At 70.4% G+C, this 56,283-nt stretch carries 49 protein-coding genes (1 of these 49 only partly in view); 23 read left to right on the top strand and 26 right to left on the bottom strand.

The annotated features are described in order from the left end of the window. From IEX91_RS03720 to IEX91_RS03705, 4 genes are all read left to right on the top strand, one after another. Positions 1–1,849, top strand: partial view of an LUD domain-containing protein gene (locus IEX91_RS03720; RefSeq protein ID WP_188877175.1) — the 3' portion only. 377 nt of this gene lie to the left of the window's left edge; 1,849 of the gene's 2,226 nt are visible here — the last part of the coding sequence; its start codon lies off the left edge, out of view; it ends in the stop codon at positions 1,847–1,849. A 261-nt stretch (positions 1,850–2,110) separates the two neighbouring features. Next, positions 2,111–2,893: an ABC transporter ATP-binding protein gene (locus IEX91_RS03715; RefSeq protein WP_188877174.1), complete on the top strand. Its 783-nt coding sequence runs from the start codon at positions 2,111–2,113 to the stop codon at positions 2,891–2,893. A 1-nt stretch (position 2,894) separates the two neighbouring features. Continuing rightward, the gene (locus IEX91_RS03710; protein WP_188877173.1) at positions 2,895–3,686 is read left to right on the top strand and encodes an ABC transporter permease; all 792 of its coding nucleotides are present in this window, start codon (positions 2,895–2,897) and stop codon (positions 3,684–3,686) included. Then, on the top strand, positions 3,677–4,453 hold the full coding sequence (locus tag IEX91_RS03705) for an ABC transporter permease (RefSeq protein ID WP_188877172.1): 777 nt from the start codon (positions 3,677–3,679) through the stop codon (positions 4,451–4,453). Before IEX91_RS03710 ends, IEX91_RS03705 begins: the two co-directional genes overlap by 10 nt. Before the next feature lie 93 nt (positions 4,454–4,546). Here the strand turns inward: IEX91_RS03705 and IEX91_RS03700 are convergent, their stop codons facing one another. The 3 genes from IEX91_RS03700 to IEX91_RS03690 all read right to left on the bottom strand — a co-directional run bounded on the left by IEX91_RS03700 (position 4,547) and on the right by IEX91_RS03690 (position 7,080). Continuing rightward, positions 4,547–5,560, bottom strand: a complete 1,014-nt coding sequence (locus IEX91_RS03700) for an ABC transporter substrate-binding protein (RefSeq protein ID WP_188877170.1) — start codon at positions 5,558–5,560, stop codon at positions 4,547–4,549. A 63-nt stretch (positions 5,561–5,623) separates the two neighbouring features. Further along, entirely contained in the window at positions 5,624–5,995 is a 372-nt protein-coding gene (locus IEX91_RS03695; protein WP_188877169.1) for a Rieske (2Fe-2S) protein, read from the bottom strand. After that, positions 5,992–7,080 (bottom strand): amidohydrolase family protein, encoded by a 1,089-nt coding sequence (locus IEX91_RS03690; RefSeq protein WP_188877168.1) that lies wholly within the window; start codon positions 7,078–7,080, stop codon positions 5,992–5,994. The genes IEX91_RS03695 and IEX91_RS03690 overlap by 4 nt, the downstream gene beginning before the upstream one ends. Positions 7,081–7,237: 157 nt before the next feature. Here IEX91_RS03690 and IEX91_RS03685 point away from each other — a divergent pair, with 157 nt between their 5' ends. From IEX91_RS03685 to IEX91_RS03665, 5 genes are all read left to right on the top strand, one after another. After that, positions 7,238–8,404 carry a thiamine pyrophosphate-dependent enzyme gene (locus IEX91_RS03685; RefSeq protein WP_188877167.1) on the top strand — a complete coding sequence of 389 codons (1,167 nt, stop codon included), beginning with the start codon at positions 7,238–7,240 and terminating at the stop codon, positions 8,402–8,404. After that, a complete protein-coding gene (locus IEX91_RS03680) occupies positions 8,405–9,370 on the top strand; it encodes an alpha-ketoacid dehydrogenase subunit beta (protein WP_188877166.1) in 966 nt (321 codons plus the stop codon). A gap of 103 nt (positions 9,371–9,473) precedes the next feature. After that, positions 9,474–11,021: a 2-oxo acid dehydrogenase subunit E2 gene (locus IEX91_RS03675; RefSeq protein ID WP_188877165.1), complete on the top strand. Its 1,548-nt coding sequence runs from the start codon at positions 9,474–9,476 to the stop codon at positions 11,019–11,021. A gap of 100 nt (positions 11,022–11,121) precedes the next feature. Further along, a complete protein-coding gene (gene lpdA / locus IEX91_RS03670; protein ID WP_188877163.1) occupies positions 11,122–12,549 on the top strand; it encodes a dihydrolipoyl dehydrogenase in 1,428 nt (475 codons plus the stop codon). A gap of 40 nt (positions 12,550–12,589) precedes the next feature. Further along, positions 12,590–13,534: a D-2-hydroxyacid dehydrogenase gene (locus IEX91_RS03665; RefSeq protein ID WP_188877162.1), complete on the top strand. Its 945-nt coding sequence runs from the start codon at positions 12,590–12,592 to the stop codon at positions 13,532–13,534. 317 nt (positions 13,535–13,851) lie between these two features. On the opposite strand, the gene IEX91_RS03660 is transcribed toward IEX91_RS03665, so the two are convergent. The 4 genes from IEX91_RS03660 to tenA form a co-directional block, all read right to left on the bottom strand. Then, the gene (locus IEX91_RS03660) at positions 13,852–14,619 is read right to left on the bottom strand and encodes an IclR family transcriptional regulator (protein ID WP_188877161.1); all 768 of its coding nucleotides are present in this window, start codon (positions 14,617–14,619) and stop codon (positions 13,852–13,854) included. 485 nt (positions 14,620–15,104) lie between these two features. Further along, entirely contained in the window at positions 15,105–16,586 is a 1,482-nt protein-coding gene (locus IEX91_RS03655; protein ID WP_188877160.1) for a sodium:solute symporter family transporter, read from the bottom strand. Next, positions 16,583–17,230, bottom strand: a complete 648-nt coding sequence (locus IEX91_RS03650) for a TenA family protein (protein WP_229772777.1) — start codon at positions 17,228–17,230, stop codon at positions 16,583–16,585. The genes IEX91_RS03655 and IEX91_RS03650 overlap by 4 nt, the downstream gene beginning before the upstream one ends. Continuing rightward, complete coding sequence (gene tenA / locus IEX91_RS03645) at positions 17,227–17,892, bottom strand: thiaminase II (protein ID WP_188877158.1); 666 nt, start codon at positions 17,890–17,892, stop codon at positions 17,227–17,229. Before tenA ends, IEX91_RS03650 begins: the two co-directional genes overlap by 4 nt. Positions 17,893–17,949: 57 nt before the next feature. On the opposite strand from tenA, the gene IEX91_RS03640 reads away from it, so the two are divergent. From IEX91_RS03640 to IEX91_RS03630, 3 genes are all read left to right on the top strand, one after another. After that, a complete protein-coding gene (locus tag IEX91_RS03640; protein ID WP_188877157.1) occupies positions 17,950–18,885 on the top strand; it encodes a thiamine-phosphate synthase family protein in 936 nt (311 codons plus the stop codon). 48 nt (positions 18,886–18,933) lie between these two features. Next, positions 18,934–19,176 carry a hypothetical protein gene (locus IEX91_RS03635; RefSeq protein WP_188877156.1) on the top strand — a complete coding sequence of 81 codons (243 nt, stop codon included), beginning with the start codon at positions 18,934–18,936 and terminating at the stop codon, positions 19,174–19,176. A 78-nt stretch (positions 19,177–19,254) separates the two neighbouring features. Continuing rightward, complete coding sequence (locus IEX91_RS03630) at positions 19,255–19,998, top strand: SDR family oxidoreductase (RefSeq protein WP_188877155.1); 744 nt, start codon at positions 19,255–19,257, stop codon at positions 19,996–19,998. Between the two features lie 159 nt (positions 19,999–20,157). Here IEX91_RS03630 and IEX91_RS03625 read toward each other — a convergent pair whose 3' ends face one another. The 4 genes from IEX91_RS03625 to IEX91_RS03610 form a co-directional block, all read right to left on the bottom strand. Beyond that, positions 20,158–20,367: a hypothetical protein gene (locus IEX91_RS03625; protein ID WP_188877154.1), complete on the bottom strand. Its 210-nt coding sequence runs from the start codon at positions 20,365–20,367 to the stop codon at positions 20,158–20,160. A gap of 65 nt (positions 20,368–20,432) precedes the next feature. Continuing rightward, a complete protein-coding gene (locus IEX91_RS03620; protein ID WP_188877153.1) occupies positions 20,433–21,503 on the bottom strand; it encodes a motility-associated ABC transporter substrate-binding family protein in 1,071 nt (356 codons plus the stop codon). Continuing rightward, positions 21,490–22,392, bottom strand: a complete 903-nt coding sequence (locus IEX91_RS03615) for a S49 family peptidase (RefSeq protein WP_188877152.1) — start codon at positions 22,390–22,392, stop codon at positions 21,490–21,492. Before IEX91_RS03615 ends, IEX91_RS03620 begins: the two co-directional genes overlap by 14 nt. Continuing rightward, a complete protein-coding gene (locus IEX91_RS03610; protein ID WP_188877151.1) occupies positions 22,389–23,039 on the bottom strand; it encodes a LolA family protein in 651 nt (216 codons plus the stop codon). The genes IEX91_RS03615 and IEX91_RS03610 overlap by 4 nt, the downstream gene beginning before the upstream one ends. Before the next feature lie 167 nt (positions 23,040–23,206). On the opposite strand from IEX91_RS03610, the gene hemH reads away from it, so the two are divergent. Beyond that, the gene (gene hemH / locus IEX91_RS03605) at positions 23,207–24,256 is read left to right on the top strand and encodes a ferrochelatase (protein WP_188877150.1); all 1,050 of its coding nucleotides are present in this window, start codon (positions 23,207–23,209) and stop codon (positions 24,254–24,256) included. Continuing rightward, positions 24,229–25,548: a protoporphyrinogen oxidase gene (hemG, locus tag IEX91_RS03600; protein ID WP_229772776.1), complete on the top strand. Its 1,320-nt coding sequence runs from the start codon at positions 24,229–24,231 to the stop codon at positions 25,546–25,548. The genes hemH and hemG overlap by 28 nt, the downstream gene beginning before the upstream one ends. Before the next feature lies 1 nt (position 25,549). Here hemG and hemE read toward each other — a convergent pair whose 3' ends face one another. Continuing rightward, entirely contained in the window at positions 25,550–26,560 is a 1,011-nt protein-coding gene (gene hemE / locus IEX91_RS03595) for a uroporphyrinogen decarboxylase (RefSeq protein ID WP_188877149.1), read from the bottom strand. Positions 26,561–26,648: 88 nt separating this feature from the next. Here hemE and IEX91_RS03590 point away from each other — a divergent pair, with 88 nt between their 5' ends. After that, complete coding sequence (locus IEX91_RS03590) at positions 26,649–27,110, top strand: universal stress protein (RefSeq protein ID WP_188877148.1); 462 nt, start codon at positions 26,649–26,651, stop codon at positions 27,108–27,110. A gap of 10 nt (positions 27,111–27,120) precedes the next feature. Here IEX91_RS03590 and cruF read toward each other — a convergent pair whose 3' ends face one another. From cruF to IEX91_RS03565, 5 genes are all read right to left on the bottom strand, one after another. Next, positions 27,121–27,960, bottom strand: coding sequence for a bisanhydrobacterioruberin hydratase (gene cruF, locus IEX91_RS03585; RefSeq protein WP_188877147.1), 840 nt, complete (start codon positions 27,958–27,960; stop codon positions 27,121–27,123). Next, positions 27,953–28,786, bottom strand: coding sequence for a prenyltransferase (locus IEX91_RS03580; protein WP_188877146.1), 834 nt, complete (start codon positions 28,784–28,786; stop codon positions 27,953–27,955). Before IEX91_RS03580 ends, cruF begins: the two co-directional genes overlap by 8 nt. Then, positions 28,783–30,357 (bottom strand): phytoene desaturase family protein, encoded by a 1,575-nt coding sequence (locus tag IEX91_RS03575; protein WP_188877145.1) that lies wholly within the window; start codon positions 30,355–30,357, stop codon positions 28,783–28,785. Before IEX91_RS03575 ends, IEX91_RS03580 begins: the two co-directional genes overlap by 4 nt. After that, positions 30,354–31,382 carry a phytoene/squalene synthase family protein gene (locus IEX91_RS03570; RefSeq protein WP_188877144.1) on the bottom strand — a complete coding sequence of 343 codons (1,029 nt, stop codon included), beginning with the start codon at positions 31,380–31,382 and terminating at the stop codon, positions 30,354–30,356. The genes IEX91_RS03575 and IEX91_RS03570 overlap by 4 nt, the downstream gene beginning before the upstream one ends. Positions 31,383–31,481: 99 nt before the next feature. Next, complete coding sequence (locus IEX91_RS03565; RefSeq protein WP_188877143.1) at positions 31,482–33,083, bottom strand: bacterio-opsin activator domain-containing protein; 1,602 nt, start codon at positions 33,081–33,083, stop codon at positions 31,482–31,484. 57 nt (positions 33,084–33,140) lie between these two features. Between IEX91_RS03565 and IEX91_RS03560 the strand changes: the two genes are divergently transcribed. After that, positions 33,141–33,887: a DUF429 domain-containing protein gene (locus IEX91_RS03560; protein WP_188877142.1), complete on the top strand. Its 747-nt coding sequence runs from the start codon at positions 33,141–33,143 to the stop codon at positions 33,885–33,887. Between the two features lie 240 nt (positions 33,888–34,127). After that, a complete protein-coding gene (locus IEX91_RS03555) occupies positions 34,128–35,303 on the top strand; it encodes a glutathione-independent formaldehyde dehydrogenase (RefSeq protein ID WP_188877141.1) in 1,176 nt (391 codons plus the stop codon). Between the two features lie 343 nt (positions 35,304–35,646). On the opposite strand, the gene IEX91_RS03550 is transcribed toward IEX91_RS03555, so the two are convergent. Continuing rightward, positions 35,647–36,501, bottom strand: coding sequence for a coenzyme F420-0:L-glutamate ligase (locus tag IEX91_RS03550; RefSeq protein ID WP_229772775.1), 855 nt, complete (start codon positions 36,499–36,501; stop codon positions 35,647–35,649). Positions 36,502–36,951: 450 nt separating this feature from the next. Here IEX91_RS03550 and IEX91_RS03545 point away from each other — a divergent pair, with 450 nt between their 5' ends. Next, positions 36,952–38,382 (top strand): twin-arginine translocation signal domain-containing protein, encoded by a 1,431-nt coding sequence (locus IEX91_RS03545; RefSeq protein ID WP_188877140.1) that lies wholly within the window; start codon positions 36,952–36,954, stop codon positions 38,380–38,382. Between the two features lie 65 nt (positions 38,383–38,447). On the opposite strand, the gene IEX91_RS03540 is transcribed toward IEX91_RS03545, so the two are convergent. Further along, the gene (locus IEX91_RS03540; RefSeq protein WP_188877139.1) at positions 38,448–39,866 is read right to left on the bottom strand and encodes a sugar transferase; all 1,419 of its coding nucleotides are present in this window, start codon (positions 39,864–39,866) and stop codon (positions 38,448–38,450) included. Positions 39,867–40,078: 212 nt separating this feature from the next. On the opposite strand from IEX91_RS03540, the gene IEX91_RS03535 reads away from it, so the two are divergent. The 3 genes from IEX91_RS03535 to IEX91_RS03525 are packed head-to-tail and all read left to right on the top strand — an operon-like array spanning position 40,079 to position 44,141. Continuing rightward, on the top strand, positions 40,079–41,359 hold the full coding sequence (locus IEX91_RS03535; RefSeq protein ID WP_188877138.1) for an extracellular solute-binding protein: 1,281 nt from the start codon (positions 40,079–40,081) through the stop codon (positions 41,357–41,359). 1 nt (position 41,360) lies between these two features. Then, positions 41,361–43,010, top strand: a complete 1,650-nt coding sequence (locus IEX91_RS03530; protein ID WP_188877137.1) for an ABC transporter permease — start codon at positions 41,361–41,363, stop codon at positions 43,008–43,010. A 3-nt stretch (positions 43,011–43,013) separates the two neighbouring features. Then, a complete protein-coding gene (locus IEX91_RS03525; protein WP_188877136.1) occupies positions 43,014–44,141 on the top strand; it encodes an ABC transporter ATP-binding protein in 1,128 nt (375 codons plus the stop codon). A gap of 162 nt (positions 44,142–44,303) precedes the next feature. On the opposite strand, the gene IEX91_RS03520 is transcribed toward IEX91_RS03525, so the two are convergent. From IEX91_RS03520 to IEX91_RS03505, 4 genes are all read right to left on the bottom strand, one after another. After that, positions 44,304–46,202, bottom strand: coding sequence for an asparagine synthase-related protein (locus IEX91_RS03520; protein ID WP_188877135.1), 1,899 nt, complete (start codon positions 46,200–46,202; stop codon positions 44,304–44,306). A gap of 1 nt (position 46,203) precedes the next feature. Next, positions 46,204–47,568, bottom strand: coding sequence for a lysine N(6)-hydroxylase/L-ornithine N(5)-oxygenase family protein (locus IEX91_RS03515; RefSeq protein WP_188877134.1), 1,365 nt, complete (start codon positions 47,566–47,568; stop codon positions 46,204–46,206). Then, positions 47,561–48,142 carry a GNAT family N-acetyltransferase gene (locus IEX91_RS03510; protein ID WP_188877133.1) on the bottom strand — a complete coding sequence of 194 codons (582 nt, stop codon included), beginning with the start codon at positions 48,140–48,142 and terminating at the stop codon, positions 47,561–47,563. The genes IEX91_RS03515 and IEX91_RS03510 overlap by 8 nt, the downstream gene beginning before the upstream one ends. 157 nt (positions 48,143–48,299) lie before the next feature. Continuing rightward, positions 48,300–49,403: a DUF4330 domain-containing protein gene (locus tag IEX91_RS03505; protein WP_188877132.1), complete on the bottom strand. Its 1,104-nt coding sequence runs from the start codon at positions 49,401–49,403 to the stop codon at positions 48,300–48,302. Positions 49,404–49,545: 142 nt separating this feature from the next. Here IEX91_RS03505 and IEX91_RS03500 point away from each other — a divergent pair, with 142 nt between their 5' ends. Next, positions 49,546–51,348, top strand: a complete 1,803-nt coding sequence (locus IEX91_RS03500; RefSeq protein ID WP_188877130.1) for an ABC transporter ATP-binding protein — start codon at positions 49,546–49,548, stop codon at positions 51,346–51,348. 31 nt (positions 51,349–51,379) lie between these two features. Here the strand turns inward: IEX91_RS03500 and IEX91_RS03495 are convergent, their stop codons facing one another. Continuing rightward, positions 51,380–52,615 carry a glycosyltransferase family 4 protein gene (locus tag IEX91_RS03495; RefSeq protein WP_188877129.1) on the bottom strand — a complete coding sequence of 412 codons (1,236 nt, stop codon included), beginning with the start codon at positions 52,613–52,615 and terminating at the stop codon, positions 51,380–51,382. After that, entirely contained in the window at positions 52,612–53,529 is a 918-nt protein-coding gene (locus IEX91_RS03490) for an alkaline phosphatase family protein (protein ID WP_188877128.1), read from the bottom strand. The genes IEX91_RS03495 and IEX91_RS03490 overlap by 4 nt, the downstream gene beginning before the upstream one ends. A 116-nt stretch (positions 53,530–53,645) precedes the next feature. Between IEX91_RS03490 and IEX91_RS03485 the strand changes: the two genes are divergently transcribed. Further along, a complete protein-coding gene (locus tag IEX91_RS03485; protein ID WP_188877127.1) occupies positions 53,646–54,860 on the top strand; it encodes a glycosyltransferase family 4 protein in 1,215 nt (404 codons plus the stop codon). 152 nt (positions 54,861–55,012) lie between these two features. On the opposite strand, the gene IEX91_RS03480 is transcribed toward IEX91_RS03485, so the two are convergent. Further along, complete coding sequence (locus IEX91_RS03480) at positions 55,013–56,281, bottom strand: coiled-coil domain-containing protein (protein ID WP_188877126.1); 1,269 nt, start codon at positions 56,279–56,281, stop codon at positions 55,013–55,015. Between the last annotated feature and the right edge of the window lie 2 nt (positions 56,282–56,283).

Genomic DNA, 56,283 nt, shown 5'->3' with positions numbered 1-56,283 from the left:
GGCCGGTATCGACGTCCACGAGACCGACCTCGGCGAGTTCGTCGTCCAGGTCGCCGACGAGTCCCCCTCGCACCTCGTCGGTCCCGCGATCCACAAGTCCCGCGCGGAGATCACCGCGCTGTTCAACGACGTCTTCGACCCCGACGTGCCCCTTGAGACGGCCGAGGACCTCACGCGCTTCGCCCGCGATCACGTCGGCGAGCGCATCGAGCGCGCGGACGTCGGCGTGACGGGCGCGAACTTCGTGCTCGCCGAGTCGGGGAGCATCGCGCTCGTGACGAACGAGGGGAACGCCCGCAAGTGCGCCGTCACGCCGGACACGCATGTCGCGGTCGCCGGCGTCGAGAAGCTGCTCCCGTCCGCCGCCGATCTGCCGCCGTTCGCCGAGCTCATCGCGAAGGCCGCGGGCGGACAGGACGTCGCCACGTACCTCTCCCTGCTTACCCCGCCCGTCGACTCGCCGACCATCGACTTCGACGCGCCGGATGAACCGCTCGGCGACGCCGACGACCGGACGTTCCACCTCGTGCTCGTCGACAACGGCCGCCTCGACATGCGCGAGGACGACGACCTCCGCGAGACGCTCTACTGCATCCGCTGTGGGGCCTGTGGCAACTCGTGTGCGAACTTCCAGCACGTCGGTGGCCACGCCTTCGGCGGCGAGACCTACACCGGCGGCATCGCCACCGGCTGGGAGGCCGGCATCCGCGGCGAGGCGGCGACCGACGACTTCAACGACCTCTGCACGGGCTGTTCGCGCTGCGTCGACGCCTGCCCGGTCGAGATCGACATCCCGTGGATCAACACCGTCGTCCGCGACCGCCGCAACCGGGGACACGACCCCGGGACGTTCGACCACCTCGTCGAGGGGCTGACGCCGGACGACGACCCGGGCGGCGTCGACGTCCAGAAGCGCCTCTTCGGGAACTTCGGGACGCTCGCGCGACTCGGGAGCGCGAGCGCGCCCCTCTCGAACTGGCTGGCCGACCGCGCGCCCGTTCGCGCGGCGATGGACCGCTGGCTCGGCGTCGACCGGCGCCGCGACCTCCCGTCGTTCGAGCGCGAGACGCTCCGCGACTGGTTCGCCGCCCGCGACCCCCTGCCGAGCGCCGGACGCGCCGACCGCGACGCCGTCCTCTACCCCGACGCCTACACGAACTACGTCCTCACGGGACGGGGGAAGGCGGCCGTGCGGACGCTCGAAGCCCTCGGCGTCGACGTGACGCTCGCGCCCTGCCACGAGAGCGGGCGCGCGCCGCTCAGCCAGGGGATGATCGAGACGGCGCGAACGCAGGCCGAGCGGGTGTCGGACGCGCTCGCGCCCGCGCTCGACGCCGGCCGAGACGTCGTCGTCGTCGAGCCGTCCGACATCGCTATGTTCCGCAACGAGTACGCGAGACTGCTCGACGACGCGACCCACGAACGACTCGCCGCGAACAGCTACGAGAGCATGGAGTACGTCTACGGCCTCCTCGAGAACGGCGCGGACGCTGACGCGCTTACCGGCGGCGGCGACGTCGCCTACCACGGCCACTGCCAGCAGCGGACGCTCGGCCTCGCGGGCTACACCGAGGCCGTCCTCCGGCGGGCCGGCCACGACGTCGTCACGAGCGACGTCGAGTGCTGCGGGATGGCGGGCTCGTTCGGCTACAAGTCCGAGTACTACGAGCTCTCGATGGACGTCGGCGCGGACCTCCGCGAGCAGTTCGCGGGCGACGACGGGCGTGGGACCGACCGTCGCGTCGCCGCCAGCGGGGCCTCCTGTCACGAACAGCTCCTCGCGCTCGCCTTCGACGGCGTCCCACACCCCATCGAGCTCGTCGTGCCGGACACGCCGGACGCGCGCTGACGCGGGCGCGTCGCCGATGCCGCCGCCCTGCCGCCGTCATCGCCCCGCTCTCGCCGAAACGTGGCTGACAATAGTGAACAAATTTTATACCCCCGCTGATGTATGTCGCTACTGTGCTAGAGAGTACGAGGGTCGTCTGTAGGGTCCCCCTGCAGCGACCGCCCGCTATCGAGGACGCGACCCGTCGCACCGCGGACGGCCGAGGCCGGGCGGCCACGCCCGCGAACGCGACCGAACCGATCACCCCCGGGGGCCGGTGAGATGGACGGGCGCATCGGCATCTCACACCTCGAGAAGGTGTACGGCGAGGGATCCGAACGCACGAAGGCCATCGACGACCTCTCCTTCGACATCGACGGCGGCGAGTTCACCAGCGTCGTCGGCCCCAGCGGTTGCGGGAAGAGCACGCTCCTCTACATCATCGCGGGGTTCCTCGACATCACGAACGGGACCGTCTCGGTCGACGGCACGCCCATCGACGGGCCGGGGACCGACCGCGGTGTCGTCTTCCAGGACTACGCGCTCTTCCCGTGGCGGACGGTGAAGGAGAACGTCCTCTACGGTCTCGAAGAGGCCGGCGTTCCGGACGAGGAGGCGGACGCGACGGCGCAGCGCTTCATCGACATGATGGACCTCTCCGGGTTCGAGAACAAGTACCCGAAGGAGCTCTCCGGCGGGATGAAACAGCGCGTCGCGCTGGCGCGAACGCTCGCCTACGACCCGAAGATCCTGCTGATGGACGAGCCCTTCGGGGCGCTCGATCAGCCGCTCCGCGAGACGCTCCAAGACCAGCTCATCGACATCTGGGGCGACCTCGATAAGACGGTCGTCTTCATCACGCACGACGTTGAGGAGGCCGTCTACCTCTCCGAACGCGTGATGATCATGACCCGCCATCCCGGGACGAAGAAGACCGTGACCGAGGTCGACCTCGATCGTTCGCGCCCGCGCGAGGACATCGTCACCTCCGAGGAGTTCACCCGGAAGAAAAACGAGGTCTGGCGCTCCCTCCGCGAGGAGACGAAATCGGAGGTGCAACCGTAACGTGGCGACCCACGACCTCTGGACTCCCGATCGACTCCCCGACCCGTTCGCGGGCGTCGCGAAGTTCCTCTTCGATTGGATCCCGCTGCTCGTCTTAGTGGTCGGCTGGGAGGTCGCGAGCGGGCGCGCGGTCTCGGAGTCGGTGCTCCCTCCGCCGACCGCGGTCGCCGCGGCGACCGTCGACCTCTTCGCCACCGGCGAGGTGATCCCGCACCTCGCCGTCTCGCTGCTCCGCGTCGGCGTCGGCCTGGGGCTCAGCATCGCGGTCGGCGTGCTCCTCGGGATCGGGATGTCCCAATCGGACGCCGTAGAGGACTTCTTCGACGTCTTCCTCTCGCTCATCTACCCGCTCCCGAAGACCGCGCTCGTCCCGCTCGCGCTCCTCTGGCTCGGGATCGGGACGAAGACGGCGGTCCTCATCGTCTTCCTCGCGTGTCTCCTCCCGATCGTGATGAACGCGAACAACGCCGCGGAGAACGTCGATCAGAACCTCATCCGCTCGGCGCGGATGATGGGGACGAGCGACCGCCGGCTGTTCTGGAAGGTCGTCATCCCGGCGACGATTCCGGAGATCCTGACCGGGATCCGGCAGGCGATTCCCTTCGCCTTCATCTCGCTCATCAGCGCGGAGCTGATCGCCTCCGAGCAGGGCATGGGTCGCCTCATCCGCGACGCCGGATCGATCGGCCGCTACCCCGCGATGTTCGCCACGATCGTCATCATCTCCGCGGTGGCGTACACCGCTGTCTACGGGTTCGAACAGATCCGTGAACGGGTGTTAGTATGGACGTAGACGTGCGCTCGCTCGACGCGTCTTCGGTCGTCGACTCGCTCAAGTCGATCTACTCGCTCGTCCTCCTCCTCGTCCTCTGGGAGGTCGTGACGCGGATGGGCCTGATCTATCCGTACTTCCTCCCCCAGCTCTCCGTCGTGATCGACGAGTTCGTGCTGCTGGTGTCCTCGGGGCAGATGATCCACGCCGCGTACCTGACGCTCATGCGGGCGTTCGTCGGGCTCGCGGGCGCCGCCGTCGCCGGCGTCGTCATCGGGATCCTCTGCGCGCGAAACGCGCTCTTCGAGTGGTTCTTCGACCCGATCATCAAGATCGGCTACCCGGTGCCGGTCATCTCGCTCGTTCCGGTGTTCATGCTCTGGTTCGGGATCGGCGACGTCTCGAAGATCATCATGGTGGTCGTCGGGACGTTCTGGCCGGTCGCGGTCAACGCCCGCGACGCCACCCGGCAGGTCGATCGGAACCTCATCCGCTCGGCGCGGATGATGGGCACGGGCGATCGCCGCCTGCTGTGGCGCGTCATCCTCCCCGCGGCGTCGCCCGGGATCTTCACGGGCCTGCAGATCGCCACGCCCATCGCGCTCATCATCACGTTCGTCTTCGAGATGGTCGCGGGCGGCGGCGGGCTGGGCGCGCTCGAAATCGCCGGCGTCCGCGGCTTCAACTCCGCGCAGACGTACGCCGTGATCTTCGCGATCATCGCCATCGGTCTCGTGCTCGATCGGCTCCTGCGCGCCGCTCGGACCCGTCTCCTCGACTGGACCTGAGCGACTCGCCTTTTTCGCTTCGCCGACGGTCGTAGCGGCGCGTCGTCCGATCGATCGCGTCGTCCGAGGAGAAAGAGCGGCGGCCGCGCGGTCTCAGTTCTGGAACTCGTTCGTGGAGTGCTCCGTGACGTCGAAGGACTCGTCGATGAAGTCGAGTTCGACGAGGTCGTCGATGATGAATTGGAGTGCGTCCTGATCGACGGTGAGATCGCGGTGGTAGTCGTTCTCCGTGAAGAAGTACGACTCGACGGTCGACGCGGGAAGCTCGAAGTGACTCGCCGCCGCGCTCGCGGCCTCGCTCCGGTTGTTGCGCACGTAGTCGAAGAGGCCGGCGTAGTCCTCCGCCCACGCGGCCATGGCGTCCGGCTTGTTGTTGAGGGCGCGCTTCGAGGCGGTCGCGTACGTGAAGGGGTACTGCTGCGACCAGACGTCGGCGGAGCCGAAGACGCGGTTGAACCCCTCCGATCGGGCGCCGACGGCGAAGAGCGCGGGGTAGATGCCGGCGTCGATCTTCCCCTCGTTGAGCGCCGAGGTGTACGTCGGGAACCCCATCTCGACGAACTCGACGTCGTCGCGGCTGAGACCGGCGCTCCGGAGGCCCTTGACGTAGACGGAGTGGACACCGGTCCCGAGCGCGTTGACGGCGACCGTCTTCCCTTCGAGATCCGAGATCGACGTGATCCCCGAGTCCGGCGCGGCGAAGACCGACACGTCGTAGTTCTCGGGGGCCGCGTCCCAGAAGTCGACGCCGACGACGGAGAGCCCCTCGGGGACCGCGCTCTGGTTGACCGCGGACGCGAAGCTCACCGTGGACGTCATCACGACGTCCGCGCTCCCCGCCGCCATCTGGTTCAGCGAGGTCGGCGTCCCGGAGTTCCGCGTGACGTTGAGCTCGTAGGCCGAACCGGCGTTCTCGAGGTTCTCGCGGATCTCCGGGACGGCGAGCAGCGACGCCGCGTTCTCGATGGGAACGACGTAGTTGAAGTTGATCGTCGGCGTTCCGCCGCCGCCACCGCCGCCACCCGTACACCCGGCGAAGCCGGTGAGGCCAGCGGCGCCCGCGATTCCGGCCGCCTTGAGGTAGTCGCGCCTGTTGTATCGAGGCATCGTACCCGACGATACTTACCGATTTATAATAAGCTTTCGCCTCCGGGTCGCGGCGCGCTCCCGTCAGTCGGTTTGCACGTAGACGACGCCGTCCCGGACGACCACGTCGTACGACGGGACGACGTAGCTGTCGTCGCCGATGTGTTCGCCCGTTTCGAGGTAGAACGACCACCCGTGCCACGGGCAGGAGACGATGGAGTCGTCGCCGTAGCGCTGCTCGACGCGCTCTCCGGGGCCGCCCCACTCGCCGACGAGGCGTTTCTCCACGGGCCCCTCGCAGGCCGGGCCGCCGTCGTGCGGACACTGATTGCGGAGGGCGTAGAACTCGCCGTCGGCCTTGATGACGCCGACCTCGACGCGACCGACCTCGATGATCTCCACGTCGCCGTCCGCGAACGCGTCCGCCGCGCCGACCTCGATCTCGCCGTCGCTCACAGGCCGAACACCTCCGAGGCGTTCCGCCCGAGGATGTCCTTTCGCTGCTCGTCGTCCAGCATCGGGAGGTCCGTGATGATGTTCGGACTGTCGTAGTCCCAGTGCGGGTAGTCGGAGGCGTAGAGGAGGTGCTCCGTCCCGAGCATGTCGAAACAGATCTCGAGGAGATCGGGGCGCGCGGACTCCTCTAGGGGCTGGGTGCCGAAGTAGAAGTCGCTGATGTAGTCCCCGGGCGGCGCGTCGAGGAGCGGCGCCTCCTCGGCGCGCTTGAGGTACTCCTCGTCGAGGCGACTGATGAGGCCGGGGAGATAGGTGACGCCCGACTCCATGAAGACGATGTCGAGGTCCGGGAACTTCTCCGGGACCCCCTGACAGGCGACGCTGACGATCTGGGACATATTCGATTCGAGGAACCCCAGCGTGTGCGTCTCGATCATCTCTTCGTAGCCCGCCCGGACGTAGTCGTCGAGGCCGGAGCCGCCGGTGTGGTAGACGACGGGGAGCCCGAGGGCCTCACAGCGCTCGTAGATCGGGTCGTACTTGCGGTTCCCGAGCGGCGGACTGGCGCCCGCCGTGACCATGACGACGCCCTTGAACGCCCGCTCGTCCTCGATCCGATCGAGGACGTCCATCGACGCGTCGATGTCGTGGTAGGGGAGCGGGGCGAGCCCGTAGATGCCCTCGGCGGGGTCGAGCACCTCAGCGAGCATGTAGTCGATGTACCCCTTGATGAACGACTCGACGCGCCGATCGTCGGCCGTGACACCGCCCATGGCCAAGATGAGGTGCGAGATCTGGAGGGTCGCGTCGATGTCGAGGAACTCCATCCCCTCGATAACGTCCGCCTTCTCGTCGCCGCCCTGCGGGTAGTCCGAGAACTCCCGGTCGATCTTCCCGTAGTTCGATCGGTTCCCGGTCGACGTCGGGAAGAACGCGCTCAACCCCTGATTCACGCCCGTGCTGTCCCAGCCGCTGTTCTGAAACTTCGTCTTCCACGGCTCCGGCATGTAGGGGGCGATCTGATCGAAGGTGTCCGCGTAATGCCAGTCGCAGTCGACGACGAGGTGCTCGGCCGGATCGATCATCTGTGTCTCACCGTCATATGTCGTAGTACCACTGCGTCTGTAGCCGACAGTACATCATAAACCTTCGTGAAGGTATTCGCGCGCGGCGCCGACGCCTCGGGCCCCTCGAATACCCCACGATTTTAATACGACTTACTCACAACCTACCGGCTGTCGAATGACTGATAGACAGCGAACCGACCTCACTCCACCGGAGCCCGAGTCGTACGGTGGGCCGGTCGAGTACCTCTCGCAGGACGACCTGCGGGTGCCGACCCACCAGCTCGTCACTCCGGACGGGGAGTACGACGAATCGTCGATCCCGGACCTCGACGACGAGGCGTTTCGGGACCTCTACCGATGGATGGTCTCCGATCGGGTGTTCAACCGCCGGATGGTGAAGATCCAGCGCCGCGGCGAACTCGGCACGTTCGGGACGACGCGCGGCCAGGAAGCCAGCATCGTCGGGAGCGCGTACACCGTCGCGCCGGACGACTGGATGTACCTCGGGCGGGCGTGGACGGCGATGTTCATGCGCGGCGTCCCGATGCGCGACATGATCCTCTTCTGGCGCGGTATCGAGGAGAGCCAGCAGTCCTTCGCGGAACACAACTCCCAGATCGCCATCGCCGTCGGGGCACACCTGCCGCTCGCCACCGGCACCGCGTGGGGGATGGACATCCGGGACGCGGACGAGATCACGATGGCATACCTCGGCGACGGCGCGACGAGCACCGGAGTCGTCCACGAGGGACTCAACCTCGCCGGCGCCCTGGAGGTCCCCGCGCTGTTCTTCTGCCAGAACAATCAGTACGCGATCTCGATGCCGTTCTCCGAGCAGACCGGCGCAAACACGATCGCGCAGAAGGCGCTGGCGTACGGCATCGACGCGATCCGCGTCGACGGGCAGGACGTCCTCGCGGTCTACGACGCCGTGATGGAGGCCCGCGAGCGCGTGAAGCGGGGCGAACCGGTGTTCGTCGAGTCCGTCACCTACCGTCTCGACGCGCACACCACCTCCGACGACCCGCACCGGTATCGGACCGAGGAGGAAGAGCAGGCGTGGGAGGAGAACGATCCCATCGAGCGCTATCGGTCGTTCCTCGAATCCGAGGGGCTCTGGGCGGCCATCGACCACGACGCGATCGTCGAGGAGATCAACGCGGAGTTCGACGCGGCGCTCGCCGCCGCGAACGACTTCTCCGAGCGCGAGGTCTCCGAGATGTTCGCGCACGTCTACGAGGAGCTCCCGCCCGAGCTCCGGCGTCAGCTCACCGAGTTCGAACAGTTCCTCGAGGAGCACCCCGAGGCGTACGACTACATCGATCAGCGACCCAAGGGATAAATGAACGCGACTATCGTAGAGGCGGTCAACGACGCACTGCACACGGAGATGGCGGCCGACGAGCGCGTGCTCGTCTTCGGCGAGGACGTCGCCCGGAGCGGCGGCGTCTTCCGCGCAACCGAGGGTCTCTTGGAGGAGTTCGGACACGACCGCGTCGTCGACACGCCGCTCTCCGAGATCGCCATCATCGGCGGCGCGACGGGGTTGGCGATGTACGGCTACCGGCCCGTCGCGGAGATCCAGTTCTCCGGCTTCCTGCCGCCCGCGTTCGACCAGCTCGTCTCGAACGCGAGTCGGATGCGCTGGCGGACCCGCGGGGAGTTCACGGCCTCGATGGTCGCTCGAATGCCCTACGGCGCCGGCGTCCGCGCGCTCGAACACCACTCGGAGAGCATGGAGGGCAGCTACGCCCACATCCCGGGGCTGAAGGTCGTCATTCCGAGCACCCCGAGCGACACGAAGGGGCTCCTCACCGCGGCGATCCGCGACCCTGACCCGGTCCTCTTCATGGAGCCGAAACGGATCTACCGCTCCTTCCGTGAGGAGGTCCCCGAGGGCGACTACGAGGTCCCCATCGGCGAGGCCGCGGTCCGCGAGGAAGGCGAGGACGTCACGCTCGTCTCGTGGGGGTCGATGATGCCGATGGCCGAGGAGGCCGCGGCGAACGTCGACGCCGACGTCGAACTCGTCGATCTCCGCACGATCTCGCCGATGGACACCGAGGCGGTCGTCGAGTCGGTGAAGAAGACCGGCCGCGCGGTCGTCGTTCACGAGGGACCCCGAACGGGCGGCGTCGGGAGCGACGTCGTCGCTCGCATCAACGACGAGGCGCTGATGTACCTCGAAGCTCCGGTCGAGCGCGTCACGGGCTTCGACACCCAGGTGCCGATGCTCTCGATGGAGGACTTCTACTTCCCGAACCCCCCGCGGATCGCCGCGGGCATCGAGCGCGCGCTCTCCGTCTGAGCCGCCACACCGCGTCTCGACTCGCCGACTCGACGCGCCGCCCGTCCCGACCCGGGCGATCGGCAGGGAAACACTAAAAGGGATTTGCGTTGACCTTGCGTTCATGGTCGAACGATCGTTCGAACTACCGGACTTAGGTGAGGGTATCGCGGAGGGCGAGCTGGTGGCGTGGGCCGTCGCGCCCGGCGATCACGTCGAGCAGGATCAGGTGATCGCGGAGGTCGAGACGGACAAGGCGCTCGTTGAGGTCCCCTCGCCGTACGACGGGACGGTGATCGAACTCCACGCCGAGGAGGGCGAGATGGTGCCCGTCGACTCCGTCATCGCCACGTTCGAGATCGACGCGAGCGAGGCCGACGCGGCCGCGACCGACGAAACCGACGCGACAAGTGAGACGGGATCCGCCGAGGCGGAGTCGGCGGAGCTCGAAACGGTCGAGGCGACGGAGGGGGGTGCGGAAGCGGCCGAGGCGGGCGGCGGCGCGCCGGGCGGTCGCGTGTTCGCCGCGCCGAGCACGCGGTCGCTCGCGCGAGACCTCGATGTCGACATCGGCACGGTCGAGGGCACCGGCGCGGGCGGACGCGTGACGGAGTCGGACGTCCGGCGAGCCGCGGCGTCGGCGTCCGGAACGACGAGCGCCGACGCCGACTCGGCGGCGCCGGTCGACGAGTCCGAGCCGGTCGTCGTGACGAGCGAGGGCGGGACGACGCGCGAGCGGACGCTGGCGATGCCGGCCACCCGGCGGCTCGCCCGCGAGCGCGACGTCGACATCAACGACGTCCCGGCGAGCGAGGAGCGCGAGGGCGAGGCGTTCGTCACGCCCGCGGACGTCGAGGCGTACGCCGAGTCGGGCGGATCGGCGGCCGAGAGAGCGAATAAAGCGACGACGTCGGGCACGAGCGCCGGCGCGTCGGCGGTCGGACCGAGCGCGACGGCCGAGTCGGACTCGTCGACCGGCGGCGAGCGCGTCCCCTATCGCGGCATCCGGCGGACGATCGGCGAGCAGATGGCGGAGTCGAAGTTCACGGCACCGCACGTCACCCATCACGACGAGTTCGACGCCTCGGAGCTCGTCGACCTCCGCGCGGAGCTCGCGGCGATCGCCGACGAGGACGACGTGAACCTCACCTACCTCCCGTTCGTCGTGAAGGCCGTGACGTCGGCGCTCAAGGAGGTGCCGTATCTCAACGCGAGCCTCGACGAGGAGGCGGGCGAGATCGTCCTGCACGACGAGTACAACATCGGGATCGCGGTGGCGACCGACGACGGCCTGCTCGTGCCCGTGATCAAACACGCGGACCGGAAGGGGCTGAAGGAGCTCGCGCGGGAGATCGACGACCTCGCCACGCGGGCGCGCGAGCGCTCGCTCCCCCGCGAGGCGATGCGCGGCGGGACGTTCACGATCACGAACATCGGGGTCATCGGCGGCGAGTACTCCTCGCCGATCATCAACTATCCCGAGGCCGGCATCCTCGCCATGGGGCCGATAAAGAAGCGCCCGTGGGTCGTCGAGGACGAAGTCGTCGCGCGGAAGACGATGACGATCTCGATGTCGGTCGACCACCGGCTCGTCGACGGCGCGGAGGCCGCGCAGTTCACCAACCACGTCCAATCGCTCCTCGCGGAGCCCGCTCGCCTCGTCTTGGAGTGACGCCGGCGTGACGAGCCGCCGGCCGATCGATTCTCGCGTCCCCCGCATCGATCCCGCGAAACCGGGTGAACTTTTTACACAGGAACGCGACTGCCGTGGTATGGTAATGGGCGACATCACGACCGGCACCGACGTGGTAGTCATCGGTGGCGGTCCGGGCGGTTACGTGGCCGCGATCCGCGCGGCACAGCGCGGCCTCGCGACGACGCTCGTGGAGAAGGACCACTACGGCGGGGCGTGTTTGAACCACGGTTGCATCCCCTCCAAGGCGTTCATCACGGCCGCGGACGTCGCCGACGAGGCGGCGAACGCGACGGCGATGGGCGTCCACGCCGATCCCGAGGTGGACATGGGCGAACTCGCGGCGTGGAAGGACGGCGTCGTCGACCGGCTGACGGGCGGCGTCGAACAGCTCTGCGAGGCGAACGGCGTCGACCTCATCGAGGGGACGGCGGCGTTCGAGGATGAGCACACGATCCGGATCGCGCACGGCGGCGAGGGCCAGGGCATGGAGACCGTCGCGTTCGAGCAGGCGATCGTCGCGACCGGCTCGCGCCCCGTCGAGATCCCCGGTTTCACCTTCGACGACGAGCGCGTCTGGTCGTCGCGCGACGCGCTCGCGGCCGAGACGGTGCCGGACGATCTCGTCGTGGTCGGCGCGGGCTACATCGGGATGGAGCTCTCGACGACGTTCGCCAAACTCGGCGCGGACGTGACGGTCGTCGAGACGCTCGACGACGTCCTGCCCGCCTACGAGGAGGACGTGTCGAGTGTCGTCCGACGCCGGGCGAGCGACCTCGGCGTCGATTTCGCCTTCGGCGAGGGCGCGAGCGGATGGGAGGAGACGGCCGACGGCCGGCTCACCGTCCGCACGGAGACGGCCGACGGCGACGAGTCGACCTACGAGGCCGACCGCGTGCTCGTCGCGGTCGGGCGCGAACCCGTGACGGACACGCTCGAACTCGACGCGATCGATCTCGCGCCGGACGAGAACGGGTTCCTCCGGACGGACGATCGAGCCCGGACGGACCTCGAACACGTCTTCGCCGTCGGCGACGTCGCGGGCGAGCCGATGCTCGCGCACAAGGCCAGCGCCGAGGGGATCGTCGCCGCGGAAGTCGCCGCCGGCGAGAACGCGGCGTTCGACGCCCGCACGATCCCCGCCGCGGTCTTCACCGACCCCGAGATTGCGACCGTCGGGCTGACCGAGGCCGAGGCCGCAGACGCCGGCTTCGACCCGCTCGTGGGCGAGATGCCGCTGCGCGCGAGCGGGCGCGCCCTCACGATGGACGAGACGGACGGGTTCGTGCGGATCGTCGCGGAAGCGGACGCGGGGTTCGTGCTGGGCGCGCAGATCGTCGCGCCCGAGGCCAGCGAGCTGATCGCCGAGGTCGCGCTCGCGGTCGAGATGGGCGCGCGCCTCGAAGACCTCGCGGGCACGATCCACACGCACCCGACGCTCTCGGAGGCGGTGATGGAGGCCGCCGAGAACGCGCTCGGCGAGGCGATCCACACGCTGAACGAGTAGGCGACCGAGGTCTTATCGATCAGGGGTACGAGGAGAGGGTATGTCGAACCCGCTCGACCTCGACCGCATAGCGATCCACGACTGGGGCACGCACCCGTGCTACCCGAGCGACCTCCGCGATCGGTTGGCCGCGGCCGACGACGACCGCGCGTACGTCGTCCGCGACGCCGCGGACCTCGACGACTGCGACGCCGTCGTCACGCTCTATCACCACGATGCGTTCCCCGACGCCGTCGAGTGGGTCCACTGCGTCCGCTCGGGGTACGACGACTTCCCCCTCGACGCGTACGAGGACGCGGGCGTCTTGGTGACGAACAGTACCGGCGTCGCCGGCGACCTCGTCGGCGAGTCCGCGATCGCGCTCGTGTTGTCGCTGGCCAAAGGCCTCCACCTGTACCGGGACCAGCAGGCCGAGCGCGAGTGGTCGCGCCTGCCGGTCGAGCGGCCGTTCGAGCTCGGCCGCTCGTCCGCCTGCGTCGTGGGCCTCGGCCAACTCGGTGGCGGCGTCGCGTCGCGGGTGAACGCGCTCGGGATGTCCGTCACCGGCGTCGACGTGCGCCCGGTCTCCCAACTCGGCTTGGAGGCGGTCCACGACGTGGTGCAACTCGAACGCGCGGTCGCCGAGAGCCGATTCGTCGTACTCACGACGCCGCTGACGCCCGACACCCGCGGGCTCGTCGACGCGGACGTCTTCGCGGCGATGCGCGACGACGCCTATCTCGTGAACGTCAGCCGCGGCGCCGTAGTCGATCAGGACGCGCTCCTCGCTGCGCTCGACGCCGGCGAGATCGCGGGCGCGGCCCTCGACGTCTTCGACGAGGAACCCCTCCCCGCGTCGTCGCCGCTCTGGGATCGCGACGACGTCGTCGTCACGCCCCACGCCGCCGCGCAGTCGGATAACCACGGTGAGAAACTCGCCCGACTCGTCGAGACGAACGCCGCTCGTCTCACGGCCGGCCGCGACCCGTGGAACCGCGTCGTCTGAGTTCGCCACTGACGAACTACCGTTTCGCCCTCACGACCCTGGCGTCGATCGACGGTCGATTGAGTCCGTTCGTTCTTCAAATGTACACCGATATCCTCTCTACACGAACTAACAATCGAAATAGACGAACGACTGCACCCGTACACCGTCGCGTGGGTGTCAGATCGATCTCTCGCACGAGGGTTTACAAATATATCTGTGTAAACGACTCCGTGGCGCGTGGCGCCATCACTCCGGGACGCGGCGGCCGTCGCGGTGGTACGGCGTTCGCGTCTCTCGGACGACCCCCTTTCGAGAGCGACGGTGTACAGTCGCGGCTACGAGTACGCGCGGTTCAACTCGATCACGTTGACGGCGTCGCGGAGCTGCGGGAGCAACTCCGTCTCGATCCGCTCGTCGCCCATCCGGCTCGTCGGCCCGGAGACGCTCACCGCCCCGAGGACGCCGTCGTCGGAGAGCACGGGCACCGCGACGCACTTCAGACCGCGCACCCCCTCCTCGCGGTCGTACGCGACGCCGCTCTCTCTCACTTCCGCGAGCTCGGCTTCGAGCGTCTCGCGGTCCGTGATCGTCGCCGCCGTCTTCGCGTCGAGCTCGTGGCGCTCGAAGATGTCGTCCCGACGCTCGGCCGGGAGGTGGGCGAGGATCGACTTCCCGAGCGCCGTCGTGTGCAGCGGCACGCACTGGCCCACGTGGGAGTTGACGCCGACGGCGTTCTCCCCCTGCGCGCGCAGGAGGAAGACGCCGAGCCCGTGCTCCTCGACTAAGAGGTTCGCGTGCTCGCCCGTCCGCTCCGCGATCGATTCGAGTTCGGGTTTCGCGACGGTGTACAGCTCCTCTCGCGTCCGGGCGTGTGCGCCGAGATCGAGGAACCTGAGTCCCACCCGGTACTGCCGGTCGTCCTTCACGACGTACCCCTCGTGTTCGAGCGTCCGGAGGTAGTTGTGGGCGCTGCTCTTCGAGAGGTCGAGCGCGTCCGCGATCTCCGTGACGGTCGCGCCGTCGTGCTCTTTCAGCGCCTCGACGATCCGGAGCGTCGTCTGCGCCGTCTTCACCGGCGATCGCGGCGCGGCGTCGTCGACCATACGCATCGTACTACCGTCCACGGTAAAATACCTACTGTTCGCTAGAACGAACGAATACTTCCCTCTTCACGGACGATCGTTCGGGAACACGCGCCGACACGCGAGAGTTCTCGACCATCGCTGCGAGGCGCTCACACCGCGGCCGAGCGGTCGTCGCCGCGTTCGAGAGTACCCGCACGCGACTCACGAAGTCATCAGATAACGACACAAAGAACGAAATTCATACACGAGTACATTTACAACAAATCACTAGAGATACCAATACGGAGCCCGTGAGTACGAAACCGAGGGCTTTAGACCGGAACGCTCGATCCGCGCATCGAATATGTACGCAAATTCTATTTATCACATGTATATTCATCCGGGGTCAGTGGTCGCCCCGGCGCCCGGAGGTCAACGGCGGAGCGTCAGGAGGATGTACGCGAAGACGCCGGCCGTGAGGACCACCGACCCCCAGACGAGGACGGCGAACCCGACCGTCGACATCACCGCTCGGTCACCTCCGTGAGGCGCTCGCCGACGCGGCGGAGCGCGCGGATGTCGTACTCGCGCCGCCCGAGCGCGGCCGCGGCGAGCGTGAAGCCGACTGAGACGCCGGTCGAGCCGACGAACACCCAGAAGAACGCGGGTGTGACGGGGACGCCGATCGCGGCGAGCGCGCTCCCGATCCCGAGACCGGGGAAGTACGCGAGGCCGACGAGCAACCCGGAGACCGCGGCGAGGAGCGCGCCGCGTTCGCCGAGCGTCGGGAGGTAGAGACCGAGGACGAACGGCGCGAACGTGGCCGCGCCGAGGAGGTCCGCGAGGAAGAACAGCGTGAGGACGTCGTAGCCGCGCGCGCCGACGACGATGGCGGCGAGGGCGACGACGACGGTCACGGCCCGCGCGGTCCGCGTGAGCGCGTCGGACCCGGCGTCGGTGAACGCCGCGAGGTCGACGGTGACGACGCTGGCGACGCCGTTCAGCACGGTGTCGGCGGTGCTGGCGACGAGCAGGACGGCGAGGACGACGACGCCGAGCGCGAGCGGCGTCGAGAAGACGTCGTTCACGACGAGGAAGAAGGAGACGCCGGCGTTTCCGTCCACGAGGCCGCGCGCGGCGGCGATGACGCCGAACACCCCCGCTAAGACGATCATCGGGACGACGGCGACGGCGCTGACGCCGAACGCGCGTTTCACCGAGTCCGTCCGCTCGGCGGCCCAGATCCGCTGCCAGACCCCTTGGTGGAGGACGTTCGCGCCGAGGACGGCGAAGACGACGTAGAAGCCGAAGGCGAGCGCGGTCGGGTTCGTGAGCGTGAGGAGACTCGGGGTCTCGCTCGCCACGGTCGCGTGGACGGCGTCGGTACCGCCGAGCTGCCAGAGCGCGCCGACGGCGGCGACGACGAGGAGGGGGAGCGCCACGGCGGTCTGGACGGTGTCGGTGACGAGGCTGGCGACGAGGCCGCCGTACGCGGTGTACGCCAAGACGAACCCGCCGATGACGGCGGCGGTGGCCCACGCGGGGACGCCGGCGACGAGCGCGAGCGCCGCGGTGACGCCCGTCATCTCCGCCGCGAGGAAGACGAACATGTAGAAGACGGAGACGAGGAGGACGAACGCGTAGAAGGCCGTGCCGAAGCGCGCGCGGACGTACTCGGTGAGCGAGTGCCCCTCGGGCATCACGTCGCGGACGCGCGCGGCGACGGGGACGAAGAGGAGAAGCGGTGCCGCGCTCCCGATCGCGTAGCCGAGGACGGCCGTGACGCCGCCGTAGGCCGCGCCGGCCTCCGCGGGGCTGAGGAGGATCCACGCGCCCATCACGGATCCGACGACGGAGGCGACCGTGGTCCCCTCGCTCGCGCTCCCCCGGGCGGTGAGCAACGCGTCGAGCGACAGCTCGCGCCGACGAACGTAGGTGAGCCCGATGAGGCTCGTGACGGCGAGGGCGACGACGACGACGCCGAGCGTGAGCGTCGCGTCGATCATCGCTTCCCCCCGGCCATCGCGGCGTCGAAGAACGCGACTTCGAGATCGACCGCTCGCGCGAAGAAGCGCTCGACGCGCTCCCGCTCGCGGTCGCTCGCGTCGTCGAGCTCGCGGTCGAGTTCCTCGCGGAGCCACGCGACGAGCGCGCGGAACGCCTCGTTGTCGTGCAATTCGATCCACTCGCGGTGGTAGAAGGCCTTGGGGTCGCTCTCGATCCCGCTCGCCCACTCGAGGTACACCCACTCGACCGGGACGAGGACGGCGAGCGTCTCCGCGTAACCGCCGACGCTCGCGGCGTGCGCGAACAGGTCCGCGAAGGCGTCGCCGACGTCGCCGCCCTCGACCCTCGCGTCGGCGAGCGCCGGACCGGGGAGCGCGTCGAACGACCGGGCGAAGTAGTCGTCCTCGGGGCCGACGACGGTGGCGAGGAAGTCCGCGAACCGCCGCTTTCGCGCCATGTCGGGGGCGTCCGCGACGGCGTGCCCGAGGTGGCCGGCGAGCGTCTCGACGAAGGCGTAGTCGCGTTCGAGGTAGTCGCGGAAGACCGCGTCGTCGAGTGTCTCCGCCGCCAGTTCGGTGACGAACGCGTGCTCGACGGCGTCGTCCCACGCGCTCGCGGCGCGTAAGTCGTCGGTGTGGCTCACGCCTCCCACCCCTCCTCGCGCCACGCGGCGTCCCAGAAGCGATACTCGTAGCGCGCCGAGGTCTCGAAGACCTCGCGGTAGCGCTCGCGCTCGGGGTCGTTCGATCGGGCCGCGACGTCGTCCATGAGGTCCTTACACCACGCGGTGAGCTCGGTGAAGTCGTCGCCCGCGTACGTGCGGATCCACTCCGCGTAGCGCTCGTCGTCCGGGAGGCCGTCGGCTTCGAGGCGCTTCCCGGTCTCGTTGAACCCCCACATGCAGGGGAGGAGCGCGGCGACGAGGTCCCCGAAGGTGCCGGTCGCGGCGGTGCGGACGAGGAAGTCCGCGTACGCCCGCGTGGTCGGCGACGCCGTCGTCGCTTCCAACTCCGCCGCGTCGATCCCGAACTCGGCGGCGTACTCGCGGTGGAGCGCCATCTCCGTCTCCGCGGTCTCGTGGAGTAGCTCGGCGAACCGCCGGAGCGTAGCGAGGTCGGGCGCGCGCGCCGCCCCGTAGGCGAACACCCGACAGTACTCGACGAGGTAGACGTAGTCCTGGCGCACCCAGTACCGGAAGGGCTCGACGTCGAGCGTGCCGTCGCCGAGTCCCGTCACCATCGGGTGCGTCTCGATCGCGTCCCAGATCGGATCGGCGACCTCGGCCAGCGTCTCGGTGTATCCCATATCGGCCCCTCGTCATCGCCACCTATATAATTTAGTGGTATAACTGGATTATCGCCCATGGAGACGACACGCGACGACGGTCTCGTGCTCCCCGCCGAGGTGATCGCGGACGAGTTCATCCCGACGATGCGCGTCGCGCTCGCCCGTGCGCTCTCCGAGCGCGGTCGCTCCCAGCGAGAGATCGCGGGCTTCCTCGGCGTCACGCAGGCCGCGGTGAGCAACTACCTCGCCGGCGAGGCCCGCACCACCGATCGACTCGCGAACGACGAACGCTTCACGGAGACGGTCGAGCGCGTCGCCGACGGGTGGACCGCGGGCGACTACACGGGATACGATGCGCTGGTCGAGTTCCGCCGACTGCTCGATTCCTTCGTCGATCGCGGGCCGATCTGTGCCCTCCACGAGGACGCGATGCCCGCACTCGACGGCCGGGGGTGCGACCTCTGCGTCCGCGGGCGCGACGGCGCGGCGGCGCGCGAACGCGAGACGCTCCGCGACGTCCGCACGGCCGTCCGGCGCTTCGCCGCCGCGGACGCGACGTCGGCTCACGTCCCGAACGTCGGGACGAACGTGGCGAGCGCGCTTCCCGACGCCGACGAACCGGCCGACGTCGCCGCCGTCCCCGGGAGACTGCACGCGATCCGCGGGCGAGTCGAGGTCCCCTCGGAGCCGGCGTTCGGGGCGTCACAACACGTGGCGAGCGCGCTGCTCGTCGCGGCCGAGCGGGACGACACCGTCGGCGGGGCGCTGAACGTGGCGACGAGCGACGCGCTCCTCGACGCCTCGCGTTCGCGTGGGTACGACCCCGTCGAGTTCGACGCGGGCTACGACGACCGTGCGGCCGAACTCCGTGAGGCGTTCGCCGACGGCGTGCCCACCGTCGCCTACCACGACGGCGCGTACGGGATGGAGCCGATCTGCTACGTCTTCGGCGCGGACGCCCGCGACGCCGTCGAACGCGCGCTGACGCTCGTCGACGCCGTAGGCGAGTGATGGTGTGGCAACCGAAGGCTTAGGACGCGCGCGTTCGACCCGTTCCCCATGGCCTCCAAGCCCTCCCTCGGCGGCTACGTCGCGACGGTCGTCACCGGCATCGGCTTCGCCGCACTGTTCGCGCTCGCCCTGTTCAGCGCCGGTGGCGTCGCGGCCATCCTCGGTATCGTCGGGTTCTTGGTCGTCGCCTGCGTCGTTCTCGTCGTTACGGTCGACTCGCTCGTCAGGCAGTGGCTGACGTACGCCATCGAATCCGACGGCCTCCCGCCGGAACTCGCGCCGGACGACTGACGTCGTTCGGTCCGGAGTCGGGCAGTCTCCCCGCCGGGTCCCCGAACGGTTAAGCCGTTCGCCGCACCGATCCCGTGTATGACGGATACGCTGACCGACGCGACGGCGCTCGTCACGGGCGCGAGTTCGGGGATCGGTGCGGCGACCGCCCGCGAACTCGCCTCCCGCGGCGCGAACGTCGTCCTGAGCGCCCGCCGCGAGGAGCGCCTCGAAACGCTCGCGGCCGAGGTCACCCGCGACCACGACGTCGACGCCGTCGCCCATCCGACGGACGTGACCGACGCCGACGCCGTCGAGGCGCTCGTCGACGCGGCGGTCGAGCGCTTCGGCGGCCTCGACGTCGTGGTGAACAACGCCGGCCTCGGTCGCACCGAGACGGCCATCGAGGACCTCGACCTCGACGCCTATCGGCAGATGATGGACGTGAACTGCGACGGGATGTTCCACGTCGCGCGCGCCGCCATGCCGCACCTGAAGGAACGCCGGGGGAACCTGATCTTCCTCGGAAGTATGGCCGGCCAGTATCCGCGCCCCGGCGCGCCGGTGTACGCCGCGACGAAGTGGTGGACGCGCGGGTTCGCGCTGAGCCTGCAGGGGAGCACCGGCGAGGCGGGCGTCGGCGTGACGGCGATCAACCCGACTGAGGTCCGAACGGAGTTCGGGAGCGAGGACGGCGAGAGCTTCGCCGACGCCCTCGATCCCGGCGACGCCGCCGAGCCCGCGGACGTCGCGCGCGCCATCGCCTTCGCGGCGGCCCAAGAGGACCCGAACGTCGTCCAAGAGCTCGATCTCTTCCGCCGGGATAAGTTCTCCGACTGGTAGCGCCGGCGGGCGTTCGCGCCGCGGTGAGGGATCGCGTCCACGACGGCCTATCAGCCCGCTCGGGACACGCTCACGGATGCGCCCGTCAAAAAGTATTACTGGGCAGTACTATTGAATAGTCTGACTGTCGGTGCCGCGGCGCGCGTTCGAGTCGTCACCTCACTCGTCGAGGAACCCGAGATCGCGCGCGACGAGGTCGGCGAGCTGGTCGGCGACGTCCGGGTCGACTTCGGCCTTCGCGGCCCCGTCGTGGACGCGCTCGTTGTGCCGCTCGACGGTCTCGGCGACCTCCGAGAGCGGCACGCGGTTCGTGGTCCCACAGGCCGTACAGACGACCGGGGCGGTCGGCTGCTCGTCGTCACTCGTCATCGATCGACTTTCGGGGGAGGGCGACACAAGCGTTTCGCCTCCCGCGCTCGTCGACGCGCCGTCTCTCAGGCCGTCGCGCTCGTCGCGTTCGTCGCGTTCGATGCGTTCGTCGATCCACCGGCGGCGTTCGCGCCGTCGAGCGAAATCCCGCCCGGCCGCACCGTCGAGCCGGACGATCCGCCGATCGTGCCGGTCTTCGTCCCGCTCACGAGGAAGTCGGCGACGTTCCCGACGAGCGCCTCGTTGTCGGCGACGGTCGCGCCGTCCGGCGAGAGGAACCACGTGTCACCGATCGCGGCGACGTTCCCGCTTCGCACCGCGACGGCGTACGTCCCGGTGGTCCGCGTGCTCTCGCGGCTGACGTTCTCGGCGCTGATCGCCGCGGTCGCCGCGTCGCCGTGCGCGACGGCTACCGCGGCGTCGAACACGGTTCGATCGACGCCCGCGGCGAGTCCGCCGTCGGCGCTCGGCGAGCCGTAGACGTACTGGAAGTTGTTCGCGTTCTCCGTCATGTCGTAGAGGTAGTCGGCGTTGAACGCCAGCCCGTGCCGGGCGGCGACGGCGTTCGGCTGGCCGCTCCCGGCCGTCGTCTCGCCCGTGAGCCCGAGGAGCGACGACGCGCTCGTCGCCGTCGTCGGCGTGTCGCCCAGCAGGAGGACGCGTCCGCCGTTGTCGGCGAACGCCGAGACGGCGTCCGCCTCCGCCCCGCTGTAGGCTGCGGCGGGATCCGCGATGACGAAGGCGTCGGCATCGTTGAGCGTCTCGTTCAGTGCCGACGTCCCCGAACCCGAGATGAGCGACGAGGACCCACCGCCCGTGTAGAAGCGTACCTCGTGACCGCTTTCGACCAGGGCGTTCACGAGCGGCTGCATGTCCGCGCGCCCGACGGTATTCCCGTGGGCGGCGTCGACGACGACGGTCTTCTGGGTCCCCGCGTCAGGAGCCGGAACGGACCCGCCGTCGTCCACCGGCGTCGGCAGGAGGTCGCCCGTGTCGTACGCTGGGGCGTCGGGCTGCGTCGCTCCGTTCGATCCGACCGCGTCGCTCACGACGCCCACACCGGCCGTCACGACGACGGCGGCGAGGAGGACGGCGACGAACGCGCCGACGCCGCGTCGCAGGTCAGGCGCTCGCATTGGCGACCACCTCCGTCTTCGGGCCCGCGACCGAACCGTGGAGCGTCAGGTAGTGGACGGTCTCGACTCCCTGATTACCGAACGTCGCGCTCGCGCTCGCCGTCCCGTCCGCGTCGGCGCTGAGGCCGAGCTGGCTGAGGACGTTCGGGGTCGGCGATTCCATCCGCACCACCCGGTAGTCGGAGAGGCCGGCTTCGCTCGCCGCCGCGCTGATCGCCGTGTCGACCCCGCCGATGGAGTCCGCGAGCCCCAATCGGACGCCGCGCGCGCCCGAGTAGAGCTTCGCGTACGAGAGTTCGTTCGCGCTCAGCGTCAGCGATGCGTTCCGCTCGGCCATCACGCTGCCGACGAACGCCCGCCGGAGCGATTCGACGCGCTGGCGGACTTCGGTCTGCGTCGCCGTCGAGCCCTTGTCGGGCCCGGTGACGATCTCGCCGGCTGGCACGCCGCCAGTCGGGATCGTGGCCCGCACGCCGACGCTCCCGACGCTACTCGCGGGCGTCACGTAGATCTCGTCGGAGGCGACCGCGGTGTAGTAGCCGCCCGAGGCGGCCATCCCGGTCACACTCGTCACGACCGGCATCACCTGCCTCGTCCGCTTGACGGCGAGGTAGAGCTGTTCGCTCGCCGCCGCGGCGCCGCCCGGACTGTCGATGTCCAGGACGACGGCCTCGATCGAGTCGTTCTGTCTGGCCTCGCGGAGGTTGTCGATGACCGTGCTCGCGGTGTCGCTCGTGATCGTCGAGTGGAGCTCGACGACGGCGACGCTCCCGTCGGGGCCGGTCGTCCGGTCCCAGACCGTCGGGGCGACCGCCGCGCCGACGAGCAAGCCGATCACCGCGCCGACGAGGACGACTCGCCCGACTTTCGAGCGTTCGCCGCCGCTCACGTCGCGCTCACCGTATTCCGCGTCCCCGTCTCGTTCGCGCTATCCGTCTCGCTGAGGGTCACGTTCTCGTACCGGACCGTCTCGGTGACGGTCGTCCCGCTCGCCGTCGTCCACGTCGTCTCGACGCGGAGGGGGATCCGGCGGTCGGTGTCGACCCAGACGCGCCGCTCGGTGTCGTTCACACTCGCGTTCGCGGGGCTGAGCGAGACGATCGCGGTCCGGTGGCCGTCGAGGACCGTCGTCCCGTCGACCGAGACGTTGCTCGTCCGAACGAGCGACGCCGCGAGCGCGCCGTACGTCGCGTCACGGGTCGCCGCGTCGCGCCGTCCGGCCGAGAGGACGGGCGCGCGCGTCGGCGTTTCGTAGCGTACCGTCGTCCCCGCGTCGGGGCCGCTTCGGTACGTGACCGTCGTCGCGCCGTCGACGTCCGCGGAGACGTGGGCGCGGACCGTCGAGGTCTCGTCGTTCGCTTCGACCGTCTTCGTGACGGTCGCGCTGTACCCCTCGATCGCGTCGTAGCGATGCTGGACCTGCTCTCCGACCGCGTCGGCGTTCAGCCCACCCGACGGCAGCGTCGAGCAACCGGCGAGGAGGAGGGCACCGACGAGCCCGATGGTGAGGGCACATCGTTTCGTTCTGCGGGGCATCCGCTTACACGACTTCGATCGCGTACCATAATGGTTGTCTCTGCTCACCTGATCGTTTAACGACCACTCGTGAACGCCCTCGGACGTCATATACCGACCGGTTCGACGGCCGTACCGCGGGTTCGGCAACCGATACCTTTTGGCCCGCCGGCGCCCAACGAACGCGTATGACGACAGGAGTCATCCTCCTGAACTTCGGCGAACCGTCCGAGCCAACGCGCGAGGAGGTCGTCCCTTATCTCGAGCGTATCTTCTACAACAACCGCTTCCTCGAAGGCGACATGCCCGAGGAGCAGGCCCGCGAGCGCTCGCGCGAGCTCGCGGAGAAGCGCGCCCCCAGCCTCATCGACGAGTACGAGGACATCGGCGGCTCCCCGCTGAACCCGCAGGCGAAGGCGCAGGTCGACGCCGTCGTCGACGTCCTCACCGAACGCGGCTTCGATGTCACCGGCTACCTCGGGACGCAGTTCTCCGAGCCGACCATCGCCGACGCCGTCGAGGCCGCGAAGGCCGACGGCGTCGATCGCCTCGTCGGCCTCCCGATCTACCCGCTCTGTGGTCCCTCGACGACCGTCGACGCCCTCGGCGACCTCAACGACGCCGTCGAGGCCGCTGACTGGGACGTCCCGGTCGATCGGATCTCGGGTTGGCACCGCCACCCAACGTACACGCGCCTGCGTGCCGACAACATGCGCGAGTACGCCGATCGCGAGGGCCTCGACCTCGGCTCCGAGGACACCATGGTCCTCTTCTCCGCGCACGGGACGCCGACCCACTACCTCGACGAGGGGTCGCGCTACGACGTCTACGTCGAGGAGTTCACGACGGCGCTCGCCCACCTCGTCGGCGTCGACGAGTACACCGTCGGCTACCAGAATCACGAGAACCGCGACATCCCGTGGACCGAGCCGGAGACCGAGGACGTCGCCGTCGAGAACGACGCCGAGCGCGTCGTCGTCGAGCCGGTGAGCTTCATGCACGAGCAGTCCGAGACGCTCTCCGAACTCGACATCGAGCTCCGCGAGGAGGTCGAGGAAGCCGGCAAGGAGCTCTTTCGAGTCCCGGTCCCGCACGACGACCCGCGCTTCGCCGACCTGCTCGCCGACCTCGTCGAGCCGTTCGCGGCCGACGTCGATCCCGAGTACTACCAGCTCCGTGAGTGTCAGTGCGCGGCCGAGGAGGGCGCGATGTGCCTGAACGCGCCGCGCGCCGAGTGACCGTGGTCGCCGACGCGAGCGATGCGGACGTCGACGTCGCCGTGGTCGGCGCGGGGATCACGGGTCTCGCGCTCACCCACGCCCTCGCCGAGCGCGACGTCTCGTGCGTCACGCTCGAGGCCACCGGCGAGGCCGGCGGCGTCATCGACTCCCAGCCGCTCGACGACGGTCTCGTCGCCGAGCACGGCCCGAACCGGCTCAGACTGACCGACGGGATCGCCGCGCTCGTGGACGCCGCGGGGCTCCGCGACGACCTCATCGTCGCGGACGACGGCCTCCCGCTCTACGTCTACGCGGACGGCGCGCTCCGCGAGGTCCCCTTCGACCTCTCGACGTTCGTCCGCACCGACCTCCTCCCGTGGTACGCGAAGCTCCGCGTCCTCGCCGAGCCGCTGACGGGCGACGTCCGCCCGGACGAGTCCGTCGGGAGCGCCGTCCGGCGGTCCTTCGGCCGGACCGCGTACCGCAACCTCGTCGAGCCGATCTACGGCGGGACGTACGGGTCCGACCCCGATCGGATGCCCGTGCGACGCGCGCTCCCCGCGCTCCTCCGGATGCAGGAGGAACACGGCTCCCTCTTCCGTCCCCTGCTGGCGCGCGCGACGGGCGATCGGGAGACCCCGCCCCCGGTGTCGATCGAGGGCGGGCTCCAGCGGCTCCCGAGCGCGCTCGCCGAGCGCTACGCCGATCGCGTGCGCCGCGACACGCCCGCCACCGCGATCGAGCGCGACGGCGAGCGTTACGCCGTCTCGACGCCCGACGGGACGATCGCGGCCGACGACGTCGTGCTCACCGTCCCCGCGCCGGCCGCCGCCGACCTCCTCGAACGCGTCGCGCCCGACTCCGCGGCCGCGCTCGCCGAGCTCCGGTACAACCCGCTCGCGGTCGTGGCGATGTACTCGGACGCGCGCCGCGAGGGCTTCGGCTATCAGGTGCGTCGCACCGAGTCGCTGCGGACGCTCGGCGTCTCGTGGCACCACAGCCTCTTCGGGCGAACCGGACAGTACACGGCGTTCCTCGGCGGGATGGACGACGGGCGGATCGTCGAGGAGGATCCCGCGGACATCGGGACGATCGCCGCCGACGAGTTCGAGGCCGTGATGGACGCCGCCGCGCACGTCCGGGACGTCTGGGTCGGCCAAGACGCCCTCCCGGCCTACGACGAGTCGTGGGCGGCGCTCGACCGTCTCGATCTCCCCGACGGCGTCACGCTCGCCACGAACTACACGGCGCGCGTCGGCGTCCCCGGGCGCGTCCGGGAGGCCGAGCGCGTCGCCGACCGCCTCGCCTAGTCTAGCTCTCGTACTCCCAGTTCTTCGCCGTCTCGACGAAGGCCCGTACGCTCTCCACCGGCGTGTCCGCGTGGACGCCGTGGCCGAGGTTGAGGACGTGGCCGCGCGGGCCCGCGGCCTCGATGACCCGCTCCGCCTCCGCGCGGACGAACGACTCGTCGCCGAAGAGGTACTGCGGGTCCATGTTCCCCTGCACGGCGACGTCCCCGAGTTCGTCGCGCGCGTCCGCGATGTCGACCGTCCAGTCGAGGCTCACGGCGTCGGGGTCCGCGTCGGCGAGCGCGTCGAGTCGGCCCGCCATGTTGCGCACGAACAGGATGACGGGCGCGTCGACGCCCGCGCAGATCCGGCGGTGGAGCGGCTGGAGGAACTCGCGGTAGTCGGCGGGTGCGAGCTCGCCCGCGTACGTGTCGAAGAGCTGAACGACGTCTGCGCCGTGATCGACCTGGTACCGCAGCGAGTCGAGGACGGCGTCCGCGATGACGTCGAGGAGCGCCGCGAAGGCCTCGGGGTGGCGCGCGCGAAGCTGGCGGATCTCGTCGTGGCGCGACGACCCGCCGGCGACGATGTAGGAGGCGAGGGTGAACGGCCCGCCGGCGAAGCCGATGAGCGACGTCTCGTCCCCGACCGACCGATCGAGGCGGTCGAGGAGCGCGCCGACGTAGTCGAGTTCGTCGCCGATCGGTGCGTACTCCTCGGGCACGTCTCCGGGGCCCTCGAAGGGGTCCTCGATCACGGGGCCGACGCCGCTCTCGATGCGGTAGTCGAATCCCAGCGGTTCGAGGACGGTGAGGATGTCCGAGAACATCACGACGCCGTCGGGCCGATAGCGCTCCCACGGGAGGAGGGTGATCCGCTCGGCGACCTCGGGGGTCTTGATCGCCTCCAAGAAGCTGTACTCCTCGCGGATCTCGCGGTACTCCGGGATGTGCCGCCCCGCCTGACGCATCAGCCACACGGGCGGGCGCTCGACGTCCTCCCCCCGGACCGCTCGCACGAGAAGCTTCTCCATACTGGAGAGAACGCCACGCGGCAGGTAACTCTGTTGTTCCCGCGCGACCCCGAACGTTACGTACTCCCCGGTCGAAGTCATCGACCGCATGTACGACACCATCCTGTTGGCGACCGACGGCACGGTCGCGTCCGAGAACGCCGCCTCGCACGCGATCGAGCTCGCGCAAGCGCACGACGCGGATCTGCGCGTCGTCTACGTTGTCGACGAGTCCGTCTACACGGCGTACAGCGGCGACGAGTACGTCGATGGAGCCGAGGGGCCCGAGCACGGCCTCGAAGAGACGGGCGAGGCGGCCATCGACGCGGTCCGCCGCGAGGCCGAGGCTGCGGGCGTCGACGTCACGGGCGAACTCCGCCACGGCGACCCCGCTGAGACGGTCGTCGCCCACGCGGACGAAGTGGACGCGGACCTCCTCGTGCTCGGGACGCGACAGCGGCCCGAAGAGTATCGCGCGCTCCTCGGGAGCGTCACGGATCGCGTGCTCCGGCTGGCGACTCGTCCGGTCATCGTCGTGAAGACCGAAGCCGAGGCCGAGGCCGGGGCGTAGCGGAGTCCCGTCAGCCGTCGACGCCGCCGCTCCCGCGCGCGAACGCGAGATCGAACCGATCGGTGGCGAGGAGACCACAGACGAGCGCGGCGGTGCACAGCACGGGCAGCCAGTTCGCGTAGACGAGGTTGACGAGCCCCCAGAGGACGACGAAGCTCACGAGGTCGTCGAGGGCGAACGGACAGTCGTCGAGGCGCGCGCGGAGCGCGCGGTGATCGAAGGCGACGTCGAGGGCGAGGACGGCGACGCTCCCGGAGAGCACCCAGCCCGCGTAGTTCGAGAGCGGGACGCCGTAGTAGACGCCCCCGTCGGCGTACGACCAGAAGCCGAGCGCCACCGCGCCCGGGTCGAGCACGCAGTCGACGAGGAGGACGATGGCGACCGTCGCCGGCAGTCTGTAGCGCGCGGTCCCGGCGCGCTCGCCGAGCAACAGCACGGCGAGGAAGTAGGCGTTACAGACGAGTGGCAGGAAGAACAGCGGGAGCGCGAGCGGCACCCCCGCGACCATCGGCCCGAGCTCGACGCCGTAGCTGAACGCGCCGTACGGCCATCCGCTCGTCACGCCGACGTACTCGATCAGATAGGTGTAGCCGCAGAGGGCGCCGAGCGCCGCGAGCGCCCGCCGATCGAGCTCGGGGAGGACGGCGGCGACGAGCGGGAGGCGCAACATCGCCGTCCCGAGCAGGAGGAGCACGGCGTTGAACGCCAGCCACCGCGGCACGTAGCCGAGCGCGCCCCCGATGAGCGACGCCGCACCGATCAGCGGCGCGAGGACGGCGATTCCGGGGCGGTTCGCGGCGACGAGGCGGTCGAGTCGCGTCGAGAGCGCCGAGAGCGTCGCGCTATCCACGCAGGACACCCCACAGGCCGGCGCACGCGAAGAGCGCGCCGACGGCCGTGTTGAGCGCGGGGAACCACCAGTACGCCCGCGAGAGATCGACGTCCGCGAGGTTGAGCGCGAGCGCGAGCACCGGGTAGACCCCGAAGAGGAGGCCCGCGCGCGGATCGAGCAGCGCGAAGGCGACGGCGGCGAGGAGCCAGCACGCCCCACAGTAGGCCAGCGCGCGGCGCGCGCCGAGGACGGTCGCGGTGGTGTCGATGCCGGCGCGCCGGTCGGGATCGATGTCGGGGATCGCGGAGAACGTGTGCATCGCCATCGTCCACAGCCACCCCCCGAGCACCGCGAGGAGCGGCGGGATCGATCCCGCGAGCGCGGCGTAGGCGGCGATACCCGGGAGAACGTAGAGGCCGTTCGAGAGCGAGTCGAGCGGCGGGCGCGTCTTCAGCCGCGGGGGCGCGCTGTACGCCCACCCGAGGGCGAGGAACCCCACGATCCACGGCGCGGCGCGCGGGAGCCACGCGGCGAGCGCGAGGCCGAGCGCACCCGTGAGTCCGACGAGCGCGACGACGCCGCGCTCGCCGCGATACCGCACCTCCTTGTCCTCCTTCTTCGGGTTCTCCGCGTCGACGTCGGCGTCGTAGACGTCGTTGACGCCGTAGAGGTAGACGTTCGCGGGCACGAGGAAGTACGCGACGAGCGCGAGGGCGGGCGCGGAGAGCAGGTCGCCGGTCCCGTCGGCGGCGTACGCGAGCCCGACGAGCGCCGGGCCGGCGAGGTAGAGCCAGAAGCGCGGCCGCGAGCGCGCGAGCGTGCGCCGGAGGTCGAGTCCCGTCACGCGAAGTCGCTGAGAACCGCGCTCGCGGCGTGCTCGCCGCTGATGAGACACATCGGGACGCCGATTCCGGGCCGCGTGAAGCCGCCGGTGAAGTAGAGGCCGTCGAGCGCCGAGGAGCGGTGATCGGGGCGCAGCGGGCCGGTCTGACGGAGCGTGTGCGCGAGGCCGAGCGCGCTCCCTTCCGTCGCGTTGTACCGCTCGGCGAAGTCGGCGACGCAGAAGTCCTCCTCGACGACGATGCGCTCGCGGAGGTCGAGGCCGGTGTGGGTCGCGACGTCGTCGAGGAGACGGTCGCGGTACGTCTCCCGGACCGCCGCCTCGTCGTCGAGGCCGGGCGCGATCGGGACGAGCGCGAACAGCGCGCTGTGGCCGTCGGGCGCGACGGCGTCGTCCGTCTCGGAGGGCGCACAGAGGTAGTACGCGGGGTCGTCGGGCCACGCCGGCTCGTCGAAGATGGCGTCGAAGTGGTCGTCCCACGCGTCCGGGAGGACGAGCGTGTGGTGAGCGAGCGGCCCGAGGTCGCCCTCGACGCCGAGGTAGAGGAGGTACGCCGACGGCGCGTAGGTCCGCGACTCCCAGTAGTCGGCGTCGTACTGCCGGTTCTCCGGGTCGAGGAGTTCCTGCTCGGTGTGCGCGTAGTCGGCGTCGGAGACGAGCGCGTCGGCGCGGACGATCTCGCCGTTCGCCAGCTCGGCGCGCACGTCGCCGCGCGCCCCGCGGATCGCCGCGACCGGCGTGCCCGTGCGGTACGTGACCCCCAGGTCGTCGCCGAGCGAGGCGAGCGCGTCGACGACAGAGACGAGGCCGCCCTCGGGGTAGTAGACGCCGAGGTTGAAGTCGACGTGGCTCATGAGGTTGTAGAGCGCGGGCGTATTCGACGGCGACCCGCCGAGGAAGACGAGCGTGTACTGGACGAGCTGCTGGAGCCGGGGGTGCTCGAAGTAGTCCTCGACGTGCTCTTGCATCGTGCCGAGCAGTCCGAGCCCGCGGGCGTTGCGGATCACGTCCCAGTCGACGTAATCCCGGAAGTTCGGGCGGTCGGTGTAGACGAAGTGCTCCATGCCGACCTCGTAGGTCTCCTCGGACTTCGCGAGATAGCGCTCGAAGGCCGCGCCCGCGCCGTCCTCGTAGGACTCGAAGAGCGCCTTCGTCCGCTCGATGTCTCCATCAATGTCGACGCGCTCGGCGTTCGCTCCCGCCGCGTCCGTCCCGCGGCGCGTCGCGCCCGCGCCGTCCGGTACCGCGTTCGCGTCGCCGTCGTCGGCGAACGGATCGCGCGTCCCGGTGCCGTCCTTGAAGTACACCCGGTAGTGCGGGTCGAGATGCGTGAGGTCGTAGTAGTCCTCGGGCGCCCGCCCGAAGTAGCCGAAGAAGCGCTCGAAGACGTCGGGCATCAGGTACCACGAGGGCCCCATGTCGAAGCGGAACCCGTCGCGTTCGAGGACGCTCGCGCGGCCGCCGAGCTGGTCGTTCTTCTCGACGACCGTCACGTCACACCCCGCGTCGGCGAGATAGCAGGCCGCGGACAGACCGCCGAAACCGCCGCCGACGACCGTGACCGTCCGACTCACTCGCGCACCCCCAGGAGCGAGGAGAGCGACGCGGCCGCCGAGCGGGCGCGCGTCCGCACCGACTCGTTGCCGGGCCGCGAGCGCGTCGTCGAGTTCGGTCCGTCAGTCGTGTCGACGACGCTCGCGGCGTAGAACGCCGCTTCGGGGTCGCCGGTGCGTTTCCAGTGATACCACGTCCGGGCGACGAGCGCGAGGCGTCGGGGCGTCGAGAGCGTCGGGCGCGCGCTCAGCGTGTCGTAGCCCCGCCGGCGGATGAGGCGGTGGTGATCGGCGTAGAGCACCGCCGCGCACAGCACGCCGAAGCGACACGACTCGGGGAGGTACCGGATGCCGGCGACGCCCTCGCGGTAGAGGCGTTCGGTGCGCTGTAGCTCGGCGCGCATCGCCGCCGCGAAGCGCTCCGAGAACGTACAGGCGCGGACCTCCGACTCGGGGACGTCGTACCGGTCGAGCGTCGCGCGCGGGATGTAGATGCGACCGTACTCTCGGACGTCCTCGCGGACGTCGCGCAGGAAGTTCGTGAGCTGGAAGGCCTCGCCGAGCGCCTTCGCGTGCGGGCGGGCGCGATCGACCGTCTCGTCGTCCATGCCCTCGATGTCCGCCATCACGGTCAGCATCATGTTGCCGACGGCGACGGCCGACCCCCGGAGGTAGGTCTCCAGTTCGTCGTGCGTCTCGTAGCGGCGGGTGTCGACGTCCATCTCCATGGCGTCGAGGAACGTCTCGATCTCCTCGTCGGCGACGTCGTAGGTCTCGACGAGGTCGCGGAAGGCCCCGAGGACGGGATCGTCCGTGTCGGTCTCGCCGAGGGCGGCCGCGCGGAGGCGCGCAAGCTCGCGGCGCTGTTCGGCGGGCGTGGCGCCCCGCGGGTCGTCGACCACCTCGTCGGCGACGCGGAAGAACGCGTAGAGGACGTAGGTGGCGCGCCGGGCTCGTTCGGGGAGGACGCGGGTCGCGGCGGCGAAGGTCTTGCCGGTCCGCTGCTGTATCGCCTTGCTCGTGGCGACGTCGTCGGGGGAAATCATGGTGACAGTCGACCCACGGGCGTCCGGTCACGGCGGACCGGTCGGTGGCTCTCGTCGTTCGATACGCCGCCCGCCGACAAAACCGCCGTACCTGACTGGTCAGGTATCCCGATCGAAGATCGCGGCGAACACCTTCCGCTCGGCGGCGCGGAGGTGCTGGTGGAAGGTCGCCCGCGAGATGTCCATCGCCGCCGCGAGCTCGTCGCCCGTCGCCGTCCGCGTCGCGTCGTAGTAGCCCGAGAGGTACGCGCGCTTGAGCGCCGCGTGCTGGCGCTCGGTCAGGCGGTCCTCGACGGCGGCGACGAAGTCGCGCTCCGTCGTCGGCGGGCGTTCCGTCTCTCGATAGCGGACGAGTTCGACGTCGTCGTAGCGCTCGCGGAAGCGTTCGACCACCGACCTGGTGTCGACGCCCATCGGGAGTTCGAGTTCGACGCGCGCCCCGCCGTCCGCGGCGCTGATCCCCTCGATCCGGACGCCGCGAGCTACGAGGTCGTCCGGGAACGACGACGCCGGGAGTCTGAACTCGAAGAGCGGCGTGTCGTCCCCCCCGCCCACGACGGTCGCGGCCTCGACTTCGGGCGACGCCTCGGCGGCCGCGAGGACGCGATCCGCGTCCGCGTCGGCGGTGAAGAAGAGCACCGGGGTCTCCTCCCGATACACCTCGCCGCGGTACGTCAGCGTCCCCGGGAGTCGCGCCGCGAGGTCGACGACGAACAGCTCGCGGTCCCGCACGTCGAACGCGACCGAGACCACCTGGTCCGCGGCGGCGAGCCGGCGCGACTCGTGGGCGTTCAACGCCGTGGCCACCGTGCGACCGAGCGACTCCAGCACCGCCGTCTCGCGCTCGTTCAGCGCGTCCGCCTCCCTCGCGTACACCACCAACACCCCGTACGTCGTCCCGCGATAGCGCAGCGGCACCGCGGCGACGCCGCCGACCGATACGAGGCTCCCGGGGACGCCGGTCTCGCCGTCGCCGAGCGCGACGCGTCCCTCGTCGAGCGCGCGCACGACCGGGTTTTCGGTGTCGTCGCGCGCCACGGCGAGGTCGTCCGTACGCACGTCGCCGGCCTCACCCGCCCACGCCCGCGGTCGGACGACGCCGTCGGCGAGGTCGACGTCGCCGATCCACGCGAGCGCGTACGTCTCGACGGCCGCGAGGCGCTCGCAGACCTGCCGTTCGATGGCCTCCCGGCTCTCCGCGTTGACGACCGCCTCCGTGACGTCGCTCAACAGCCCGTCGACGCGATCGAGCACGTGTTCGAGGTTCGCCCGCTCGCGTCTGACCGCGAGCTCCGAGCGCGTGCGCTCGGTGACGTCGCGCTGGAACCCGACGAAGTAGCGGACGTCGCCGCCGGCGTCGCGGATCGGCGCGATCTTCACCTCGTTCCAGAACGGCTCGCCGTCCGCCCGGTAGTTCCGTAGCTCGACGACCGTCGACTCGCCCGCCTCGATCGCCCGCCGCATCTCGTCCACGCGCTCGTCGGCCGTCTCGGGCCCCTGGAGGAACCGGCAGTTCTGCCCGAGCACGTCCTCGCGCGCGTAGCCGGTGATGCGCTCGAAGGCGTCGTTCACGTAGACGAGCGGGTTGTCCGATCGAGTCGGATCGGTCATCGTGATCCCCACCGGTGCCTCGTCCATCGCGCGCTCCTTCACGTCGTCCGGGAGCCGCGGACCGTCGTCCGTCCCGTGTCGGGGTGCCATCTCGACGGTCGACCGTCGAACGCGCAGACGTAAGAGCGCCGCGCCACGACTGTCCGTATGCCCGCACCCGAGACGGTCGTCGGCGTCGACTGGAGCTCGAACGGCTGGGTCGCCGCCGTCCGCGACGCCGACGGCTGGGACGCGCGTCACCACCCCTCGCTCCTCTCCGTCTGGCACGCCCACCGCGACGCCGCGTCCGTCCTCGTCGACGTCCCGATCGGCCTCCCCGAGCGGGGGCGGCGCGCCTGTGACGAACGCGCCCGCGACGCCCTCGGCGCACAGCGCCGCCGCGTCTTCCTCGCCCCGCCGCGCGCCGTCCTCGACGCGCCCACGTACGCCGAGGCGAAACGCCGCGTCGAAGCGCGGACCGCGGGCTCGCTCACCACGCAGACGTGGAACGTCCTCCCGCAGGTCCGCGACGCCGACGTCCTCCTCGCCGAACACCCCGGCGCCCGCGGCGTCGTCCGCGAGGCCCACCCCGAGGTCTGTTTCGCCGGCCTCGGAGACGGCCCGATCGCTCCCGCGAAGACCGACGACGCGGGCGTCGAGGCGCGTCTCGACGTCCTCGACCGATACGACGACGCGCGCGTCGCCTACGAGCGACTCGTCGCCGCGCGCATCGACGAACCGCCCGCGCACGGCCAACGTTTTCGCGCGGACAACTGCGACGACCTCCTCGACGCGATGTGTCTCGCCGTCGCCGGCCGGACGGACCGCGGGACGCTGCGTACGCTCCCCGACGACCCGCTGCGGGACCCCGAGCGCGGCGTCCCCATGGAGATCGTCTATCGCGACGTCCCGTAGACCGGCCCCCCGTCGGGCCGAACGGAGCCGACGTCTCAGCGGACGACGGCGTCGTGGCGGCGCTCGCCGAGCTTTGCCGCGCCGGTACCGATCGCGTCCGGCCCCGTCCATACGTCCGGTCCGTCCTCCGCTAAAACGACGGTGGCCACCGAGCGCCCCGGAGCCCGCCCGAAAGGGGTGCTGGTCGCCGCCAGGGCGCATCTATTTGTATCGTGATCGTCTATCGTTAGAACGCGTATCATGAAAGGAGTTGTTTACCACGGAGAGCACCACGTCGAAGTCGACGAGGTGGACGAACCGACGCTACAGGGACCGAACGACGCGATCATCGACATCACGACCACGTGCATCTGCGGGTCCGACCTGCACATGTACGAGGGACGGACGGACGCCGAACCCGGGATCGTCTTCGGGCACGAGAACATGGGCGTCGTCGAGAAGGTCGGCGACGGCGTCGACGACCTCGAAGTAGGGGACCGCGTCGTCGCCCCGTTCAACGTCGCCTGCGGACACTGTAAGAACTGCGAGGAGGGGAAGACCGGCTTCTGTCTCAACGTCAACCCCGACGGTGACGTGCCCGCCGGCGGCGCGTACGGCTACGTCGGAATGGGACCGTATCAGGGCGGACAGGCCGAGAAGATCCGCATCCCGTACGCGGACTTCAACGCCCTCAAGCTCCCCGGCGAACCCGAGGACGAGTACGAGCAGAGCTTCGCGCTCCTCGCCGACATCTTCCCGACCGGCTGGCACGGCACCGAACTCGCCGACCTCCAGCCCGGCGAGTCCGTCGTCATCTTCGGCGCCGGCCCCGTCGGCCAGATGGCCGCCTACAGCGCGAAGATCAAGGGCGCCTCGAAGATCTACATCGTCGACCGCGTCGAGGCCCGCCTCGATCTCGCGGCCGAACACACCGGCGCCGTCCCGATCAACTTCGAGGAGGGCGATCCGGTCGAACAGATCCTCTCGGACTTCGGTGACGAGGTCGACAAGGGCGTCGACGCCGTCGGCTACCAGGCACTCGACCCGGACACGGACGTCGGGAGCGACGCCTACGACCCGGCCCGTGAGAACCCCGCGGTCGTCCTGAATCAGCTCATCGACGTCGTGAAGCCCAAGGGCCAACTGGGCATCATCGGCCTCTACGTGCCGTCCGATCCGGGTGCGCCCGACGCGATGGCCGCGCAGGGCCGCCTCGGCATCGACTTCGGGAAGCTCTTCGAGAAGGGCCAGCAGCTCGGCACCGGGCAGTGCGACGTCAAGAAGTACAACCGGTACCTCCGCGACCTCATCGCCGAGGACGTCGCCGACCCGAGCTTCGTCGTCACCCACGAGGCCGGCCTCGACGAGGCTCCCGATCTCTACCAGCGCTTCGACGACCGCGACGCGGACGTCCTCAAGGTCCTCCTCAAGCCCTAGGGCGTTCACGCGACAGACTGTTTTTTCCGTCGGGACAGCGTCTAGCTCACTGTCACGCCGATCGAGACGCCGACATCCGAGCGCGTTTGCTGACTTCGTCGCGGTATGCTGGTCGGTCGTCGCTCCCTCTCGGCCTTCGCGGCTGGTTCGCGGTCGCTCGTCGGTGTTCGTGATCTGGTGAGTGACGAGATCGACGTCCGAAACGGCCACAGCCTGTCGCACGCGCTCCTTTCGCACGGCGCACGGGTCGATTTCACGTGGATCCTATCGCGTGCGCTCTATGAACTTCCCGACCGTCGCGGCAATTCCGGTCACTGCGGGCGAGAACGAGCCCGACCCGATGTCAGAACCATTCCCGGGCCTTCAACCGAGCAGTCAACTCGATGCTCTTCCGGAGACCCCGCCGAACGATGCCGCTCGAGTTCGGGACGCCCTCGCCGTCCTCGTATTCGAGCCCGCGCACGATCACGACGGGAACCCGTTCGTCAGCCTGTCCGAATAGCAGCGCTGCCCCTGCCGTGAGCTCGTCGGCGACGAGATCGACACCGCCTATCTTCGGCTGGTCGTAGAGGTCCGCTCGCCCGAAGTTGGTGTCGATCGCTTCGATTCCGGAGCACCCGATGGCGAGATCCATCGATCCCGGACCGGCGATTTCCGAGTCAGACAGCACGACGGCGACGTCGGCTCCCGTTCGTGCCTCGATCTCCCCGCGGAGCCGGCGCGCGCTTTCGTCGGGATCCTTTGGAAGGAGGGTCATCTTTCCCTCCGGGCTGTTCGACCAGTCGACACCCGCGTTCGTGCAGAGTCGACCGTTACGTTCGGTCACGAGCATCGAGGGGACGTCGTCAAGCGCTTCTTGAGCGACGTCGGGATCCACGGCGTGTTCCAAGAGCAGGTCCTCACCGACCTCTGCGATCGGGATTGCACCGAGAACGTCGCTTTCCTCGTAGATGACCGCCACCTCACGCGGATCGATCCCGGTGATCTCGGCGACCCGTCGGTCGCGCTCGGTGACATCGACGTCATCGGCTTCGATGAGTCGCCCCTCGGCGAACGAAACGACTTTCGCGGTGATGACGATCACGTCGCCGTCCGACAGGGCGTACTCCTCGCCGGTCGTCGAGACGATTCGTTCGACGAGGTCGTCATTCGGGTCGACGCGTCCGATGTCCAATCCGTGAAAGGTCACTTCTGGCATCAGTGATAGATCCGGGGGCGACCTATTTCAGATATAATATTGTTCTCAGGTGATTGGACTCGAACGCGGGGACCATCTAGTGAAGCGAGTTCGAGCGGTGGGCGGTTCGTCGGCTGTTGTGTCTATACTCGATCGAGGACCGCTCGGAACGCCATCGGAGACGGCGGATCTCGAATGGCGGAGGCACGACGGCGCGACCGCTCGGACGGTCGTTCGCCGTCCGATCGCGCTTCCACACTCCCTCTCAGTCAGCGTCACAGCGCTCGTCGAGTCGGCCCGAGAGCATTTCGACGAACGCGACGACCCGATCGCTCCGTACACCGGCTCGACTAGACGGTGTCGTAAGTCATATACGGTGGCCACGACCATCGGATCCCAGATCGGGGTCTGCGGAACCACGCACCACGCGATCGTAACGCTTTAGTTATCTTTAGGCTAGCCTAAACACGTATGACACAGCGACGAACGTTCCTGAAGACCGTCGGGTTGGCAGCGGGGACGGCTCTCGCCGGGTACGGAGCGAGTGAATCGAACGCCGTCGGCGACGCGAGCGCGCAGGAGTCGAGCGGGGACGCGCCGCTCACCAGCGTCGAGCAGGCGGTGCCCTATCAGCGGAACGTCGAGGAGGTCAAGGGCCACCTCGAGGCGTCCGCGCATCTCCTCTCGGAGAGCGATGGCGCCGGGGACGCCGCGGACGGCGCGACCGCCGCGTTCCACGCGAAGCACGCCGGCGACTACTACAAGGACATCATCCCGCGGCTCCGCGACGCCGACTCGCAGCTCGCCCTCCAGCTGCGCGCCACGCTCGCGGACGTCCTGGAGCACTGTCGCTCGATGGACTCCGGTGCGTACGACGACTACGTCCACGACGACGTCTTCTCCCTGCTCGATCGGGCGTCCGCGGCGGTGATCTCGGAGGACCTCCGCGGGACGACGTCGTTCACCGGCCGCGTGATGAACGCGCTCGCGCGCCGTCTCAACGAGGAGTACTCGGTCGGCGTCGCCACCGACGGCGAGACGATCACGAACGCCGGCGAGTACTGGGACGCGTGGGGCTTCGCCGTCCGCATTCAGACGCTCTACGACGGCAACGAGTCGGCGTTCCTCAACGCGACGAGCGACGCCGTCTCCGCGATCCGCGGACAGGTCGAGGACACCGTCTCGAACATGGCCGTCCGTGAGACGACGCTCCAGCTCCGCGCGTCCGCGGAAGGCGCGCTCGGTCTCCCGAGCGCGAGCGTCGAGGGACGCGAGGACGCCCTCGATTACGCGCGAAACGTCGAGGAGGTCAAGGGGCACCTGCTCGCCGCGAGCGAACTCAAGCAGCTCGGCGACAGCTCCGGTACGGCGTTCCACGCCCGACACGCCCCCGACTACGCCATGACGGTGCTTCCGCCGCTCTACGCGTCCGACCCCGGCCTCGCGGGTGACGTCCTCACGCGCATGACGTCCGCGCTGGAGCGGGGCCACTCGCTCGGCGCCGACGCGTTCGACGACTACGCGACCGGCGAGACGTTCGACCTGCTCGACGACGCGATGGAAACCGCGGTCTCCGAGGAGTTCCGCGGGACGACGCCGTTCACCGCGTCGATCATCGTCGCGCTCGCCGGCCGCATCGAGGAGGAGTACAGCGCGGCCGTTCCCGAGGGAGAGGCCGTCGATCTCTACGGCGAGTACTGGGACGCCCGCGGGTTCCTCCGCCGCGTCGAGACCCACTACGCGGCCATCGAGTCCGACCTCGACGCCGAGACGCGGGACGCCGCCGGTACCGCGGTCGAGACGCTCCGGACGAACGTCGACACGGTGTCGACCGCCGACGAGCTCTCCGGGACGGTGAGCGACCTCGAATCCGCGCTCTCGTCGGTCGCCGGCGGGAACTGAGGCGTCGCGCTCTCGCTCTCGCTCTCGGGGAAACGACCGCCACCGACTCTCTTTTCGCGCCCGTCTCAGACGCCCCTCACGAGGGAGCCGACCTCGGTTGCGACCCGCCACAGCTGTCGCGCGACGATGGACGCGTCGAGCGCGAGCGAGCGTCGGCGGATGTACTCGACGTCGTAGCGCACCTTCTCCGCCGGCGTCTCGCTCGACACGTCGTGGAGCTGCGCGAGGCCGGTCAGGCCCGGCTTGACGAACCAGCGCTTGCGCCACGCACCGGTCTCCGCGAGGAGGAGTTCCTCCTCGGCCGTCCACGCCGCGCGCGGGCCGACGACGCTCATCCGCCCGCGCAGGACGGCCCAGAACTGCGGGAGCTCGTCGACGTGCGTCCGCCGCAACAGCCGCCCGACGCGGGTGACGCGGTCGTCGCCGGCGCCGGGGGTCGCGGACTCGCTCTCGGGGCGCATCGTTCGGAACTTGTAGACGTCGAAGGTGTCGCCGAACAGCGTCGTCCGCTCTTGCGCGTAGAAGACCGAGCCGCCGTCCTCGATCGTGATCGCCAGCGCGGCGAGGGCGAAGACGGGGAGCGTCGCGCAGAGGACGAGCGCGGCGAAACAGACGTCGAACGCGCGTTTGCCGACTCGGGCGCCGACGCCCCACGGTTCGAGGTCGATGCGGTCGAACCCGCCCCGGCGATCGGCGTCGCCTTCCTCCTCCGCGAGGAGGACGCCGCCGTGCTCGTCGGGAACGGAGACGTCGACGCCGTGCCGCCGGCAGACGTCGAGGATCCCGAAGAACTCCGCGCGGTCGGCGTGCGGGAGGGCGGGAACGACGGTGTCGACGTCCGCGTTCGCGAGCAGGTCGTCGAGTCGGGAGAGGCCGCCGAGGCGCTCGTGTTCGGCGAGCGTCGTCGCCACGGAGTCGTCGCCCCCGTCCGTGTCGACCTGTCCGTCGGCGGCCGGCCCGCTCGGCCACGAGACGGCGGACGCGTAGCCGACGACCGGGCGTGCGGTCGCCTCCAGCGCGGCCGAGATCTGTCGCGGGTCGGCGCCGACGACCAGCGTTCCCTCCGCTCGATTCCGCCCCCGGTCGAGGGCGACGAACCACGCGGGGAGGAGGACGGCGAGGACGGCGACCGTGCCGACGAGCGTGGTCCGGGGGAGTCGGTACGGGACGTCGAAGTAGCCGAGCGCCGCGAGCGAGAGGGCGACGGCGCCGAGCGCCCGCAGCGTCGCGGCGACGGTCTCGTGAGGGCGCCGCGCGCTCGGGTCCCGCAGCGCGTGGACGACGAGCACCGTGACGACGAGCGCCGCGCCGAGTCGCGCGAGGAGACCGACGCCGCCGAACGAGAGCGCGACGAAGCGCGATCCGGGGAGTCGGGCGAGGGCGGTCTGGGTCGGGGCGGCGTTGGCGATGAGAACCGCGAGCGCCGTGAGAAGCGTCGTCCCGACGATCCGGAGCGCCCGGCGTGTGTGTGTCGCGTCGTGCATCGGCGTTTCGTGTTCGCTCCGTTTAGGTAAACCTAAATTAAAAGCGTGCTGTTTCGCCTTCCGCGTCGGCGTCACTGACGCGCCCGCGCCCCCCGCGACGTGGGGCGGTCCGCCGGTCAGTCCGCGCTCGCCGCGGCGTCGTGAGTCGGGGCGCCCGGTCCTCGTGCCTCCAACTGGAAAGCTATTTTAGGCGACCCAAAACACATTACGACATGGATCACTCCACGCGAGACGGTATCGACGACGATCGGACCGGCCTCTCGCGGGCCCGCGACGCCGTCGGTGACCGGCGCTCGTTCCTGCAGGCCGTCGGGGCGAGCGCGGGCATCCTCGGCCTCGCCGGCTGTAGCGGCGGTGGTACTGACGGCGAGACGACGAGCGAGACGACCACCGACGGCGGCTCGTCGACGTCGACGTCGACGTCTACCGTCCCCGAGCCCAAGACGTACGCGGAGGACGAGCTATTCCACATGGACGAGTGGCGCGGTGACGGCCCGCAGGTCGGCGAGCGCCCCACCGAGTACACCGGGCTGTCGGTGCTCGACCTCCCCAACCTCCGCGGGGAGATCACGGTCTACCTCGGCGGCGGCGAGGGCGGTCTCTACGAGGACGCGATGCAGCGCATTCAGAACCTCTATCGGGACTTCACCGTCTACATCCGGACCGCGTCCTCCTCGCAGCTCGCGAACACGATCATCGAGGAGGCGAACGCCGGTCAGAGCCCCGCGGACGTCTTCTGGGCCATCGACGCCGGCTCGGTCGGGGTCGTCGCCGAGAACGGCGCGACGGTCACCCTCCCCGATCACGTCACGCAGTCCGTCGCGGACACCTACCACCCGACTGACGAGTGGGTCGGGATCATGGGTCGGGCGCGCTCGATCCCGTTCAACACGAACGAGTTCGACGCCGACGGGATCCCGGACAAGGTCGCGGCGTTCCCCGACGATCCGCGCTTCGAGGACGAGATGGGGTGGGCCCCGACCTACGGCGCCTTCCAGGCGTTCATCACCGCGATGCGCGAACTCAACGGCCGCGAGGCGACCAAGCAGTGGCTCGAAGCCATGCAGGACCACGGCGTCAGGAAGTACGGAAACGAGTTCCAGGTGGCGAACGCCGTCGCCTCGGGCGAGCTCTCCGCGGGCTTTTCGAATCACTACTACTCGCGGCTCGTCTACGAGGAGCGCCCCGACGCGCCGCTCGAACTCGCCTTCACGAACAGCGACGCCGGGGCGCTCGTCAACTGCTCGGGCGCGCAGGTGATCAAGAACAGCGCCGACCCCGAGACGGCCGCGAACTTCATCCACCACCTGCTCTCCATCGAGCTTCAGGAGTTCCTCGGAACCCGCGGCTTCGGTTACCCGCTGCTCTCCAGCGTACCGCCGGTCGGCAACCTCCCGACGATCGACCAGCTCAACCCGCCCGAACTCGACTTGAGCAAACTGGCGAACGTCGAGCCGACCCTCGACCTGCTCCGAGAGGTGGGCGCGCTGTAGGATGTCGGCCCTCGATCGGCTCGCGGCACCGTTCGCCCACGCCCGTTCTGGGGACTCCGACCTCCCCACCGGGCTCGTCCTCCTGAGCGGCGCGATCGCGGCGGCCGTACTGTCGCCGATCGCGTGGATCCTCCTCCGCGTCTTCGAGGCCGAGGGCGACGTTTCGCTGGTGACTCAACCCTCGACGTTCGCCACGAGCATCGCGCTCGTCGCGGTCGTCACCGGGGCGTCCGTCGTGATCGGCGTCCCGCTCGCGTTCCTCACCGTCCGGACGGACCTGCCGTTCCGGCGCTTCTGGACCATCGCGGTCGCGCTCCCGCTCGTCATCCCCAGCTACCTCGGGGCGTTCACGTACATCTCCGCGTTCGGCCCCAGCGGCTACATCGCCGGCGTGCTCGCGCCCCTCGGAATCGACTCCGTCCCCTCCGTCTACGGCTTCGGCGGCGTCGCCCTCGTCCTCACACTCTATACGTTCCCCTACGTGTTCATCACCACGCGGGCGTCGCTGCTCTCCTTCGACGAGTCGCTCGTCGAGGCCGCGCGTACCCTCGGCGTCTCGCGCTTGGAGGCCTTCCGACGCGTCACCCTCCCGCAGCTCGTCCCCGGGATCGCCTCCGGGGCGTTGCTCGTCGCGCTCTACGCGCTCTCGGACTTCGGGACGCCGAACCTCCTCCGTCTCGAAGTCCTCACGCAGGCTATCTGGGTGGACTTCAACGGATTCGGCCGCGAGACGGCCGCGATGCTGTCGCTCCAGCTCCTCACCATCACCGCGGTCATCCTCGCCGTCCAGTCCCGGGTCGGCGACTCCACGCAGGGGGCGTACGTCGGCACGCGCGCGAGCACGAGCAGCGACACGACCGTCGCGCTCGGCCGCTGGAAGGCCCCCGCGCTCGCCTTCTGCGCGACCGTCGTCACGATGTGCCTCGTCGTCCCCCTCGCCGTGCTGTTCGTCTGGTTCCGCCGCGGCGCCTCCGACGTCGGCCGGACGCGCCTCGTCTTCGAGTGGTCGTACGCGACCAACTCCGTGCTCGTCTCGGTGGCCGCGGCGGTCGTGTGCGCGCTGGCCGCGATCCCCGTCGCCTACCTCGCCGCCCGGCACCGCTCGACGATCGCGGAGGTGATCGATCGGGCCACCTACATCGGCTACGCGATGCCCGGGATCGTCCTCGGCCTCGCGCTCGTGTTCTTCGGCGTCTCCTACGGCGCCGCCGTCGACGACCTCTCGTCGGTCGTCGGGATCGCCTCGTACCTCCCGGCGCTCTATCAGACGCTCCCGCTGTTGATCTTCGCGTACGTCGTCCGTTTCCTCCCCCAGTCGGTCGGCGCCACCCGCTCGTCCGTGATGCGGGTCGATCGCGAACTCACGGAGGCCGCGCGCCTCCTCGGGCAGTCCTCGCTGGGGGCGTTCCGTCGGGTGGCGCTCCCCCTCATCGCCCCCGGCGTCCTCGCGGGCGCGGCGCTCGTCTTCCTCACGACGATGAAGGAGCTCCCGGCGACGCTGCTCCTCCAGCCGACGGGGTTCGACACCCTCGTCACCTACATCTGGGCGGTCCGTGAGTCCGGGAGCTACGGCGCGGCCGCGATCCCCGCGTTCGTCCTCATCGTCGTCTCCGCGCTCTCGATGGTCGTCATCCTCTCACAGGAGAAGTAATCCATGTCACGCACGACTCACCGACGCTCCGACGCATCGCCCACAGCGGACAGCGCCGACGCCGACGCCGAGACGGTGCTCGCGCTGTCCGGGATCACCAAGACGTACGGCCCCGAGACCGCCGTCGACGACCTCTCCATGTCCGTCGTCGACGGGGAGATCCTCGCGCTCCTCGGCCCCTCCGGCTGTGGGAAGACCACGACGCTCCGGATGATCGCGGGCCTCGAACGCGCCGACGCCGGCACGATCACCCTCGGCGACCGGACGCTCGCGGATCCCGACGCCGGCGCGTTCGTCCCGCCCGAGGAGCACGACATTGGGCTGGTGTTCCAGGACTTCGCGCTGTTCCCGCACCTGAACGCCGCCGAGAACGTCGCGTTCGGGATCGACGATCGGCCGGCCGAGGAGCGCGAGGCGCGCGTCGCGCAACTGCTCGAACTCGTCGGTCTCGACGACCACGCCGAGCACTACCCCGAAGAGCTCTCCGGCGGGCAGAAACAGCGGATCGCGCTCGCGCGATCGCTCGCCCCCGAACCGGACGTCCTCCTCCTCGACGAACCCCTCTCGAACCTCGACGTGGCGCTCCGCGTCTCGATGCGCGAGGAGATGCGTCGCATCATCGACGAGACCGGCGTCACTGCCATCTGGGTGACGCACGACCAGGAGGAGGCGCTCTCCATCGCCGACCGCGTCGGCGTGATGAACGACGGGCGCCTCCAGCAGATCGGTCGCCCCGAGCGCATCTTCGAGCGCCCGACGTCGCGCTTCGTCGCCTCTTTCCTCGGACAGGCCGGCTTCCTCACGGGCCGCGTCGACGGCGACGCCGTCGAGACCGACATCGGCCGCCTCGACGCCGCGCACTTCCCGGGTCTCGATCTCCCCGACGGCACGACGATCGACGTGCTCGTCCGCCCGGACGACCTCCAGGCCCGCCCCGCCGCGGACGAGGCGACCGCCGACGGCCGGCTCACGCAGCGCCAGTACCAGGGCCCCTCGTTCGTCTACCGCGTCGAGACGACCGAGGGAGACAGCATCCACTGCATGCACAACCACACGGAGCTCTTCGACGTCGGACGGCCCGTCACCGTCGACGTCGTCGCGGACCACCCGCTCCAGTGGTTCGAGCGCTGACGCACGCGACGCCACGCCGGTCGCGCTTCGCCTCTCCCTCCGACGCGCTCTCCCGCGCGTCGCGTCGTCCCCGCCTCGTCTCACCCGCGTCGCCCCCCCATCGCTCCCGCCTCATACGGCCCTCCCCCTCGCTCGCGCCGCCCCCGCGGATCGTCTGCTCCGCTATTCGCTGTCGTCTCCGACGAGTCGCGCCGCCAGCGGCGTCGCGGCGACCGTCAGGAGTCGGTAGAGCTCCTCGCCGGCGTCGATCTCGCCCGCGCGGTGGCGCCGGTACGTCTCCCACGCGGCGTCCCGATCGACGCCCGGGAGCGCGCGGACGACGTCGTCCGCCTCGCGGAGCGCGTCGCCGACGAAGTCGCGCTCGCGGAGCAGCGCGTCCTTGTCCTGCCACGGCCCCCACGTCCGGTACGAGTCGCGCCCGCCGCGGAGCTTGTCGAGGAGGCTCGACGCGGGCGCGGCGACGACGTGCGCGAGGTGCGGCGCGGTGAGCGGGAGCCGCGTGCTCGGGTGTGGGATCGCCGCCAGCTCCTCGTCGAGGCGTTCGAGCGCGAGCGCGACGAGGTCGTGCCGGAGGCGGTATCGCAGGGGGATCTCGAGGTGGAGGTCGACGAGTCGCCGGTCGAGGAAGGGGTTGCGCGTCGGCGCGATCTGGAGCGCGCTGTAGAGGTCGAAGCCGATGCCGTTCGTGATCGGGTAGTAGAACTCGCTCAGCGCGAGGCGCTCCACGTCCGGGTGGTCGACGCCGTGGTGATCGATCGACGCGATGCCCTCGCGGACGTTCTCGCGGACGAGCTGATCGAGCGGCGGCGCGTCGAGGTAGTCGGGATCGCGCGCCGGCTGCGAGGCCGCGTGGGCGGCGGCGTACTCCTCGACGGTCTCGGGGAGGTCGGTGATCGGGAGCGGGAGGCTCGCACCGTACGGCAGCGGGACCTCCGGCGAGGGGACGCTCCACGGCCCGAAGAGCGAGTCGCTGTAGAGACCGGTGAGCAGGACGTCGACGTCGGCGGCGAGCTCCGACGCGAACCCGAGCGCGTGGCCGGTGTTGAACGGGCCGATGAACTCTTGGATCGGCGCGGCGCGCTCCAAGAGCGTCTCGTGGTACGACGGCCCGCGGTCGAGGAGCGTGAACGGCGCGTCTCCGGTGTCCGCGATCCGCCGCGCGATCCGCGCCTCGCGGTTCCAGCCGTCGTTCATGTGGTAGGCGCGGATCGGCTCTCCGCCCCCGCTTCCGCCCGCCCGCTCGCGCCTGTCCCCGACCGCGCTCGCGTCCGCGCCCTCCCCCGCGGCCGCGAGCACCGCCCGCGAGTCGCTCCCGCCGCTCAGTAGCAGGCCCGCGGCCCGGTCGTCCGCCGTGCGGTCGGCGACGGCGGCCGCGAAGCGCTCGGCGAGTTCGTCCACGTAGTGCGAGAGCGGCCGGTCCACCGGGCGGTATCGTGGCGCCCAGTAGCGCCGCTCGTCGAGCCCGCCGTCGGCCGGGTCGTACGCGACGGTCGTCGCGGGCGCAAGCTGGTCGATCCCCGCGACCGGCGTCCGCGTGCCGAACGTTCGGCGCGCGTAGAGGTACTCGGCGAGGTAGTCGGGGGCGAAGGCGAACGCCGCGCCGTCGACTTCGGGGACGCTCTGGACGCTCGTCGAGAAGGCGAGCGCGTCGTCGCCGACGGCGTAGTAGAGCGGGTGCGCGCCGAGGCGATCCGTGAAGAGCGTGGCGCGTCCCGTCTCTGGATCGTAGCGGACGCCCGCGAACTCGCCGTCGAGACGGTCGGGGAACGACCGGCCGTGCGCGGCGGACTGCGCGGCGCAGACGCGCGCCGTCTCGCGCGGATCGACGCGCTCGCGCTCGTCGCCGTCCCCGACGCCGTACACCTCGCCCCAGACCCAGATCAGCGCGCCGTCGGGCGCGGTGACCGGCTGCTCGACGCTCGCGCCCCGGTGGAACGCGGTACGGACCGCGACGCCGTCGGCTCGGTGCGTCCCGCGGACCTCGTCGTCGACGGTGGCGGGGACGGTGTCGACCTCGGTCTCGGTGGCGCCCGCGCCGACGACGCCGGAGAGCCCGACCATGCTAATCGTCGGGATTCGGAGGGGCCGCGACGCGGCGGGCGCTCTCGCGGCGCGCGAGGTAGTCGTCGACCGAGAAGCTCTGGAAGACGTCGGCGAGCTCGGTCCCGTAGGGCGACGCCGCCAGCAGGCCGTCGAGGATGACCGCGTTCCGATACGGACCGAGGCCGAGATCGGGCGCGTTGATCCCGTGCGTGTGGATCTCGGCGTTCTGGACGTATATCTCACCCGGGAGGTCGTCGCCGCTGAGTCGGAAGTCGCGGGTGACGTCGAGTCGCCCCGCGTCGTCGCGTTCGAGGCGGTCGGCGAGTCCCGCGGCGAACGGCGGCTCGACGCGTTCGTACCCCGTGCCGAGCACGACGACGTCGCTCTCCTGCACGAAGCGCTCGCTCTCCTGCCACTGCTCGCAGAGGAGGGCGTAGCCGTCGCCGTCGGGCGCGGGCCCAATCTCCCGTACCTCGGTCGCGGCGAGCATCCCGACGTCGGGCTCTGCGGCGCCGATCGACCCCTCGTAGAGCAGGTCGTAGATCGCCGCGCTCGTCCGCTCGTCGATCCCCTTGTAGAGGAGGGTCTGTCCCTCGCGGAGCTCGTCCTTCGTCGCCTGATCGAGGTCGTAGAAGTAGTCGGTGTAGTCGGGCGTGTAGATCATGTGGCCGAGCTTGGCGTCGGCCATCTGGAAGAACCCGCGCGAGCGGGTGAGCCAGTCGAGCGCGTAGCCGTGCTCGGGCTGGCGTTCGAGGAGGTCGCGGACGACTTCCGCCGCGCTCTGCCCGGAGCCGACGACGGTGATCCGCTCGGCGTTGAGACACCGCTCGCGGTTCCCGAGGTAGCTCGCCGTGTGGAAGACGTCGTCGCCGCGGACGTCCGCGAATCGGTCCGGGACGCGCGGGCGCGTGCCGATGCCGACGACGACGTTCTCGGTCAGGTACGTCTCGCGCTCGCCCGTCTCGGGGTCGATCGCGGTGAGGCGATAGGCGTCCCCGTCGTCCTCGACGTCGATGGACGTGACGCGCCGGCGGAACCGGAGCGACGGGAGCTGTTCGGCCACCCATCGGCAGTAGGCGTTGTACTCGCGACGCGGGAGGAAGAACTCCTCGTAGAAGTAGAACTCGTAGAGGCGGTTCTCCGCGCGGAGGTAGTTGAGGTAACTGTACGGGCTCGTCGGGTCGACCATCGTGACGAGGTCCGCGAGGAACGGCACTTCGAGCGTCGTCCCCTCGATGAGCATGTCCTCGTGCCAGTCGAACGCGGCGCGCTGTTCGAGGAAGGCGGCGTCGCAGTCGGCTTCGACGTCGTCGAGGAGGGCGGCGAGCCCGAGGTTGAACGGACCGACGCCGACGCCGACGAGGTCGTACACGTCCTCACTCATCGGGCGCGGTCGTCTCGCGTTCCCGGACCATGAACTGGGCGGTCTTGTCGGGGAACTTGATCTCGCCGCGGCGCTCGAACCCCGCGGCCGCGAAGGCGCGGATCGCGCGCTCGTTGCGGGCGTCGGGCTCCGTGACGATCCGATCCGTCCGGGGGTGTTGGAACTGGAAGTCGACCATCGCGCGGATGAGCGGCGCGGCGTAGCCGCGGCCGAGGTACTCCGTCGGGCCGATGAGGAGGTGGATGCCCTGATCGGCCGGCTCGGCGTCGTAGTGGTCCGCGAGGCGGTCGTGGGCCGCCCAGTAGGACTCCCAGTAGCTCATCGGGACGTGGTCGCGGTAGCCGACGTAGAGCGTCTGGTGCTCGTCGGCGGCGCGCTCGCTGATCGTGTCCCGGACCACCGGCAGCGGGTCGTCCTGCTGCCAGTAGGGGAGCACGTGGTCGCTGTTCAACCACGCGTGCAGTCGACCGAGGTCCCGGTCGAGCGACACCTCCCGGAAGCCGAGTTCGGCACCGGACTCGGCGACCGTCCGATAGCTGTACGTCGACCCGACGGCCTCGCGCGGACAGGTCATATCGCGTCACCGCGGACACGTTCGCTCACCCGCCGCCCGCCGGTGTGACGGGTCGGTGTCGATCCTCCGTTCACGGTTCTCGATAGTATTTTTTAGGCGCACCTGAAAAGGGTTGCGCTCGGGCCGTGGGACCGACTACATCCGATCGTCGGGACGCCTACCCACGGATTCGCGTGACGGTGCCATCGACCGCGACCGTCCGGAAGTCGAGCGTCACGCGCGTTCCCTCACGGAGCGCGCGCGTGTGGAAGCGCAGACCGTCCGCCGTCGCGCGCGTTCGGAGGTCGACGGTGAGTTCGACGTCCACGTTCTCGGGGTGCTCTCGCTCGTAGATGTGGCCGTCGTCGCTCGTGAGCACCACCGTCGCGTTCTCCGTGCGGATGTCGGTGATCCGCGCCGTCGTCCGGCCGTCGCGGCGCTCGACCAACCCCGCCCGGAGGCCGTCCGCGACGGTCGGGGCGACGTCGGTGAGCGAGACGACGGCCGTCGTCGTCGTCGGCGACCCCGGCGGCGAGGCGTTCCCCCACCGCGCCACCGTCCCCGTCAGCGCGTACTGGTCCGTGTCGAAGCGGAGGGACTCGCCGACCTTCACGGGCGTCGCGCCGAAGTACGTGCTCCCGGAGCGATTCAGCGTGTGTACCCGCACGCCGAGCAGCGCCCGCCGGTCGCTCCCGTTCGCCACCGGGGCGGTCGTGACGCCCGTGACGCGCGCGGTCCGTCGGTCGTCGATTCGGGACGTGTCGCCGACCGAGACGGCGTCTGCGGTGGCCGGCGAGAGCGTCGCTTCGAGGAGGACGGGGAGCGAGCCGACGGGCAGCGTCTCGCCGTCCGCATCGACCCGGAGCACGTCGCCCGAGACGGCGTAGCTCGGCGTCTCGAAGGAGAGCGCGTCGCCGCGACGGAGCGGTTCGCCGTCGCGCTCGAAGACGCGGTCGTCCCCGTCGCCGGCCAGCGTCCCGTTCACGCGGACGCGGACGACGACGGACGCGTTCGCGCCGTCCGCGGCGGGCCCGACGTACGTGTCGGTGACGACGACGTCCCCGTCCGCGGAGCGATCGCCCGCTTCGATGCGCTCGGCCGCCGCGGGCGGTTGCGTACCGAGGTCGACGGTCGCGTAGCGCGTCGCCTGCTCGCCCCCACCGCCGAGCGGGACGAACGCGACGACGCCCGCGACGACCGCGGCGAGGACGACGAGGACGACGACGGCGTCGACGACGTTGACGCGGCCGAACAGCCGCCCGTCCTCATCGACAAGCCTCATGGTTCCCCCGGCCGAAACCCACCCAGACTGTGAACGCGTTCATGTGTGGGAAGTCGAATACTCGACCCTTCGCCGGAGGCGACAAAGGCGTTTCGTCTACGCGGGCACGCGCGCCCCGCCCCGGGAGCCGAGCGGCGGGCGCATGACGGACGACGACCTCCCGACCGCCACCCGACGGGAGAAACTCGACGCGCTCGCCGGCGTCGCCGCGTACAGCCCGCGTCTCACCGCCGGCATCGTCCTGCTCGGCCTCCTCGCGGCCGTCCTGGAGGGGGTCGGGCTGAGCTTCGTCCTCCCGATCATCGAACTCGTCGGTACCGCGGGACGGCCCGCGACGGACGGGATCGGCGGCCTGTTCGTCCGGGCGTACCGCGCCGTCGGCGTCCCGCTCACGCTCGGCACGGCCGTCGCCGGCGTCGCCGTCGTGATGGCCGTCCGCTTCGCGTCGAGCTTCCTCGTCGCGTGGCTCCGCGAGGCGCTGCGGACGTATTACGTCCGCGACCTCCAACTGCGCGCCTTCGAGCGCGCCCTCGACGCCCGCATCGCCTACTACGACGAGGCGGGCTCCGACGACGTCCTGAACGCGCTCGTCACGCAGACGTTCTACGCCGGCCGCGTCATCAAGCGCGTCGTCCTCTTCGTCGAGCAGTCGATGCTCGCGTTCGCCTACGGCCTCATCGCGCTCCTCGTCTCCCCGACGCTCACCGTCGCCACCGCCGTCGTCCTCGGCGGCGTGACGGTCGTCGTCCACCGCGTCGTCGACTCCGGCTACGACGTCGGCGCGGCCGTCGCGGACGCGAACGAGCGGCGCCAGTCGGCCGCGCAGGCCGGAACCCAGGGCATCCGCGACGTCCGGCTGTTCGGCCTCCGCGAGGAGGTGTACGACACCTTCCGGGCCGCGGTCGAGCGCTACACCGACGCCCGGATCACCCTCCGGCGCAACGAGGCGGCGATCACGAACTGCTATCAGTTCGCCGTCGCCGTCTCCGTCTTCGGCCTCGTCTACGCCGCGCTCACGTACGCCAATCTGGGCCTCGGCTCGCTCGGGCTCTTCCTCTTCGCGGCGTTCCGCCTCGGCCCGAAGGCGAGTCGCGCCCACGAGCTCCTCTACCAGGTCGAGAACGACCTCCCGCACCTCGTGCGCACGCGGGTGTTCACGGCGGAGCTCGCCGGCCACGCCGAACCCGAGGGCGGGACGGCGCCCGTCCCCGAGCGCGTGACGTCCGTGGCGTTCGACGACGTGACGTTCGCCTACGACGACGAAGCGACGGTCCTCGACGGCGTGAGCTTCACCGCCGAGGCCGGTGAGTTCGTCGCGTTCGTCGGCTCGTCGGGCGCGGGGAAGTCGACGATCGTCTCGCTCCTCGCCCGCCTCTACGACCCCGACGGCGGCGAGATCCGCGCGAACGGGACGCCGATCACCGAGATGCCGGTGGACGCGTGGCGCGAGCGCGTCGCCGTCGTCCGACAGGACCCCTACGTCTTCGACGACACGCTCCGCTACAACCTCACGCTCGCCGATCGGGACGCGACGGACGCCGAGCTCGAACGCGTCTGCGAGCTCGCGCGCGTCGACGAGTTCCTCGACGACCTCCCGAACGGCTACGGGACGCGCCTCGGTGACGACGGCGTCCGCCTCTCCGGCGGGCAGAAACAGCGCGTCGCGCTCGCGCGCGCGCTCCTCGCCGACGCGGACGTGCTCGTGCTCGACGAGGCGACGAGCGACCTCGACTCCCGGCTCGAACGCGACGTCCAGCGCGCCATCGAGTCGATGGAGCGCGACTACGTCGTCTTCACCGTCGCCCACCGCCTCTCGACCGTCCGCACCGCCGATCGCATCTACGCGCTCGCGGACGGCCGCGTCGTCGAATCCGGCCGACACGCGGAGCTCGTCGAGGCAGGCGGCGTCTACGCCGACCTCTACGGCGCACAACGCCGCGGCTAGCGTCGCTCATCGCGTGCGCACGCGCACGTCTTCACCACCGTCGAGCGCGTTCGCGCGCCCGCTCGTAGAGCGCGATGAACTGCGGGACGACCGTCGCGGGTCGGTAGTCGTCGACGCGCTCGCGCGCCGCCCGCGACGCGCGCTCGAATCCGTCGTCGGCGAGGTCCCGCACCCCCGCGGCGAGCGCGTCGACGCCGCCCTCGACGACGCGTCCCCCCGCGCCGACGATGTCCGCGACGCTCCCGACGTCCGTGGCCACCACCGGCGTTCCGGTCCCGAGGGCTTCGAGGAACACCCGGCCGAACGGCTCGTCCCACCGACCGGGGTAGAGAAAGCAGTCGTGGCGCGCGAAGACCCCGGGGAGGTCGTCGTTCGCCATCCAGCCGGTGCACGTCACGGCGTCGGCGAGTCCCGCGTCGGCCGCCCGCGCCTCGACGTCGGATCGCAGGCCCCCGTCCCCGACCACGGTCAGCCGGTAGTCGTCGTCCGAGTCGGCGTTCAGTCGGGCGAGCGCGGGGACGAGGCGGTCGACGCCCTTGTGCTCGTCGAGCGAGCCGACGTAGAGGAGGTCGTAGGGCGGCTCGAAGCCGCTCTCGTGGGGGCGGTCGAAGCGCTCGTCGAGGAGGTTCGGGACGACCGCGAAGCGCTCGGTGGGGAAGCCGAACTCGCCGTACGTCGCCTCGATGTGCCCCGAGAGTGCGTGGTAGGCGTCGACCGCGTCGGCGACGCGCTCCCCTCGGCGGACGAGGTCGAGATAGCCGAGGCGGCTCGCGGCGCGGTACGGCGCGCCGTACTCGTCGTGGCCGGGGCTCGTGGCGAGCGCACACGCCGTACACTTCGCTAGGCCGTTCGACGTGCAGGGCTCCCGGTCCATGTACCGGAGGTCGTTCTTCGGGCAGACCGCGCCGTAGGCGTTCAGCGTTAGGACGGTCGCGGTGTCCGTCTCGCGCGCGAGGTCGCCGAGCACCGGGAGGGCGTTCATGACGTAGCTGTGGACGACGTCGTGGGCGGCGAGGTCGGCGCGGACGTCGCGGAGCGCGCGGTCGAACTGCTGCCCGGTGTGGTAGGGGTAGCCCGAGCGATCGAGCGAGCGCAGCGTCGCGCCGGCGGGCGCGGTCGCGTCGTCCCCGGGCGTCTCGCGACAGTAGACGGTCACGTCGTGGCCGCGCGCCGCTACCTCCGCGACGATCCGGGTGGCGCTGTGCGACGCGCCCGTGCCCTCGCTCGCCGGATACGTCGGATGGAGGAACCCGAGATCGAGAGTCATTCGGCGTAGCCGAGATCGCGCAGGCGCTCTCGCACGACGGCGTCGTCGCCGCGCCCGGCCCGGTCCGACTCGCCCCGCGTGATCGTCCGTCGCTCGCCGCGCTCGACGACGAGCCACGGGACGGTGACGAGTTCGTCCGTGTAGAGCCCGCGCGGGTGGCCCCACTCACGGTACGGGATGGGGAACGCGCGCTCGCCGAGCATGTTGCCGTGATCGGCGGTGACGACCGTCCGGCCGCCGAGGTCGTCGAGGAGCGCGGCGACGTGCGGGAGCGCGCGATCGAGGTTCTCCGCGTAGAGGTCCCTGACCACCTCGGGGTCGACGTCCGCGTCGCCCGCGAGGAGGCGATTCCAGACGTTCTCGCCGTCGATCGAACCGTCGAGGTGGCCCTTATCGACCGTCGTGTCGGCCTCGACGAAGGGGTAGTGGGGTTGCATGTAGTGGACGACGAGGCGCTTTTCGGGGTAGTCGCGGGCGGCCTCTCGGGCGGAGGCCGTCATCGTCTCCGGGAGCACCGTGCCGGTCTCGTCGTCCCAACCGTCCTCGCGCCAGACGTCGACGACGGCGTGGAAGCTCGCGTCGACGTCGTCGTGCTGGCGGAGCTGGGGGTTCGCGGTGACGTACACCGTATCGCGGAGGTCCCGGCCGTCGACGGTCGCGCGGAGGAACTCGACCGTCGAGGCCGCGGGCGAGCGTCGGCGTTCGAGCGTCCCCGGGAGGTCGGCGCGTCGCGCGAACGTATCGTAACGACAGCCGTCGAGGAGCACGAGCGTGTCCCACTCCGCGTCGAAGGGGTCGTCGCCGGCGGTGTCGTGGCTCCGCAGGCCGAAGCGGCGGTGGTAGAGCCGGTTCGCGTGACGCAAGAAGAGCCGCGGGGTACCAAGCGCACGCGACAGGCGCGAACGGGCGTCCATACCCCGCGTTCGGGCGGACGCGCGAATCAGTCTTTCTTTCGTCGCGCGACGCGCGACGTCCGCCGCGCTCCGGGCCGAGCGAAAGGCTCACCCGCGCGCCCAGTGTGCCGTCGGGTATGCACGTGCTCGCCGCGACGAACAACCTCTTCCCGGAGCCCGAAGCCACCGGGTCCGGCCGGTACAACTACGAGGTCGGCCGACGGCTCGCCGCGCGCGGCCACCGGGTGTCCGTGCTCACGCGGCGGCGCGGCGACGCCCCGGCGCGCGAGACGGTCGCCGGGATGGACGTCCGCCGCTATCGGGCGTCGATCCCGCGGCTCCCGTGGACGCTGCGCGCCGTCGAACGGCGGGTGCGCGCGATCGAACGCGACGCGTCGATCGACGTCGCCTGCTTTCACGGCGCGCTGGGCTCGTTCGGCGTCGACCTGGCGCTCCCCGACGCCGTCCCGCGGACCTACACGGTCCACGGCCTCTGGGCGACCGAGTACGACGAGCGCGCGCCCGACGCGTCGGGACTCGAACGCCCGTGGCGGTGGGCGAACCGGACCCTCCGGGACCGGATCGAGGACCGGACGCTCGCGCGGAGCGACGCGACAGTCGTCCTGAGCGAGTTCATGCGCGAACGCGTCGCGGCCGCCCACCCTGACGCCCCGCCGATCACGGTGCTCCCGGGCGGCGCGGACGCCGAGCGGTTCGCGCCGCACGCGGCCGGCGGCGAGCCCTCGACGGCGGCGAAAAACCGGGTCGCCGACCGGCACCGCACGGAGTTCCTCACGGTCCGCCGCCTCACGCCGCGGATGGGACTCCACACGCTCGTCGACGCGTTCGCGGCGGTCGTCGCGTCGGGCGCGGACGTCGGGTTGACGATCGGCGGCGCGGGCCCGGAGCGGGAGGGGCTGGAAGCGCGGGCGGCGGCGCGGGGGGTGGCGGACCGGGTGACGTTCGCGGGCTACGTCCCCGAGGAACGCCTCCCCGCGACGTACGCGCGCTCCGACGCGTTCGTCCTCCCGACGCTCGCTCACGAGGGGTTCGGTCTCGCCACGGTCGAGGCGCTCGCGGCGGGAACGCCGGTGGTCGGGACGACGGCGGGCGCGACGCCCGAGATACTCGGGCCGCTCGAATCGGAGCCCGCGATCCCCGCGCGCTGTCTCGTCCCGCCGGGCGATTCGGCGGCGCTCGCGGAGGCGCTCGCGGCGTGGCACCGGACGGACGACGGCGCGCGAGCGAGGGCGAGCGCGGCGTGTCGCGCACACGCCCTCGACGCCGGCTACACGTGGGCGCGCGTCACCGACCGGGTCGAGGCGTTGCTCGAACGGGTTTGCGTCGGGTGAGAACCGTGGACGGTTTTGCCCCCGACGTGCGAGACGCCGGTGTGCGCCTGCTGGCGGCGATCCGGGAGTCGGCCACCTACCGCGCCCTGCGGACGCTCCGGCGCTGGACCGCAGAGAGCGCGGTCTACGCGCTGTGCACGGACGAACGCGTCCTACTCGGCGCACTCGCGTCGTTCGCGCTCGCCAGCGTCGTCTCCGTGCTCGCGTCGTCGCTCGGCGCGGCGATCAAGTTCCTCAGCTTTCTCCTCGTCGCCGCGCTCGTCGCGCTCGTCGTTCAGCGCCACCTCGACCCGCCGCCGGAGTGAGCCGTGCCACCGCTGGAGGGCCGGCGCGGCGAAGACGCCGAGGAGGAAGACGAAGACCGCGCGGTGTCTCACCGTCGTCCCGTAGTTCGCGTCGATCAGCCCGTAGCCGACGACGCCGCCGCCGTAGAAGACGAGCAGCGCGAGCGCCGCCGCGGGGTCGGTCTCGTAGCGGGTGAGACACCAGTACGCCGCGACGGCGAGCGCGACGACGAGCGGGAGCGACGCGGCCGCGAGCAGGTCGAACGCCGAGCCGACGTGGAGCGGGAACGGGGCGAACTGGAAGTAGAGCGCGCGGACCGGTGCGGCGAGGAGGACGTCCAGCCACGTGTCGTACGTCACGTGGCCGAGGTAGGCGGCGCTCCCGGTCGCGCGGTACTGCAGTCGCGCGTCGAGCGCGTCGACGGGGAAGACGAGCGCGAACAGCGCGACGCCGACGAGGCCGACGGGCACCGTCAGCGGGAGGAGCGCGCGGAGGGAGCGGACGCCCGCGGTCCGTTCGGCGGCGACGACGAGCCCCGCGGCGCACGCCGCGAGAAGCGCGAGAAGCGCGAGCTCCTCGCGGAGGAGGAAGAGCGCGCCCCAGAGCGGCGGGGCGAGGAGCGCGACGAACGGCGCGCGCTCCGTCGCCGCGCGGACGACGACGGCGAGGAGCGCGACCGCGAGGAGGGTGGAGAGCGCGTCCCGCATCGGGAGGCTGGCGAAGAGGAACGGGAGCGGACAGAAGAGGGCGAGCAGTCGGAGGCCGTCGGTGCCCTCCCGGTCGGGATAGAGCCGGTCGGCGAGCGCGCACAGCGGGAGCGGCGTGAGGACGGCGAACAGGCCGTTGACGACCGCGAGCGCCGTCGTATCGGTCCCGAACACGGCGTAGACGAGCGCCTGCACGGTCGCGAAGGCGTCGACGGCGGAGAACGGGTCGGTCGCGCCGCCCGCGAGGATACGCAGGGCGTTGACGTGAAAGAGCGGGACGTCCCAGTCGTAGGGGACGGCGGGGAGGACGACGACGGCGACGAAGACGTGGCCGGCGAGCGCGACGGCGCCGGCGCGTCGATAGCGGCGCGATCGCTGGCGCGCGAGGACGGCGTAGAGGAGGCCGACGGAGACGATCACGACCAGCATCG

Origin of the sequence: Halarchaeum nitratireducens, assembly GCF_014647155.1 — an archaeon.
Classification (GTDB): domain Archaea; phylum Halobacteriota; class Halobacteria; order Halobacteriales; family Halobacteriaceae; genus Halarchaeum; species Halarchaeum nitratireducens.
This window is presented reverse-complemented; position numbering and strand designations above follow the sequence as displayed.

Excerpts from the sequence above, each read along its gene's own strand:
- IEX91_RS03715 (WP_188877174.1), top strand. The coding sequence starts at position 2,111 with ATGGACGGGCGCATCGGCATCTCACACCTCGAGAAGGTGTACGGCGAG.
- IEX91_RS03705 (WP_188877172.1), top strand. The coding sequence starts at position 3,677 with ATGGACGTAGACGTGCGCTCGCTCGACGCGTCTTCGGTCGTCGACTCG.
- IEX91_RS03700 (WP_188877170.1), bottom strand. The coding sequence starts at position 5,560 with ATGCCTCGATACAACAGGCGCGACTACCTCAAGGCGGCCGGAATCGCG.
- IEX91_RS03690 (WP_188877168.1), bottom strand. The coding sequence starts at position 7,080 with ATGATCGATCCGGCCGAGCACCTCGTCGTCGACTGCGACTGGCATTAC.
- IEX91_RS03685 (WP_188877167.1), top strand. The coding sequence starts at position 7,238 with ATGACTGATAGACAGCGAACCGACCTCACTCCACCGGAGCCCGAGTCG.
- IEX91_RS03680 (WP_188877166.1), top strand. The coding sequence starts at position 8,405 with ATGAACGCGACTATCGTAGAGGCGGTCAACGACGCACTGCACACGGAG.
- IEX91_RS03675 (WP_188877165.1), top strand. The coding sequence starts at position 9,474 with ATGGTCGAACGATCGTTCGAACTACCGGACTTAGGTGAGGGTATCGCG.
- lpdA (WP_188877163.1), top strand. The coding sequence starts at position 11,122 with ATGGTAATGGGCGACATCACGACCGGCACCGACGTGGTAGTCATCGGT.
- IEX91_RS03665 (WP_188877162.1), top strand. The coding sequence starts at position 12,590 with ATGTCGAACCCGCTCGACCTCGACCGCATAGCGATCCACGACTGGGGC.
- IEX91_RS03660 (WP_188877161.1), bottom strand. The coding sequence starts at position 14,619 with ATGGTCGACGACGCCGCGCCGCGATCGCCGGTGAAGACGGCGCAGACG.
- IEX91_RS03655 (WP_188877160.1), bottom strand. The coding sequence starts at position 16,586 with ATGATCGACGCGACGCTCACGCTCGGCGTCGTCGTCGTCGCCCTCGCC.
- tenA (WP_188877158.1), bottom strand. The coding sequence starts at position 17,892 with ATGGGATACACCGAGACGCTGGCCGAGGTCGCCGATCCGATCTGGGAC.
- IEX91_RS03640 (WP_188877157.1), top strand. The coding sequence starts at position 17,950 with ATGGAGACGACACGCGACGACGGTCTCGTGCTCCCCGCCGAGGTGATC.
- IEX91_RS03635 (WP_188877156.1), top strand. The coding sequence starts at position 18,934 with ATGGCCTCCAAGCCCTCCCTCGGCGGCTACGTCGCGACGGTCGTCACC.
- IEX91_RS03630 (WP_188877155.1), top strand. The coding sequence starts at position 19,255 with ATGACGGATACGCTGACCGACGCGACGGCGCTCGTCACGGGCGCGAGT.
- IEX91_RS03625 (WP_188877154.1), bottom strand. The coding sequence starts at position 20,367 with ATGACGAGTGACGACGAGCAGCCGACCGCCCCGGTCGTCTGTACGGCC.
- IEX91_RS03620 (WP_188877153.1), bottom strand. The coding sequence starts at position 21,503 with ATGCGAGCGCCTGACCTGCGACGCGGCGTCGGCGCGTTCGTCGCCGTC.
- IEX91_RS03610 (WP_188877151.1), bottom strand. The coding sequence starts at position 23,039 with ATGCCCCGCAGAACGAAACGATGTGCCCTCACCATCGGGCTCGTCGGT.
- hemH (WP_188877150.1), top strand. The coding sequence starts at position 23,207 with ATGACGACAGGAGTCATCCTCCTGAACTTCGGCGAACCGTCCGAGCCA.
- hemE (WP_188877149.1), bottom strand. The coding sequence starts at position 26,560 with ATGGAGAAGCTTCTCGTGCGAGCGGTCCGGGGGGAGGACGTCGAGCGC.
- IEX91_RS03590 (WP_188877148.1), top strand. The coding sequence starts at position 26,649 with ATGTACGACACCATCCTGTTGGCGACCGACGGCACGGTCGCGTCCGAG.
- IEX91_RS03570 (WP_188877144.1), bottom strand. The coding sequence starts at position 31,382 with ATGATTTCCCCCGACGACGTCGCCACGAGCAAGGCGATACAGCAGCGG.
- IEX91_RS03565 (WP_188877143.1), bottom strand. The coding sequence starts at position 33,083 with ATGGCACCCCGACACGGGACGGACGACGGTCCGCGGCTCCCGGACGAC.
- IEX91_RS03560 (WP_188877142.1), top strand. The coding sequence starts at position 33,141 with ATGCCCGCACCCGAGACGGTCGTCGGCGTCGACTGGAGCTCGAACGGC.
- IEX91_RS03555 (WP_188877141.1), top strand. The coding sequence starts at position 34,128 with ATGAAAGGAGTTGTTTACCACGGAGAGCACCACGTCGAAGTCGACGAG.
- IEX91_RS03550 (WP_229772775.1), bottom strand. The coding sequence starts at position 36,501 with ATGCCAGAAGTGACCTTTCACGGATTGGACATCGGACGCGTCGACCCG.
- IEX91_RS03545 (WP_188877140.1), top strand. The coding sequence starts at position 36,952 with ATGACACAGCGACGAACGTTCCTGAAGACCGTCGGGTTGGCAGCGGGG.
- IEX91_RS03540 (WP_188877139.1), bottom strand. The coding sequence starts at position 39,866 with ATGCACGACGCGACACACACACGCCGGGCGCTCCGGATCGTCGGGACG.
- IEX91_RS03535 (WP_188877138.1), top strand. The coding sequence starts at position 40,079 with ATGGATCACTCCACGCGAGACGGTATCGACGACGATCGGACCGGCCTC.
- IEX91_RS03530 (WP_188877137.1), top strand. The coding sequence starts at position 41,361 with ATGTCGGCCCTCGATCGGCTCGCGGCACCGTTCGCCCACGCCCGTTCT.
- IEX91_RS03525 (WP_188877136.1), top strand. The coding sequence starts at position 43,014 with ATGTCACGCACGACTCACCGACGCTCCGACGCATCGCCCACAGCGGAC.
- IEX91_RS03520 (WP_188877135.1), bottom strand. The coding sequence starts at position 46,202 with ATGGTCGGGCTCTCCGGCGTCGTCGGCGCGGGCGCCACCGAGACCGAG.
- IEX91_RS03515 (WP_188877134.1), bottom strand. The coding sequence starts at position 47,568 with ATGAGTGAGGACGTGTACGACCTCGTCGGCGTCGGCGTCGGTCCGTTC.
- IEX91_RS03510 (WP_188877133.1), bottom strand. The coding sequence starts at position 48,142 with ATGACCTGTCCGCGCGAGGCCGTCGGGTCGACGTACAGCTATCGGACG.
- IEX91_RS03505 (WP_188877132.1), bottom strand. The coding sequence starts at position 49,403 with ATGAGGCTTGTCGATGAGGACGGGCGGCTGTTCGGCCGCGTCAACGTC.
- IEX91_RS03500 (WP_188877130.1), top strand. The coding sequence starts at position 49,546 with ATGACGGACGACGACCTCCCGACCGCCACCCGACGGGAGAAACTCGAC.
- IEX91_RS03495 (WP_188877129.1), bottom strand. The coding sequence starts at position 52,615 with ATGACTCTCGATCTCGGGTTCCTCCATCCGACGTATCCGGCGAGCGAG.
- IEX91_RS03490 (WP_188877128.1), bottom strand. The coding sequence starts at position 53,529 with ATGGACGCCCGTTCGCGCCTGTCGCGTGCGCTTGGTACCCCGCGGCTC.
- IEX91_RS03485 (WP_188877127.1), top strand. The coding sequence starts at position 53,646 with ATGCACGTGCTCGCCGCGACGAACAACCTCTTCCCGGAGCCCGAAGCC.
- IEX91_RS03480 (WP_188877126.1), bottom strand. The coding sequence starts at position 56,281 with ATGCTGGTCGTGATCGTCTCCGTCGGCCTCCTCTACGCCGTCCTCGCG.